General features: G+C 72.9%; 55 protein-coding genes (2 of these 55 running past the window's edge). 35 read left to right on the forward strand and 20 right to left on the reverse strand.

The window, feature by feature from the left end; all coding sequences use genetic code 11:
* The 3 genes from ACZ6Y7_RS33780 to ACZ6Y7_RS33790 all read left to right on the forward strand — a co-directional run.
* On the forward strand, window positions 1-3 hold the final stretch of the coding sequence (locus ACZ6Y7_RS33780) for a proline racemase family protein (protein WP_465761759.1). 1026 nt of this gene lie to the left of the window's left edge; the window shows 3 of its 1029 coding nt (coding positions 1027-1029); its start codon lies beyond the left edge, outside the window; it ends in the stop codon at window positions 1-3.
* Window positions 4-32: 29 nt separating this feature from the next.
* Window positions 33-932: an ornithine cyclodeaminase family protein gene (locus ACZ6Y7_RS33785; protein ID WP_465761760.1), complete on the forward strand. Its 900-nt coding sequence runs from the start codon at window positions 33-35 to the stop codon at window positions 930-932.
* A gap of 193 nt (window positions 933-1125) precedes the next feature.
* On the forward strand, window positions 1126-1281 hold the full coding sequence (locus tag ACZ6Y7_RS33790) for a hypothetical protein (RefSeq protein ID WP_465761761.1): 156 nt from the start codon (window positions 1126-1128) through the stop codon (window positions 1279-1281).
* Between the two features lie 172 nt (window positions 1282-1453).
* On the opposite strand, the gene ACZ6Y7_RS33795 is transcribed toward ACZ6Y7_RS33790, so the two are convergent.
* Together ACZ6Y7_RS33795 and ACZ6Y7_RS33800 are read right to left on the reverse strand one after the other, a co-directional pair.
* Window positions 1454-1780, reverse strand: coding sequence for a hypothetical protein (locus ACZ6Y7_RS33795; RefSeq protein ID WP_465761762.1), 327 nt, complete (start codon window positions 1778-1780; stop codon window positions 1454-1456).
* Window positions 1781-1940: 160 nt separating this feature from the next.
* Window positions 1941-2486 (reverse strand): TetR/AcrR family transcriptional regulator, encoded by a 546-nt coding sequence (locus ACZ6Y7_RS33800; RefSeq protein WP_465761809.1) that lies wholly within the window; start codon window positions 2484-2486, stop codon window positions 1941-1943.
* A 209-nt stretch (window positions 2487-2695) separates the two neighbouring features.
* Between ACZ6Y7_RS33800 and ACZ6Y7_RS33805 the strand changes: the two genes are divergently transcribed.
* The 5 genes from ACZ6Y7_RS33805 (at window position 2696) to ACZ6Y7_RS33825 (ending at window position 5629) form a co-directional block, all read left to right on the forward strand.
* Window positions 2696-3571: an NAD(P)-dependent oxidoreductase gene (locus tag ACZ6Y7_RS33805; RefSeq protein WP_465761763.1), complete on the forward strand. Its 876-nt coding sequence runs from the start codon at window positions 2696-2698 to the stop codon at window positions 3569-3571.
* A 166-nt stretch (window positions 3572-3737) separates the two neighbouring features.
* Window positions 3738-4448 (forward strand): GntR family transcriptional regulator, encoded by a 711-nt coding sequence (locus ACZ6Y7_RS33810; RefSeq protein ID WP_465761764.1) that lies wholly within the window; start codon window positions 3738-3740, stop codon window positions 4446-4448.
* A 100-nt stretch (window positions 4449-4548) separates the two neighbouring features.
* A complete protein-coding gene (locus ACZ6Y7_RS33815) occupies window positions 4549-5145 on the forward strand; it encodes a Uma2 family endonuclease (RefSeq protein ID WP_465761765.1) in 597 nt (198 codons plus the stop codon).
* A 20-nt stretch (window positions 5146-5165) separates the two neighbouring features.
* Window positions 5166-5408: a hypothetical protein gene (locus ACZ6Y7_RS33820; RefSeq protein ID WP_465761766.1), complete on the forward strand. Its 243-nt coding sequence runs from the start codon at window positions 5166-5168 to the stop codon at window positions 5406-5408.
* Window positions 5405-5629: a Uma2 family endonuclease gene (locus tag ACZ6Y7_RS33825; RefSeq protein WP_465761767.1), complete on the forward strand. Its 225-nt coding sequence runs from the start codon at window positions 5405-5407 to the stop codon at window positions 5627-5629. Before ACZ6Y7_RS33820 ends, ACZ6Y7_RS33825 begins: the two co-directional genes overlap by 4 nt.
* Here ACZ6Y7_RS33825 and ACZ6Y7_RS33830 read toward each other — a convergent pair.
* Together ACZ6Y7_RS33830 and ACZ6Y7_RS33835 are read right to left on the reverse strand one after the other, a co-directional pair.
* The gene (locus ACZ6Y7_RS33830; protein ID WP_465761768.1) at window positions 5626-6309 is read right to left on the reverse strand and encodes an ABC transporter ATP-binding protein; all 684 of its coding nucleotides are present in this window, start codon (window positions 6307-6309) and stop codon (window positions 5626-5628) included. The two genes, ACZ6Y7_RS33825 and ACZ6Y7_RS33830, sit on opposite strands and share 4 nt — an antisense overlap.
* A complete protein-coding gene (locus ACZ6Y7_RS33835; RefSeq protein ID WP_465761769.1) occupies window positions 6306-7382 on the reverse strand; it encodes an ABC transporter permease in 1077 nt (358 codons plus the stop codon). The genes ACZ6Y7_RS33830 and ACZ6Y7_RS33835 overlap by 4 nt, the downstream gene beginning before the upstream one ends.
* Before the next feature lie 181 nt (window positions 7383-7563).
* On the opposite strand from ACZ6Y7_RS33835, the gene ACZ6Y7_RS33840 reads away from it, so the two are divergent.
* Together ACZ6Y7_RS33840 and ACZ6Y7_RS33845 are read left to right on the forward strand one after the other, a co-directional pair.
* Complete coding sequence (locus ACZ6Y7_RS33840; RefSeq protein WP_465761770.1) at window positions 7564-8874, forward strand: sensor histidine kinase; 1311 nt, start codon at window positions 7564-7566, stop codon at window positions 8872-8874.
* A complete protein-coding gene (locus tag ACZ6Y7_RS33845) occupies window positions 8871-9497 on the forward strand; it encodes a response regulator transcription factor (protein WP_465761771.1) in 627 nt (208 codons plus the stop codon). The genes ACZ6Y7_RS33840 and ACZ6Y7_RS33845 overlap by 4 nt, the downstream gene beginning before the upstream one ends.
* A gap of 17 nt (window positions 9498-9514) precedes the next feature.
* Here the strand turns inward: ACZ6Y7_RS33845 and ACZ6Y7_RS33850 are convergent, their stop codons facing one another.
* On the reverse strand, window positions 9515-10969 hold the full coding sequence (locus tag ACZ6Y7_RS33850; protein WP_465761772.1) for an aminopeptidase P family protein: 1455 nt from the start codon (window positions 10967-10969) through the stop codon (window positions 9515-9517).
* A 154-nt stretch (window positions 10970-11123) separates the two neighbouring features.
* Here ACZ6Y7_RS33850 and ACZ6Y7_RS33855 point away from each other — a divergent pair, with 154 nt between their 5' ends.
* The 5 genes from ACZ6Y7_RS33855 to ACZ6Y7_RS33875 are packed head-to-tail and all read left to right on the forward strand — an operon-like array spanning window position 11124 to window position 16817.
* Window positions 11124-12872 carry an ABC transporter substrate-binding protein gene (locus ACZ6Y7_RS33855; protein ID WP_465761773.1) on the forward strand — a complete coding sequence of 583 codons (1749 nt, stop codon included), beginning with the start codon at window positions 11124-11126 and terminating at the stop codon, window positions 12870-12872.
* A 12-nt stretch (window positions 12873-12884) separates the two neighbouring features.
* Complete coding sequence (locus tag ACZ6Y7_RS33860) at window positions 12885-13856, forward strand: ABC transporter permease (RefSeq protein WP_465761774.1); 972 nt, start codon at window positions 12885-12887, stop codon at window positions 13854-13856.
* Window positions 13853-14839: an ABC transporter permease gene (locus ACZ6Y7_RS33865; RefSeq protein WP_465761775.1), complete on the forward strand. Its 987-nt coding sequence runs from the start codon at window positions 13853-13855 to the stop codon at window positions 14837-14839. The genes ACZ6Y7_RS33860 and ACZ6Y7_RS33865 overlap by 4 nt, the downstream gene beginning before the upstream one ends.
* The gene (locus ACZ6Y7_RS33870) at window positions 14839-15840 is read left to right on the forward strand and encodes an ABC transporter ATP-binding protein (protein ID WP_465761776.1); all 1002 of its coding nucleotides are present in this window, start codon (window positions 14839-14841) and stop codon (window positions 15838-15840) included. The genes ACZ6Y7_RS33865 and ACZ6Y7_RS33870 overlap by 1 nt, the downstream gene beginning before the upstream one ends.
* Complete coding sequence (locus tag ACZ6Y7_RS33875; RefSeq protein WP_465761777.1) at window positions 15840-16817, forward strand: ABC transporter ATP-binding protein; 978 nt, start codon at window positions 15840-15842, stop codon at window positions 16815-16817. Before ACZ6Y7_RS33870 ends, ACZ6Y7_RS33875 begins: the two co-directional genes overlap by 1 nt.
* A 121-nt stretch (window positions 16818-16938) precedes the next feature.
* Here the strand turns inward: ACZ6Y7_RS33875 and soxR are convergent, their stop codons facing one another.
* Window positions 16939-17391: a redox-sensitive transcriptional activator SoxR gene (soxR, locus tag ACZ6Y7_RS33880; RefSeq protein ID WP_465761778.1), complete on the reverse strand. Its 453-nt coding sequence runs from the start codon at window positions 17389-17391 to the stop codon at window positions 16939-16941.
* A gap of 65 nt (window positions 17392-17456) precedes the next feature.
* On the opposite strand from soxR, the gene ACZ6Y7_RS33885 reads away from it, so the two are divergent.
* A complete protein-coding gene (locus tag ACZ6Y7_RS33885) occupies window positions 17457-18896 on the forward strand; it encodes an MFS transporter (protein ID WP_465761779.1) in 1440 nt (479 codons plus the stop codon).
* A 72-nt stretch (window positions 18897-18968) separates the two neighbouring features.
* Here ACZ6Y7_RS33885 and ACZ6Y7_RS33890 read toward each other — a convergent pair whose 3' ends face one another.
* The 3 genes from ACZ6Y7_RS33890 to ACZ6Y7_RS33900 form a co-directional block, all read right to left on the reverse strand.
* Entirely contained in the window at window positions 18969-21341 is a 2373-nt protein-coding gene (locus tag ACZ6Y7_RS33890) for an immune inhibitor A domain-containing protein (RefSeq protein ID WP_465761780.1), read from the reverse strand.
* A gap of 206 nt (window positions 21342-21547) precedes the next feature.
* On the reverse strand, window positions 21548-21925 hold the full coding sequence (locus tag ACZ6Y7_RS33895) for a YrdB family protein (RefSeq protein WP_465761781.1): 378 nt from the start codon (window positions 21923-21925) through the stop codon (window positions 21548-21550).
* A gap of 101 nt (window positions 21926-22026) precedes the next feature.
* On the reverse strand, window positions 22027-24093 hold the full coding sequence (locus ACZ6Y7_RS33900) for a S9 family peptidase (protein WP_465761782.1): 2067 nt from the start codon (window positions 24091-24093) through the stop codon (window positions 22027-22029).
* A 103-nt stretch (window positions 24094-24196) separates the two neighbouring features.
* On the opposite strand from ACZ6Y7_RS33900, the gene ACZ6Y7_RS33905 reads away from it, so the two are divergent.
* Window positions 24197-25369, forward strand: a complete 1173-nt coding sequence (locus tag ACZ6Y7_RS33905; RefSeq protein WP_465761783.1) for an aminotransferase class V-fold PLP-dependent enzyme — start codon at window positions 24197-24199, stop codon at window positions 25367-25369.
* A 146-nt stretch (window positions 25370-25515) separates the two neighbouring features.
* Here the strand turns inward: ACZ6Y7_RS33905 and ACZ6Y7_RS33910 are convergent, their stop codons facing one another.
* Together ACZ6Y7_RS33910 and ACZ6Y7_RS33915 are read right to left on the reverse strand one after the other, a co-directional pair.
* Window positions 25516-25863, reverse strand: coding sequence for an ArsR/SmtB family transcription factor (locus ACZ6Y7_RS33910; RefSeq protein ID WP_465761810.1), 348 nt, complete (start codon window positions 25861-25863; stop codon window positions 25516-25518).
* Between the two features lie 100 nt (window positions 25864-25963).
* The gene (locus ACZ6Y7_RS33915; protein WP_465761784.1) at window positions 25964-26338 is read right to left on the reverse strand and encodes a hypothetical protein; all 375 of its coding nucleotides are present in this window, start codon (window positions 26336-26338) and stop codon (window positions 25964-25966) included.
* A gap of 243 nt (window positions 26339-26581) precedes the next feature.
* On the opposite strand from ACZ6Y7_RS33915, the gene ACZ6Y7_RS33920 reads away from it, so the two are divergent.
* Window positions 26582-29437 carry a DEAD/DEAH box helicase gene (locus tag ACZ6Y7_RS33920; protein ID WP_465761811.1) on the forward strand — a complete coding sequence of 952 codons (2856 nt, stop codon included), beginning with the start codon at window positions 26582-26584 and terminating at the stop codon, window positions 29435-29437.
* A 246-nt stretch (window positions 29438-29683) separates the two neighbouring features.
* Here ACZ6Y7_RS33920 and ACZ6Y7_RS33925 read toward each other — a convergent pair whose 3' ends face one another.
* Entirely contained in the window at window positions 29684-29986 is a 303-nt protein-coding gene (locus ACZ6Y7_RS33925) for a hypothetical protein (protein WP_465761785.1), read from the reverse strand.
* The gene (locus ACZ6Y7_RS33930; RefSeq protein WP_465761786.1) at window positions 29983-31164 is read right to left on the reverse strand and encodes a helix-turn-helix domain-containing protein; all 1182 of its coding nucleotides are present in this window, start codon (window positions 31162-31164) and stop codon (window positions 29983-29985) included. The genes ACZ6Y7_RS33925 and ACZ6Y7_RS33930 overlap by 4 nt, the downstream gene beginning before the upstream one ends.
* 398 nt (window positions 31165-31562) lie before the next feature.
* Between ACZ6Y7_RS33930 and ACZ6Y7_RS33935 the strand changes: the two genes are divergently transcribed.
* The 6 genes from ACZ6Y7_RS33935 to ACZ6Y7_RS33960 all read left to right on the forward strand — a co-directional run bounded on the left by ACZ6Y7_RS33935 (window position 31563) and on the right by ACZ6Y7_RS33960 (window position 36762).
* Entirely contained in the window at window positions 31563-31877 is a 315-nt protein-coding gene (locus tag ACZ6Y7_RS33935) for an ATP-binding protein (protein WP_465761787.1), read from the forward strand.
* A 226-nt stretch (window positions 31878-32103) separates the two neighbouring features.
* Window positions 32104-32580 (forward strand): hypothetical protein, encoded by a 477-nt coding sequence (locus ACZ6Y7_RS33940; RefSeq protein ID WP_465761788.1) that lies wholly within the window; start codon window positions 32104-32106, stop codon window positions 32578-32580.
* The gene (locus tag ACZ6Y7_RS33945) at window positions 32567-33100 is read left to right on the forward strand and encodes a class IV adenylate cyclase (RefSeq protein WP_465761789.1); all 534 of its coding nucleotides are present in this window, start codon (window positions 32567-32569) and stop codon (window positions 33098-33100) included. Before ACZ6Y7_RS33940 ends, ACZ6Y7_RS33945 begins: the two co-directional genes overlap by 14 nt.
* A 19-nt stretch (window positions 33101-33119) precedes the next feature.
* Window positions 33120-34208 (forward strand): radical SAM protein, encoded by a 1089-nt coding sequence (locus tag ACZ6Y7_RS33950; protein WP_465761790.1) that lies wholly within the window; start codon window positions 33120-33122, stop codon window positions 34206-34208.
* 212 nt (window positions 34209-34420) lie between these two features.
* Window positions 34421-35761 carry a radical SAM protein gene (locus tag ACZ6Y7_RS33955; protein WP_465761791.1) on the forward strand — a complete coding sequence of 447 codons (1341 nt, stop codon included), beginning with the start codon at window positions 34421-34423 and terminating at the stop codon, window positions 35759-35761.
* Window positions 35758-36762 (forward strand): aminotransferase class I/II-fold pyridoxal phosphate-dependent enzyme, encoded by a 1005-nt coding sequence (locus ACZ6Y7_RS33960; protein WP_465761792.1) that lies wholly within the window; start codon window positions 35758-35760, stop codon window positions 36760-36762. Before ACZ6Y7_RS33955 ends, ACZ6Y7_RS33960 begins: the two co-directional genes overlap by 4 nt.
* A 92-nt stretch (window positions 36763-36854) precedes the next feature.
* Here the strand turns inward: ACZ6Y7_RS33960 and ACZ6Y7_RS33965 are convergent, their stop codons facing one another.
* The 3 genes from ACZ6Y7_RS33965 to ACZ6Y7_RS33975 all read right to left on the reverse strand — a co-directional run bounded on the left by ACZ6Y7_RS33965 (window position 36855) and on the right by ACZ6Y7_RS33975 (window position 40117).
* Window positions 36855-37757 (reverse strand): 5'-3' exonuclease, encoded by a 903-nt coding sequence (locus tag ACZ6Y7_RS33965; protein ID WP_465761812.1) that lies wholly within the window; start codon window positions 37755-37757, stop codon window positions 36855-36857.
* 189 nt (window positions 37758-37946) lie between these two features.
* Window positions 37947-39044, reverse strand: coding sequence for a cation diffusion facilitator family transporter (locus ACZ6Y7_RS33970; RefSeq protein WP_465761793.1), 1098 nt, complete (start codon window positions 39042-39044; stop codon window positions 37947-37949).
* Window positions 39045-39358: 314 nt separating this feature from the next.
* Window positions 39359-40117 (reverse strand): gamma-glutamyl-gamma-aminobutyrate hydrolase family protein, encoded by a 759-nt coding sequence (locus ACZ6Y7_RS33975; RefSeq protein WP_465761794.1) that lies wholly within the window; start codon window positions 40115-40117, stop codon window positions 39359-39361.
* A 156-nt stretch (window positions 40118-40273) separates the two neighbouring features.
* Between ACZ6Y7_RS33975 and ACZ6Y7_RS33980 the strand changes: the two genes are divergently transcribed.
* From ACZ6Y7_RS33980 to ACZ6Y7_RS33990, 3 genes are all read left to right on the forward strand, one after another.
* Window positions 40274-41659 (forward strand): glutamine synthetase family protein, encoded by a 1386-nt coding sequence (locus ACZ6Y7_RS33980; RefSeq protein ID WP_465761795.1) that lies wholly within the window; start codon window positions 40274-40276, stop codon window positions 41657-41659.
* Window positions 41660-41834: 175 nt separating this feature from the next.
* Window positions 41835-42644 (forward strand): 3-oxoacyl-ACP reductase, encoded by an 810-nt coding sequence (locus ACZ6Y7_RS33985; protein WP_465761796.1) that lies wholly within the window; start codon window positions 41835-41837, stop codon window positions 42642-42644.
* 109 nt (window positions 42645-42753) lie between these two features.
* On the forward strand, window positions 42754-43998 hold the full coding sequence (locus tag ACZ6Y7_RS33990; protein WP_465761797.1) for a DUF2510 domain-containing protein: 1245 nt from the start codon (window positions 42754-42756) through the stop codon (window positions 43996-43998).
* A 127-nt stretch (window positions 43999-44125) separates the two neighbouring features.
* Here the strand turns inward: ACZ6Y7_RS33990 and ACZ6Y7_RS33995 are convergent, their stop codons facing one another.
* The 3 genes from ACZ6Y7_RS33995 to ACZ6Y7_RS34005 form a co-directional block, all read right to left on the reverse strand.
* Window positions 44126-45037, reverse strand: coding sequence for a lytic polysaccharide monooxygenase auxiliary activity family 9 protein (locus ACZ6Y7_RS33995; RefSeq protein WP_465761798.1), 912 nt, complete (start codon window positions 45035-45037; stop codon window positions 44126-44128).
* Window positions 45038-45276: 239 nt separating this feature from the next.
* Window positions 45277-45690: a hypothetical protein gene (locus ACZ6Y7_RS34000; protein ID WP_465761799.1), complete on the reverse strand. Its 414-nt coding sequence runs from the start codon at window positions 45688-45690 to the stop codon at window positions 45277-45279.
* A gap of 60 nt (window positions 45691-45750) precedes the next feature.
* Complete coding sequence (locus ACZ6Y7_RS34005) at window positions 45751-46968, reverse strand: alanine racemase (protein WP_465761800.1); 1218 nt, start codon at window positions 46966-46968, stop codon at window positions 45751-45753.
* A gap of 149 nt (window positions 46969-47117) precedes the next feature.
* Between ACZ6Y7_RS34005 and ACZ6Y7_RS34010 the strand changes: the two genes are divergently transcribed.
* Window positions 47118-47891, forward strand: a complete 774-nt coding sequence (locus tag ACZ6Y7_RS34010; protein ID WP_465761801.1) for an SseB family protein — start codon at window positions 47118-47120, stop codon at window positions 47889-47891.
* Between the two features lie 56 nt (window positions 47892-47947).
* On the opposite strand, the gene ACZ6Y7_RS34015 is transcribed toward ACZ6Y7_RS34010, so the two are convergent.
* A complete protein-coding gene (locus ACZ6Y7_RS34015; protein ID WP_051829769.1) occupies window positions 47948-48325 on the reverse strand; it encodes a DUF1844 domain-containing protein in 378 nt (125 codons plus the stop codon).
* A 473-nt stretch (window positions 48326-48798) separates the two neighbouring features.
* On the opposite strand from ACZ6Y7_RS34015, the gene infC reads away from it, so the two are divergent.
* The 7 genes from infC to pheT all read left to right on the forward strand — a co-directional run.
* A complete protein-coding gene (gene infC, locus ACZ6Y7_RS34020) occupies window positions 48799-49518 on the forward strand; it encodes a translation initiation factor IF-3 (RefSeq protein WP_465761813.1) in 720 nt (239 codons plus the stop codon).
* A 142-nt stretch (window positions 49519-49660) separates the two neighbouring features.
* A complete protein-coding gene (gene rpmI / locus ACZ6Y7_RS34025) occupies window positions 49661-49855 on the forward strand; it encodes a 50S ribosomal protein L35 (protein ID WP_153460093.1) in 195 nt (64 codons plus the stop codon).
* A gap of 109 nt (window positions 49856-49964) precedes the next feature.
* Window positions 49965-50360 (forward strand): 50S ribosomal protein L20, encoded by a 396-nt coding sequence (gene rplT, locus ACZ6Y7_RS34030; protein ID WP_030055649.1) that lies wholly within the window; start codon window positions 49965-49967, stop codon window positions 50358-50360.
* Between the two features lie 113 nt (window positions 50361-50473).
* Window positions 50474-51340 (forward strand): TrmH family RNA methyltransferase, encoded by an 867-nt coding sequence (locus ACZ6Y7_RS34035; RefSeq protein ID WP_465761802.1) that lies wholly within the window; start codon window positions 50474-50476, stop codon window positions 51338-51340.
* A gap of 111 nt (window positions 51341-51451) precedes the next feature.
* On the forward strand, window positions 51452-52555 hold the full coding sequence (locus tag ACZ6Y7_RS34040; RefSeq protein ID WP_465761803.1) for a sensor histidine kinase: 1104 nt from the start codon (window positions 51452-51454) through the stop codon (window positions 52553-52555).
* Between the two features lie 232 nt (window positions 52556-52787).
* Window positions 52788-53909 carry a phenylalanine--tRNA ligase subunit alpha gene (pheS, locus tag ACZ6Y7_RS34045; protein ID WP_465761804.1) on the forward strand — a complete coding sequence of 374 codons (1122 nt, stop codon included), beginning with the start codon at window positions 52788-52790 and terminating at the stop codon, window positions 53907-53909.
* Window positions 53909-54967, forward strand: the beginning of a protein-coding gene (gene pheT / locus ACZ6Y7_RS34050) for a phenylalanine--tRNA ligase subunit beta (protein WP_465761805.1). It continues 1443 nt past the right edge of the window; only the first 1059 of its 2502 coding nucleotides appear in the window; the start codon lies at window positions 53909-53911; its stop codon lies off the right edge, out of view. The genes pheS and pheT overlap by 1 nt, the downstream gene beginning before the upstream one ends.

The following is a 54967-nucleotide window of genomic DNA, read 5'->3' on the forward strand; positions in this document are numbered from 1 at the left end:
TGAGGCCAACCGCAGTACCCGGTACGGCGGTTGTGCCGCTCCAGTACGCCGTACCGGGCACCGGCGGAGTCGGGCCCGCCGACGCGGTGGGGGCGATCGAGCGGGTGCTGCTGGACGGGTTCGACCCGGAGGCGGCACCCGCCCGGTCGGCCGTCCCGGTGCCGGCCGGAGAACTGCTGCTGATGCCGGCCGCCGCCGGACCGTACGCGGGCGTCAAGATCGCCGGGGTGGCGCCCGCCAACTCCGGGCGCGGGCTGCCCCGGATCACCGGCAGCTACCTGCTGCTGGACGGGCCGACCCTGCAGCCGCTCGCCCTGCTCGACGGCGCCGCGCTCACCGCGCTGCGCACGCCGGCCGTCACCGCCGCTGCGCTGCGGCGACTGGCGGTGCCGGAGGCGGAGCACCTGGTGCTGTTCGGCTCCGGGCCGCAGGCGTACGGGCACCTGGACGCGCTGGCGGCGATCCGGCCGCTGCGCCGGCTCACCGTCGTCGCGCGCGACGCCGAGCGGGCCGGGGCGCTGGTGACGTACGGGCGGGGGCTCGGGCTCGCGGCGGCCGCCGGCGGGCCGGAGGCGGTCGGGGAGGCGGACCTGGTGGTCTGCTGCACCACGGCCCGCACGCCGCTGTTCGACGGTGCGCTGGTGCCGGCGCACGCGGCGGTGGCGGCGGTCGGCTCGCACGAACCGGACGCCCGGGAGGTGGACGAGGCGCTGGTCGGGCGTGCCGAGCTGTACGTGGAGGCGCGGTCGGTCGCGACCCGGGAGGCCGGGGACCTGCTGATGGCGGGCGTGGCCGGGCGGCAGCTGTGGAACCTGGCCGAGCTGGTGCGCGGCGACGCGCCGGTGCCGACGGCGCGGCCGCGGTTCTTCAAGAGCGTCGGCATGGGCTGGGAGGACCTGGCGGTCGCGACGGAGGTGTACCGGCGGTCGTAGGGCGTGTCCGACGATTCGCGTCGGATCAGCGCGCGGCGTGGGCTGTGCGCGCCTGTCGCAGGGCAGGGGGAACCGAACCGCGGGCCACTCCGTGGGCCCTGATGTTCCGGATCGGACTGCTGACCGTGGCGGGCGCGGCGCTGCTGGCCGGCGGCCTGGCCGGGGCGTACCTGGAGGGGGGAGGATCCAGGCGGTGATCCTGGTCCCGCTGTTCCTCCTCGCCGGGGGCCTCGGTGCGCAGCTGCTGGTCCGGCGCTGGCCGCAGGTCCTCACCCTGGGTCTGCCGGCGCCGGCCCGGCTGATCGCCGCCGGCCTGGCGACGGCCGCGGCCGTCGCGTCGGCGGACTGAGGGCCGGCACCGGCTCCGGGGCGCAGCCCGTGGGTGGGCATCGCGCTGGACGAGCAGGCCCGGGCCGGGCCCGAAGCGTGCGCCCGGCGCGGCCCGGGCGTGGGCCCGGCGGGGCTCCGGGCTTGGGGCCGACGGGGTTCCCGGTGGGGCTCCGGGCTTGGGTCCGGCGAGCTCAGTCGCCGATCAGGCAGAGCCAACTCCCCGGAATGGAAGCGCAGTTGGCGAGCATGGTGCGAAGGTCCCGGACGGCCGCGCGCTGCGCCTCGGTGGTGCAGCGCGCGAGCAGGGCGGTGGCCTCCTCGAAGGCGGCGGCCGCGTCCTGCTCGTTGAGGTGGGTGTCGGCGTACAAGTCGATCCGGCCGAGCCGGCGATCGGACGGGCGGCCGTGCTCGGCCAGGGCCTCGGCGAGGGCGTCGCCGTGGTCGAGGGAGAGGTGCAGCAGGGCGGCGGTCCGGCCGTTGTCCGGGCGGCCGTCGTACAGGGCGATTTCGAGGCCCAAGTCCGTTGCTCCTGGTGTGGGTCGGGAGTGGTCGAGCCGGAGTCGGCCCGGCGGGAAGGGATCCCCCGCCGGGCCGGCTCCTTCGTGTGTCCGGGCGCGGTCGCGACGTCCGGTGCCGTCGCCCTTCCGGCGTGGTCGGGTGGCCGGGGGCGGGCGGTGCTCAGGCGTAGGTCGCGAGCAGGCGGGCCAGGTGGCGGCCGGCGACCAGCAGGGGCTCCTCGCTGCGGGCGACCTGGGCCGAGAGTTCGGCGCCTTCGAGGGTGTTGACGACGGTGCCGGCCAGTTCGCGGGCGTCCTCCTCGCCGATGCCCGCCCCGCGCAGCCGATCCGCCACGATGGCCCGCCAGTTGGCGAAAGCCGCGGTCACCGCCTCCTCGATCACCGGCACCCGGCCGACCGTCTCCAGGGCGGTGGTGGTGACCGGGCAGCCGTCCTGCCAGTCGGAGGCGCGCAGTTCGGTGGCGAGCAGCCGGGTGCAGGCGGTCATCGCCTCGCCCAGGTCGGTCGAGGAGTCCAGTCCGGTGCGCAGCAGGACGGCGAACTCCTCGTCCCCGTGCCGGATCGCCTCGGCGGCCAACTCCTGCTTGCCGCCCGGGAAGAAGTGGTAGACGGAGCCGAGGGTGGCCTGGGCCTCGCGGGAGATCTGCTTGATGCCCGTGCCCTCGTACCCCTGGCGCTGGAGCAGCCGGGAGGTGGCCCGGACGATCCGCGTGCGGGTGCCGAGGGCGGCCGTCTTCCCGGGTGACTTCTCCGGCGTCCTGTCGAGTGTCGTCTCGGGTGTCTTCCCGGGCGGAGTGGGCGTCTTCACGGGGCGATCCTAGCGGAGATTCTGAGTAGAGCGTTCGTTCCACTCCTGTGCTAGCGTCGGCTCCGCCGTTCTGAATAGAGCGTTCATTCTAGCGAAGGGGGATTCCCATGTCCGTCGAGCGGAACCGTTCCGTGACGGTGATCGGACTCGGCCCGATGGGGCAGGCCATGGCCGGGGCGTACCTGGACGCCGGATACGCCGTCACGGTGTGGAACCGGACCGCCGGGCGGGCCGACGGTCTGGTGGCCCGGGGCGCCGTACCGGCCGCGAGCGCGGAGGCGGCGGTGGCGGCCAACGAACTCGTGGTGCTCAGCCTCACCGACTACGACGCGGTGTTCGCGGTGCTGGAGTCGGCGGAGCCCGCGCTGAAGGGGAAGGCCGTCGTCAACCTCAGCTCGGACACCCCGGCCCGGGCCCGGGAGGCCGCCCGCCGGCTGGCCGAGCGCGGCGCCGGGCACCTGACCGGCGGGGTGCAGACGCCCCCGTCGGGGATCGGCAGCCCCGAGTCGTCCACCTTCTACAGCGGCCCGGTCGAGCTGTTCCAGCGCCACCGCGCCGCGCTGGAGGTGCTCACCGGCGCGGACTACCGGGGTGACGACCCCGGACTGGCCCAGCTGTACTACCAGATCCAGATGGACCTGTTCTGGACCTCGATGGTCGGCTACCTGCACGCCACCGCGATCGCCGAGGCCAACGGCCTCTCGGCCGAGGAGTTCCTGCCGTACCTGAGCTCGACCGCGGCCTCGATGCCCGGCTTCCAGGCCTTCTACGCGCCGCGGATCGCCGCCGGGAACCACGCCGGGGAGGTCGACCGGATCGCGATGGCGCTCGCCAGTGTCGAGCACGTGCGGCACACCGCGGAGGCCTCCGGCGTGGACGACGCGCTGCCGGCGGTGCTCGCGGAGGCGTTCCGTCGGGGCGTCGAGGCCGGGAACGGGGCGCAGAGTCTGACGGCTCTCGTCGGGCAGTTCCGCCGGGCGTAGCCCTGCGTGCGGTGGCAGATCGTGTGCCGTCGGCCGTTGTCACGGCCGACGGCCGCTGCCACCATGGCTTTCGGCGGCTGACGGGTTGCGCGGGCCGTGGAATGTTGCATACTCAACGTAACGTGACATTGTACACTGGTGTTCTGCACCCACCCGGAGGAACACCATGGCCGACCTCAAACCCCGCACCTTGATCTCCGTCCAGGAGCGGCTTCGCGACCAGGTCGCTCACGCGCTCCGGGCGGCCCTGATCTCCGGCGAACTGCGCCCCGGCGTCGTCTACTCCGCGCCCGCCCTCGCCGCCGACTTCGGCGTCTCCGCCACCCCGGTCCGCGAGGCCATGCTCGACCTCGCCCGCGAGGGCCTGGTCGAGGCCGTCCGCAACAAGGGCTTCCGGGTCACCGAACTCACCGAGCGCGACCTCGACGACTACACCGAGATCCGCGCCCTGATCGAGGTCCCGACCGTCGGCCGGGTCACCCGCACCGCCACCGGGGAGCAGCTGGAGCGGCTGCGCCCGCAGGCCGAGGCGATCGTCGCCGCCGCCCGCAAGCACGACCTGATCGGCTACCTGGAGGCCGACCGGCAGTTCCACCTCGACCTGCTCGGCCTCGCCGGCAACGCCCGGCTCGTGGACGTGGTGGGCGACCTGCGCAAGCGCTCCCGGCTGTACGGGCTCAACCGGCTCGACGAGCGCGGCGAGCTGGTGTCCTCGGCCGAGGAGCACCTGGAGCTGCTCGACCTGATGATCTCCGGCGACGCGGAGGCGGCCGAGGCCTGCATGAGCCGGCACCTCAGCCACGTCCGCTCGCTGTGGGCGGGGCAGGACGAGGCGGTGGAGCCGGAGCGCCCGGCGCTGCGACTGCGGGCTCGCTAGGGGCTAAACCACCCGATGGGGTGAATGCGGCGGATCGGGCGTCGGGGGGCGCCCGGGCTCTACGATGATGGTCTCGACACCGGCAGCCAGGAGGAACTCCATGTCCGCCGCAGCAGTGGAAGAGCCCTTCGAGCGGATGACGCTGCTCGAAGCCGCTGAGCTGATCTCCCACCAGCTCCCCGGCTACCGGGTCGAGATCATCGGGAGCGAGATCACCGTGACGCCGCCACCGAACCTCAAGCACAGCCGATCGCTGAGCAAGTTCATGCGTCTGCTGTTCGCCGCCGGTCTCGACGACGGGGACACCGAGGTCCACCAGAACCTCGGTATTTGGCTGCCGGGCGGCCCGTCGGACTTTGCGGTTCCGGATCTCGCGATTCTCGACGCGGACAGTGACGATCGGTTGATCGAGTACAACTGCTACGATCCGGCGGTCTTTCGGCTGGTGCTGGAGGTGACGTCCTCCAAGTTCGGGGACGACCTGAAGAAGAAGCCCGCAGCCTATGCGGCCGCCGGAGTGCCGGTCTACGTGATCGTGGATCGGACGAACCAGCGGGTCATGGTGCTCACCGATCCGCAGGACGGTGAGTACAAGGTGCACGCCGTCCATCATCCGGGGCAGTCGTTCACGCTGCCGGAGTCGATCGGCGCATTGGTGACACTCGCGGTCGACGACGTGCTGACTGCCAAGAAGTAGTGCCGGATTCCGTGCTCGGCATGGCCGAGGCCCTCTTCGAGCGGTTCCCCAAGCACCGCGTGGAGGTGCTGGGCGGTGAGGTGTCCGTCGAGCCGTTGCCGGACGGGCGCCACGCGGAGATCCTCACGGATGTGATGGCCGCCTGCTTCCGGGCCGGGATGGTCGACAGGGACCCTTGGCCGATCCAGCGGCTCGCGATCTGGCTTCCCACCGGGCCTGATGACTTCGCGATGCCGGATCTGTCGATCTGGTGCTGGAGGTGACCTCGGCGCCGCTGTGCAGTGACCTCACCAGGAAGCCGGCCGCGTACGCGCTGGCCGGGGTGCCGGCCTATGTGGTCGCGGACCGCGTCGATCGGCGGGTGCTGGTGCTGACCGAGCCCGCGGACGGCGCGTACCGGGAGCGGGTGGTGCACCGGCCCGGGCAGGTGGTCGTGCTGCCCGGGCCGGCGGTGGTCCTGGAGGTGGCCGACCTGCTGCGCTAGGCGACCGCGGCGGGCAGGGTCAGGCGGCCGTCGTGGACCTCGGCGATCCGGTCCACGGCCGTGAGGTGCGTGCGGTCGTGGGTGACCAGGACGGTCGCGGTCGCGCGGCGGTGGGTGAGTTCGGTGATCAGGTCGAGGACGGCGGCGCCGCGCTCGTGGTCCAGGGCGCTGGTGGGTTCGTCGACCAGCAGGACCGTGGGGTCGTTCATCAGGGCGCGGGCGATGTTGACGCGCTGGCGCTGGCCGCCGGAGAGCTGGTGCGGGCGGCGGGCGGCCTGGTCGCGCAGGCCGACGGCGTCCAGCAGCTCCAGGGCGCGGGCGTGGGCCTCGCGCGGGGAGCGGCCGTCGAGGTGGGCCATCACCTGGAGCTGCTCGGCCGCGGTCAGCGAGGGCAGCAGGTTGGCCTGCTGGAAGACGATGCCGATCTTCGTGCGGCGCAGCGCCGTGAGCTCGGCCCGGCTGAGGCCGGTGGTGTCGGTGCCGTCGACGACGACGCGGCCGGAGTCCGGGGTGATCAGGGTCGCGGCGACCGCCAGCAGGCTGGACTTGCCGGAGCCGGACGGGCCGACGACGGCGGTGAGGGTGCCGTCGGGAACGGTCAGCGAGACGTCGTCCAGGGCGGTGAGCCGGCCGTCGCCGTCGGGGTAGGTGAGGGTGATGCGGTCGAGGGTCAGACTCATCGGGCGCTCCCCAGGGCGGTCAGCGGGTCGACGGAGGTGATCCGGCGGATGGACAGGGCCGCGCCGACGGCGCCGAGGGCGATCATGACGACGGCGGGCAGCAGGACGGTCGGGGCGTCCAGGACGAAGGGGACGGCGGAGCCGATCAGCGCGCCGAAGCCGGCCGCGATCGCCGTGCCCAGCAGGGTGCCGAGCACCAGCAGCAGGACGGCCTGGCCGAGCGCGTCGCGCAGCAGGTAGCGGGTGGAGGCGCCGAGGGCCTTGAGGACGGCGACGTCGCCGCTGCGCTGGATCGTCCAGACGGTGAAGAACGCGCCGATCACCAGCGCCGAGATGGCGAACAGGAAGCCGCGCATCAGTTGCAGGGAGCCGTTCTCCGAGGTGTAGGAGCCGATCGCGGCGAGGGCGTCGTCCCGGGTGCGGGTCACGGTGCCCTGGCGGGTGTCGGCGGCGGCGAGGTCTGCGCCCCCGGCCGTGGTGAGCGCGATGACGGTGGCGTGGCCGGTGCCGCCGGGGGCGAACTGCTGCCAGTCGGTGAGGCTGGTCCAGATCACCGGGGTGTGGCTGAAGGCGGCGTCGCCGTCGACGGCGGCCACGCTGAGGTGGTGCCCGGCCAGGGTGACGTCGGCGCCGGGGGCGAGCCCGCCCAGGTCCTCGGCGGCGGTCTTCGACAGCACCGCCCGGCCGGGTCCGATCAGGGTGCCCTGCGGGGCCAGTCCGGAGCCGTCCGGGACGCCGAAGGCGGAGAGCGCGGCGGTGCGGGTGCCCGCGGCGGCCTTGGTGGTGGTGATGCCGAGCGGCTGGGCGGAGGTGACGCCGGGCTCGCGGGCCCAGGCCTGCCACTGCTCGGGGGTCACCTGGGAGTCGGTGAAGGACAGCTGCTGTCCGTCGGCGGGCTTGGAGAACACCAGGTGGTCGGCGGGCAGGCCGGTGATCGCCGAGATGTTCTGGCGGCCGAGGCCGGCGGTCAGTCCGGACAGCAGGCCGACCAGGACGGTGATCAGGACGATGACGGTCCCCATCAGGGCGAACCGCCCCTTGGCGAACCTCAGGTCCCTCCAGGCGACGAACACGGTGAGCCTTCCTCTGGGCGGGTGGGGTGCCGGACCACTGGACTCCGACGCTCCCACTGTCGTGGATCGCCGTGCCCCCGGGCATCGAGCGGGGGATTGCACCCTGGGCATCGAAGGGCAGAGCCGGAGTTCAACCTTTTGATTGATGCCGGGCCCCGCGGGCGGAGCTTAGGCTGGAGGGATGGCGACCGAACGATCACGAACCACCCCCGTCGCCCGCGTCCTCCAGGTCTGCCTGCACCTGCTCGTGGCGGGCCTGCTCGTGCTCGCCGTCGCCCGGGCCGTGTTCGCCGGCCACGGCGGGGACCCGGCGGCCGTCGCCGCCGCGGCCACCGCGATGGGCGCCGTCTACGCCGTCGGCCCGCAGCTCGCCGCCGTCCGCCGCTCGCGCCGGGCGGCGGCGCTCTGGCTGGCGCTGCTCGGCGCCACCTGGGCGGGCCTGCTGGTCGCCACCCAGGACGGGGTCTGGCTGGCGTTCCCGCTGTACTTCCTGGAACTGCACCTGCTCGGGCGGCGCGGCGGGCCGGCGGCCGTCGCCCTGACCGCCGGTGCGGCGATCGCGGCGTGGTCCTGGCACCAGCACAGCTTCAGCGTCGCCGCGTCGATCGGGCCCGCCCTCGGCGCGGCCGTCGCCACCGCCACCGTGCTCGGCTACCAGGCGCTCTACCGGGAGAGCGAGGAGCGGCGCCGGCTCATCGACGAGCTCACCGCCGCCCGCGCCGACCTCGCCGCCGCCCACCACACGGCCGGGGTGACGGCCGAACGCGAACGCCTCGCCCGGGAGATCCACGACACCCTCGCGCAGAGCCTCAGCTCCATCCAACTGCTGCTGAGGGCGGCCCAGCGGGCCCTGCCGGAGCGCACCGAGGTCGCCGCCGGGTACGTCGAACAGGCGCGGCAGGCCGCCCAGGACAACCTGGACGAGGCCCGGCGGTTCGTCCGCGCGCTCAGTCCGCCCGCGCTGGAGAGCGATCCGCTGCCGGTCGCGCTGGAGCGGCTCTGCGCGACCACGACGGCGCACCGCGGGCTGCCCGTCCACCTGCACGTCTCCGGCGACCCGGTACGGCTGCCGGCGGCGCAGGAGGTCGCGCTGCTGCGGATCGCGCAGTCGGCGCTCGGCAACACCGTCCGGCACGCGAAGGCCTCGCGGGCCGAAGTGACACTCAGCTACATGGAGGGCGAGGTGGCGCTGGACGTGTTCGACGACGGGGCCGGGTTCGATCCGGCGGCGGTCGCGGTCCGCACCGACGGGGACGGTGGGTTCGGCCTGCCGTCGATGCGGGCCCGGGCCCGGGCGCTGGGCGGCACCTTCACGGTGGAGTCGGCGCCCGGGGAGGGGACGGCGGTGGCGGTGCAGCTGCCGGTCGGACCGGCGGTGCCGGCCGCTGCGGGTGGTTCGGGTGGTCCTGGTGGTCCGGCCGCCCAGGGTGGTCCGGCTGGTCCTGGTGGTCCTGGTGGTCCGGGCGTGCCGGATGCCGGGGTGGCGTCGTGATCCGGCTGCTGATCGCGGACGACCACCCGGTGGTGCGGGCCGGGCTGCGGGCCGTGCTGGAGAGCGAGCCGGACTTCGTGATCGTCGCCGAGGCGGCCACCGCCGAGCGGGCCGTCGAGCTGGCGGCCGGGGCGGGCGTCGACGTGGTGCTGATGGACCTGCAGTTCGGGCCTGGGTCGGCGATGAACGGCGCCCAGGCGACCGCGGCGATCACCGCCCGGGCGGGCGGGCCGCGGGTGCTGGTCGTCACCACCTACGACACCGACGCCGACACCCTGCCCGCACTGGAGGCCGGCGCCACCGGGTACCTGCTCAAGGACGCGCCGCCGGAGGAACTGGCCCAGGCCGTACGGGCGGCCGCGGCCGGGCGCCCGGCGCTGGCGCCCAGCGTCGCGGACCGGCTGCTGGCACGGATGCGGACGCCCGCGGCGGCGCTCAGCGCCCGGGAGACCGAAGTCCTCGGGCTGGTCGCCGACGGGCTGACCAACCAGCAGGTCAGCCAGTGCCTGCACCTGAGCCAGGCCACGGTGAAGTCCCACCTGGTGCATATCTACACCAAGTTGGGGGTCGACTCGCGTACGGCGGCGGTCCGGGAGGCCCGCGGCCGCGGCCTGATCAGGTAGGGCGTTCCGGGACGCGGTCAGGGGAGCAGGGCGGCCATCCAGGACTCGATGTCCTTGACCGTCCGGGGGAGGGCGGCGGACATCAGGCGGGCGCCGTCCTCGGTGATGACGAGGTCGTCCTCGATGCGGATGCCGAGGCCGCGGAGTTCGACGGGGAGGGTCTCGTCGTCGGGCTGGAGGTAGAGGCCGGGTTCGACGGTGAGGACCATGCCCTCCTCCAGGACGCCGTCGAGGTAGCGGTCGGCGCGGGCCTTGGCGCAGTCGTGGTAGTCGAGGCCGAGCATGTGGCCGCTGCCGCAGAGGGTGTAGCGGCGGTACAGGCCGTTGTCCTCGGCGAGGGCCTGCTCGGCGGGGATGCGCAGGACGCCCCAGTCGGCGAGGCCCTCGGCGATGACCCGCATGGCGGCGCGGTGGAAGTCGCGGAAGCGGGCGCCGGGGCGCAGGGCGGCGATGCCGGCGCTCTGGGCGGCGAGGACGAGTTCGTAGGCCTGGCGCTGGACGGGGTCGAAGGTGCCGCTGAGCGGGAGGGTGCGGGTGATGTCGGCGGCGTAGAGGGTGTCGGTCTCGACGCCGGCGTCCAGCAGGAGCAGGGAGTTCGGGTCGAGGGCGCCGTCGTTGCGGATCCAGTGCAGGACGCAGGCATGGGCGCCGGAGGCGGCGATGGTGGTGTAGGCGCTGCCGTTGCCCTCGGCGCGGGCGCGCAGGTCGAAGACGCCCTCGATCCAGCGTTCGCCGCGATGGTGGCGCAGGGCGGTGGGCAGGGCGCGGACGACGTCCTCGAAGCCGGTGACGGTGTGGTCGACGGCGAGTTGCAGCTGGCCGACCTCCCATGCGTCCTTGACCAGGCGCAACTCGGAGAGTACGGCCGCCAGTTCGCCGTCCTGGTGGGCGAAGGGGCCGGGGCGCCCGGTGGCCTCGTCGACCAGCGGGTCGGTGCCGGCCAGCACCCGGGTGGGCGGTTGGGGGCCGGTCAGCAGCGTGCCGAGGTCGTCGAGGTGTGCGGTGCGCACCCCGGTGAGCCGGGCGGCCTCGGCGAGGTCCGGGCGGGGGCCGACCCAGAACTCGCCGTAGCGGCGGTCGCGGTAGAACTCGCCGCCGTCGCGCGGGGAGCGGGGGCGCAGGTGGAGGACCGGCTCGTGTCCCTCGGGGCCGGTGGGTTCGAGGACGAGGACGTGGTCGGCCTGGTCCTCGCCGGTGAGTCCGGTCAGCCAGGCGTACGCGCTGTGCGGGCGGAAGCGGTGGTCCAGGTCGTTGCAGCGGACCTTGAGCCGGCCGGCCGGGACGATCAGCCGCTCGCCGGAGAAGGCGGCGGAGAGCCGGGCGCGGCGGCCGGGGAAGCGGTCGTGGCCGGGGACGCGCAGGTCGGCGGGGAGCGGGGTGGCGGCCCAGCGGGTGCCCATGAAGGCGGCGAGGGCGGGGGTGACCGGGAGGTCGTGGCTCCCGGTGGCGAGGCCGGTCTGGGGGAGGGTCACCGGTGAACTCCTAGGCGGGGCTGGGGAGATGCGGGGCACGGACACAGCTCGGTAACGGGTGGCGTCACCTCTTGTGCAGTGCAATTTCACATTACTATGTTACGGGTCACACAGCGCAGCGGCCAGATCAGGCCCCCCACAGCGGAGTTGCAACATGACCAGGCGCACCCACGCCGCCCTCGCGGCGGCCCTCGCGGCGACCCTCACCCTCGGCCTCGGGGCCTGCACGAACGACAAGAGCGACAGCGGCGGCAGCGCGGCCGGAAGCACCCAGGCCCCGGGCGCCGCGTCCGGGTCCATCGTCGGCGGCACCCCGGTCAAGGGCGGCACCCTGACCGTGCTGTCGAACCAGGACTTCGCCCACCTCGACCCGGCCCGCAACTGGACCATGCCGAACATGGACTTCGGCATCCGGCTGCTCTACCGCACCCTGGTCACCTTCAAGGCCGAACCGGGCGCCGCCGGCAGCGAGATCGTCCCCGACCTCGCCACCGACCTCGGCCGGTCCTCGGACGGCGGGAAGACCTGGACCTTCACCCTCAAGGACGGCGTCAAGTACGAGGACGGCACGGCGATCAAGTCCGCCGACATCAAGTACAACGTCGAGCGCTCCTTCGCCCCGGACCTCACCGGCGGCCCCGACTACGCCCAGCAGTACCTCGCGGGCGGCGAGAACTACAAGGGCCCGCTGAACGGCGAGCACCTGGCCAGCATCGAGACCCCGGACGACAGGACCATCGTCTTCCACCTCAAGCGCCCGGTCGCCGAGTTCTCGTACACCGCGACCCTGCCGACCTTCTCGCCCGTGCCGCAGTCCCAGGACAAGGGCACCCAGTACGACCTGCGGCCGTTCTCCTCCGGCCCGTACAAGATCGAGACCTACGACCGCGGCAAGCAGCTGGTGCTCGTCCGCAACACCGGTTGGGACCAGTCCACCGACCCGGTCCGCAAGGCCTACCCGGACAAGATCGTGGTCACCCAGGGCCTCAAGGGCGGCCAGGTCGACGACCGGATCATCGCGAGCGAGGGCGCGGACGCCTCCACCGTCGAGTGGATGGGCCTGCGTCCGGAGTCGATCGCCAAGGTGCTGCCCAAGCCGGACGTGAAGAGCCGGCTGATCGCCGAGCAGCAGGGCTGCACCGACATGCTGTACCCGAACACCTCCAAGGCGCCCTTCGACGACCCGAAGGTCCGCGAGGCGCTGCTGTACGCGGTGGACCGCGACGCGCAGGTGACCGCCAACGGCGGCCCGGCGATGGCCGATCCGGCCACCTCCTACCTGCCGCCCGCCCTCACCGGCGGCACCAAGGTGGACAGCCTGAAGATCCCCGCCACCGGCGACGTCGAGAAGGCCAAGCAGCTGCTCAAGGAGGCCGGCAAGACCGACCTGAAGGTCTCGCTGACCGTCTCCTCCGGGGACAAGACCCGGGCCGAGGCGCTCCAGCAGTCGCTGGCCAAGGTCGGCATCCAGGTCACCATCACCACCGCCGACCCGTCCGTGTACTACGACACCATCGGCGACACGAAGAACGCGCCCGACCTGGCCATCCTCGGCTGGTGTCCGGACTACCCCTCGGGCGCCACCTTCCTGCCCATGGTCTTCGACGGCCGCACCATCAAGGAGAAGGGCAACCAGGGCAACGTCGAGCAGTTCCGCGACCAGGCCACCTCGGACCGGATCGACCAGATCAACGCGATGACCGATGTCGCCGAGGCCAACAAGGCGTGGCTGCAGCTCAACGACGACCTGCTGAAGAAGGCGCCGACCGTGCCGCTGATCTGGCAGCGCCGCCCGCTGCTGGCCGGGACGAACATCGCCGGCGCCTTCGGCCACCCGGTGTGGACCGGTCAGTGGGACTTCGCCACGATCGGCCTCAAGGACCCCGCCAAGAGCCAGGGCTGAGGGGCCGTTCCGATGAGTACCACCGCATCACCGGTCGAGGCGGACCCCGCCGGGGACGCCGGCCGCGCCGACCCCGCCGGTCCCGCCGGGAGGGGGCCCTGGCGGCTGGTCTGGGACCAGCTCTGGGCCAAGGGCGCGGCCCGGTTCGGCCTGGTCACCGTCGCACTGCTGGTCCTGCTGGCCGCGCTGGCCGGCCCGCTGAGCGCCCTCGGCGGCTGGTCCCCCGAGGAGTTCGACAAGCGGGCGGTCGACCCGTACCTCGGCGGCCTGCCGATCGGCGACTTCGGCGGGGTCGGCACCCGGCACTGGCTGGGCGTCGAACCCGCCACCGGGCGCGACCTGTTCGCCCGGGTCCTGCACGGCGGCCAGGTCTCCCTGCTGATCGCCTTCACCGCGACCGCCGTCGTCGTGGTCGTCGGCACCCTGGCGGGCATCGCGGCCGGCTACTTCGGCGGCCGCACCGACGCCGTGCTGTCCCGGCTGATGGACCTCACCATGTCCTTCCCGTCCCTGATCTTCATGATCTCGATGATGTCGGTGGCCAAGGACGTCAACCGGGTCGTCCTGATGACCCTGGTGATCGGCCTGTTCGGCTGGCCCGGGATCGCCCGGGTGGTCCGCGGCCAGACCCTCTCGCTCAAGCACCGCGAGTACGTCGAGGCCGCCAAGGTCGGCGGGGCCCGCTCCTGGCGGATCCTCACCAGGGAGATCCTGCCGAACGTCTCCGGCCCGATCATCGCCTACACCACGCTGCTGGTCCCCGGCATGATCGCGACCGAGGCCGCGCTCAGCTACCTCGGCGTCGGGGTCCGTCCGCCGACGCCGTCCTGGGGCCAGATGATCGCCGAGAGCATCAGCTTCTACGAGACCGACCCGACGTACTTCCTGATCCCGACGGCCTTCCTGTTCCTCGCCGTTCTCGCCTTCACCCTGCTCGGCGACGCGCTGCGCGACATCCTCGACCCCCGGGGAGGCCGGTCGTGATCCTCTACCTCGGCCGCCGGCTGCTCGCCGCGGCCGGCATCCTGCTGGCCGTCTGCGCGATCACCTTCACCATCTTCTACCTGCTGCCCTCCGATCCCGCCGTCGCCGCCTGCGGCAAGACCTGCAGCGCCGAGCGGGTGGCCGAGGTCAAGACGGCGATGGGGCTGGACAAGCCGGTCTGGGACCAGTTCGTCACGTACCTCACCGGCATCTTCGCCGGGCGCGACTACGGCAGCGGAGCGAGCGCCACCCACTGCGGCTTCCCCTGCCTCGGGTACTCCTACGAGTACTCGCTGCCGGTCTGGAACCTGCTCACCGACCGGCTGCCGGTCTCCGTCTCGCTGGCGCTCGGCGCCTCCGTGCTGTGGCTGCTCCTCGGCCTCGGCGCCGGCGTCACCTCGGCGCTGCGCAAGGGCGGCGCGACCGACCGGACACTGATGGTGCTCTCGGTCGGCGCCGCCTCGCTGCCGGTCTACTTCACCTCGATCATGCTGATCTGGGGCGTCGTCAGGACGGCCGGGCTGCTGCCCTACCCGGCGTACCACGCGTTCACCGAGAACCCCTTCGCCTGGGCCTCCAACCTGCTGCTGCCCTGGATCGCCCTGGCCCTGCTGTACGCGGCCATGTACGCCCGGCAGAGCCGCAACTCGATGATCGAGGCGATGGCCGAGCCGTACATCCGCACCGCCCGGGCCAAGGGCCTGCCGCCGCGGACGGTCACCGTCAAGCACGCGCTGCGCTCCGGGATGACACCGATCCTGACCATCTTCGGGATGGACCTCGGCGGACTGCTGGCCGGCGCCGTCATCACCGAGTCGATCTTCGGCCTGCCCGGGGTCGGACGGCTCTTCTACGACGGCCTGGTCCGCTCCGACCAGCCCGTCATCCTCGGCGTCACCCTGCTCGCGGCCGCCTTCATCGTCGTCGCGAACCTGCTGGTCGACCTGCTGTACGCGTACGTCGACCCGAGAGTGAGGTACTGATGGCCGCTTCCCTGCTGGAGGTCGAGGACCTCGGGGTCACCTTCGACACCCCGCGCGGCACCGTCCGGGCCGTGGACGGCATCTCCTTCGCCGTCGAGGCCGGACGCACCCTCGGGCTGGTCGGCGAGTCCGGCAGCGGCAAGTCCGTCACCTCGCTCGCCGTCATGGGCCTGCACCGCGGCGCCGCCGTGACCGGCTCGATCCGGCTGCACGGACAGGAGCTGAACGGGCTCGGGGAGAAGGAACTGGGCACCGTCCGGGGCCGCCGGATCGCGATGATCTTCCAGGACCCGCTGTCCAGCCTGCACCCCTTCTACACCGTCGGCGAGCAGATCGCCGAGCACTACCGGGTGCACTTCCGGGCCAACCGCAAGGCGGGCCGGGCCCGCGCGGTGGAGATGCTCGCCGAGGTCGGCATCCCGGAGCCGGCCCGCCGGGTCGACGAGTATCCGCACCAGTTCTCCGGCGGCATGCGCCAGCGCGTCATGATCGCGATGGCGCTCGCCTGCGAGCCCGACCTGCTGATCGCCGACGAGCCCACCACGGCCCTCGACGTCACCGTCCAGGCACAGATCCTCGACCTGATCGCCCGGATCCAGCAGGAGCGCGGCCTCGGCGTCGTGATGATCACCCACGACCTCGGCGTGGTCGCCCGGGTCGCCCACGAGGTGCTCGTCATGTACGGCGGCCGCGCGGCCGAACAGGCCCCGGTGGACCGGCTGTTCGCGCGGCCCGCGCACCCGTACACCCGCGGCCTGCTGGACTCGCTGCCCCGCCTGGACGACACCGACGACGCCCCGCTGCGGGCCATCCCCGGCAGCCCGCCGTCGCTGGTCGCCCCCGCCCCCGGCTGCTCCTTCGCCCCGCGCTGCGCCCGCACCACCGCCGCGTCCGCCGAGGAGCACGCCCGCTGCCTGGCCGAGCGCCCCGCGCTCGGCCCGCTCGCCCCCGGCCACCAGGCCGCCTGCCACCTGCCGCTGGTGCCGGAAGGGGTGCTGTGATGACCGGACCGTTGTTGTCGGTGCGGGACCTGGTGAAGACCTTCCCCGGCCGGCGCAGCCGCACCGGGCGGGCCGGAGCGCCGATCCGGGCGGTGGACGGGGTCAGCTTCGACGTCGGCGCGGGGGAGACCCTGGGCCTGGTCGGCGAGTCCGGCTGCGGCAAGTCCACCACCGGCCGGATGATCGTCCGGCTGCTGGACCCGACCTCGGGCACCGTCACCTTCGACGGCACCGAGATCGGCGGCCTCTCCCAGGCCCGGCTGCGCCCGCACCGGCGGGACCTGCAGATGGTCTTCCAGGACCCGTACTCCTCGCTCAACCCCCGGCAGACGGTGTCCCGGATCATCTCCGAGCCGCTGCTGGTCCAGGGGGAGAGCGCGACGGCCGCGCGCAAGCGGGCCGCCGAGCTGATGGAGCTGGTCGGGCTGATCCCCGAGCACCTGGACCGCTACCCGCACGAGTTCTCCGGCGGCCAGGCGCAGCGCATCGGCATCGCCCGCTCGCTGGCCACCTCGCCGCGGCTGGTGATCGCCGACGAGCCGGTCTCCGCGCTGGACGTCTCCATCCAGGCGCAGGTGGTCAACCTGATGGAGCGGCTGCAGCGGGAGCTCGGGCTGGCGTACGTGTTCATCGCGCACGACCTCTCGGTGGTCAAGCGGGTCTGCGACCGGGTCGCGGTGATGTACCTGGGCCGGATCGTGGAGATCGGCGACAAGGCCGAGGTGTACGGGAGCCCCGCGCACCCGTACACCCGGGCGCTGCTGTCCGCCGTACCGCTGCCGGACCCGGAGGCGGAGCGGACCCGGGAGCGGATCGTGCTGCTGGGCGATCCGCCGAGCCCGGCCGACCCGCCGCCCGGGTGCAGCTTCCACCCCCGCTGCCCCAAGGCTCAGGAGCGGTGCCGCACCGAGCGGCCGCTGCTGCGGATCGCCGGGCCGGGCGGCCGGGAGGCGGCCTGCCACTTCCCGGAGGTGTGAGCCGGGAGGCGTGAGCCCGGGCCTCCCGCGGGGGAGCCCGGGACCGAGACGCCCGGTCGGGCGCGGCGGGGAACCCTACGAGGGCCGCGTCCGACCGGGTTCCATCCGCTGCGCCGGGTGCTCAGTCCTCCGGCAGCAGCAGTCGCGGGCCGGGGCCCTCGGCGGCGAGTTCGTCGCCGGGGTTGAGCACCCGGCAGCGGCGCAGCGAGACGCAGCCGCAGCCGATGCAGCCGGTCAACTCGCCCTCCAGCCGCTCCAGTTCCTGGCGGCGGGCGCGCAGCTGATCGGCCCAGCGGCGGGAGATGCGCTCCCAGTCGTGCTTGCCGGGCATCCGGTCCTCGGGGAGGCCGGTGAACACCTCGGCGACCTCGCTGAGCGGGATGCCGAGCCGTTTGGCGACCAGGATGAGCGAGATCCGGCGCAGCACGTGCCGGCGGTAGCGGCGCTGGTTGCCGGCCGACCGCTCGGAGCTGATCAGCCCCTGGTCCTCGTAGAAGCGCACCGCGGACGTGGCGATCCCGGCCCGCCGGGCCACCTCGCCGACGCTCAGCAGATCGACGGGCGCGGTCGTCATGACGGCTCCTTGACTTCAAGTTCTGTTGAAGTCCTAGCGTACCGGACGTGACTGAATCAGCTACCGTGACAACCGATGAAACCCTTGCCGAGCTGGGAAATAACCCAGCGGGGCCGGTGCCCGCCGAGCCCTCCGGCGGATGGCGCGAACTCTTCTCGCGCCGTCACGCGGCGGCCGCCTCGATCCTGGCGGGCGGCGTCGCGCTGTACGCGATGAACCTCTACTTCACCGCGGCGCTGATGCCCTCGATCGTGGCCGACATCGGCGGTGCCCGGTACTACGCGTGGGTGGCCACCGGCTTCCTGACGGCCGCCGTCATCGCCTCGATGCTGGTCAGCCGACTGCTGGACCGGCTGGGCGCCGCCCACGCCTACGTCCTGGGCTTCCTGGTGTTCGGCGCGGGCGCGGTGCTCAACGCGCTCAGCCCGTCGATGCCGGCGCTGGTCCTCGGCCGGGTGGTGCAGGGCCTGGGCGGCGGCGTGGTCGCCGGGCTCGGCTACGCGGTCATCCGCAGCGCCCTGCCGGAGCGGCTGTGGACCCGGGCGGCCGGGCTGGTCTCCGCGATGTGGGGCGTCGGCACCCTGGTCGGGCCGTCGCTGGGCGGGCTGTTCGCGCAACTCGGCGCCTGGCGCGGGGCGTACGGCCTGCTGCTGGCGGCCGCGCTGGTGCTGGCCGCACTGGCCCGCCGGGTGCTGCCCGGGCGGTCCGGGGAGGGGCGGGGGAGCGGCCCGGTGCCGCTGCCCTCGCTGCTGCTGCTCACCCTCGCGGCGGCCGCCTTCAGCATCAGCTCCACCGTGCCGGGCGGCTGGGCGACGGCACTCTGCGTCCTCGCCGGGGTGGCGCTGCTGGTGGGCTTCGTGGCGGTCGAGCGGCGGGCCGCGGCGACGGTCCTGCCGCAGCGGACCTACCGGGCCGGCAACCCGCTGAAGTGGCTCTACCTGACGGTCGCGGTGCTCTGCGCGGGTGTGGTGGCGGAGAACTTCATCCCGCTGTTCGGCCAGGAGCTGGGCGGCCTGGGCCCGTTGGCGGCCGGCTTCCTCGGCGCCGCGGTGTCGGCGGGCTGGACCGCGGCCCAGCTGTTCAGCGTGGGCATCGAGTCGGCGCGGGGCCGGGCCCGGGCGGTCCGCACCGCCCCGCTGGTGCTGGTCGGCGGCCTGCTCGTCTACGGGCTGCTGCAGACCGGGGACGCCTCCGGTTCGCGGGTGGCGCTGTGGGCGGTGGCGCTGTTCGTGGCCGGCACCGGGATCGGGCTGGCCTTCCCGCACCTGAGCGTGGCCGCGATGCGCAGCAGCAGTGACCCGGCCGAGGGCGGCAAGGCCGCCGCGGCGATCAACACCACCCAGCTGATCGCCTTCTCGGTGACCTCGGCGCTGGCCGGCACCCTGGTCAACCTGGGTGCGGACAGCCCGGTCGACGCGGCGCGGTCCATGACCTTCGGGATCGCCGGGATCACCGTGCTCGGCGTGGCCACGGCCGCGCTCACCGCCCGCCGCCTCGGGCGGTGAGGACGGCCGTCGCACCCGAGCGGGCCCCGGATCTCCCCCCGTCGGGGGACCCGGGGCCCGCTCATGACCGGCTCAGGAGGCCGGGCCGACCCGGACGGTGGTGATCCGCCCGCCCTGGGACTCCCGGACGACCTCGATCCTGGTGTTGGTGTCCGGCACCTTCACCGTGAGCTGCGGGGTCGCCGGATCGGCGTACACCCCGCTGTGGTCGTCGAACACCGGGACGGCCGGCTCGCTCGGGATCCGCACCGCGACCCCGCCCTTGTGCAGGGTGAACGGCGTGGTGGGCTTGAGCGAGAAGGTGGCGTCGAAGGTCTGCGCCCGCGCGTTGACCGGCGTGCCGTCGGCGAAGCGGATCGGCGCCGGGTGGGCGTCGATCGGCAGGATCAGCCCGCCGCCGGGGTGGTCCTTGGTGTTGTTGTCGCCGTACGAGGTGTCCCAGAGCCAGAGCAGGACGCCCTCCTGGTACGGGTAGGTGTCGACCACGTTGGCCTTGCCCGGGACGCCGGTGTAGCCGAAGTTGTACGGGCCGGTCTTCAGGAACGCCCCGTAGCCGGTGTAGCGGCGGTTCTCGGCGATGTAGGCGCGCGGGTGCTGCTTGACGGCGGTGCGGCCGGTGATGACGGTGAAGCCGTTGGCCGTCCAGCCGTTCGCGCCGTTCTCGGCGCCGTCGACGAACAGCTCGGTGCCGCCGGCGGTGGCCCGCACGGCGTCCACCAGCACGCCCTTGCCGTGGGTGTTGCCGTCCGAGGTGACGTGGAAGCGCAGCCGGACCTGCTGCCCGAGGTAGCCGTCGAGCGGGATGTGCAGCTTCCGGTAGCTGCCCGACGTGCCGCTGAGCCCGGGGGTGTTGGCGCTGGTGTTGCCGATCGGCGCGCCGTCCACGGTGCCGCCCAGGGCGGTCCAGTGCTTGCCCTGGTCGGTGGAGGCCTCGACGGTCAGGAAGTCGTAGTCCTGCTCGACGTCGTACCAGACCGCGGCGTCCAGGGCGGCCGGGTCGGCCGCGGTGCGCAGATCGACCTCCCGGGCCAGGGAGTTGTCGAGGTTGTCGCCGGTGTCGCTCCACCACTGCCTGCCGCCCTCGTACGGGTCGGCGAGGTCGGTGCTGGTGGTGCCGTCCGGCAGGTGCACCAGCACGGCCTGTGCCTGGTCGGTGTTGTAGCTGCTCACCCCGAGGGCGTGGCTGGACCGGGTGGCGGCCTGCGCCTCGTCGTAGTTGAGCCAGCCGAACTGCAGCTTGCTCCAGGCGTCGAGGTCGCCCGGGTAGCCGCCGGTGGTGTTCGGGCCCTTGCCCAGGTACGAGCCGGAGGACATCAGCGACCAGAAGTTGACGCTGTTGTCGCCGCCGCTGGTCGGGTAGAGGTCCGGCAGGCCGAGGTTGTGGCCGTACTCGTGGGCGAACAGGCCGACACCGCTGTTCTCGCCGGCCTGGACGTAGTCGTAGACGTAGAGGCCGGTGTCGCCGACGGGCGCGCCGCCGATCTTGTCCCCGTCCGGGCCGGTCTGCCCGGTGGCGTCCGGGAAGGCCCAACTGCGGTGCGCCCACAGCGCGTCGGCGCCCTGGGCGCCGCCGCCCCAGGTCTCGTCCACCCCGGCGTGGACCACGATGACGTTGTCCAGGTAGCCGTCGGGCTGGTCGAAGTCGCCGTCCTTGTCGTGGTCGTAGCGGTCGTAGACGTCGTACTGGGCGAGCTGGGCCTTGATGTCGGCGGCGGAGCGGCCCTTGGCGATCTCGCCGTCGTACCAGGCCTTGACGGCGTCCCGGACGAACTCCTGGGCCTGGGTCCAGGCGCCGGAGCCCTGGGGGCCCTTGTTGCTGCCGTAGCGGGCCTCGTTGTACGGGACGGTGACCCAGTCGCTGACGGTGCCCTCGACGTCGTACCGGCCGGAGGACTGGGTGCGGTAGTAGTTGCGCATCGACACCGCGCCGGGCGTGTCGTCGAAGAACATCTTCTGGTAGTACGCGCGGTCGAAGTCCGGGGACCACAGCGTGTGGTTGTCGTTCTTGCCCGGCTGGGGGATCTGGTTGTGGCGGGGCCCGGGGGTGCCGCCGTAGCGGGGCTGACCGTTCCACTGGGTCGAGTCGTCGACTTGGTCGCCGAACTGGGCGAGGATCACGAAGACCTTGTCCGTGCGCTGGTGGGCCAGTTGGACGTAGTCGTTGCCGATCCGCACCTTCGCCGGGGCGCGCTTGTCGGCGGTCTTGGCGACGGTGCCCTTGTTGAGCTGCTCCAGGGCCTTGCCGCGAAGCGCCTGGCGCTCGCGCTCCTGCGGGACGAGCGGCGCCGGCGGGGCCTCGGCGCCCTGCGGGGCGGCGTCGGAGGCCGCGGCGGCGGTGACGGTGAGCGGTGCGGGGGGCGCGGCCTGGGCGGGGGTGCCGAGGAGGGTGGCCGCTATCGCGCTCGTGGTGAGCGCGGCGGCGAGGGCCGCGGACAGTCTGCGCAACTGACCTGTCCTTTCCGGGGGATGAGGGTGCTTCGGGGTGCCTCGGGGGAGCGGGCGGTGAAGCGCAGGTAATATTTCACATGTCACGGGTCACGTGGAAGAGGTTCGGGCGCGCGAAAGGGCGCCGCACCCGGAGGTGCGACGCCCCTTCTCGGAGGCCCGCTCGGCCGGTGCCGACGTCGGCCGGCCGGCGCCGGTCGTCGCCGTCAGCGGGTGGTGTACTCCAGTGCCACGCTGACCACCACCAGCACGCCGTACACCACCGCCAGCGTGGTCCGCCCGCCGGCGTACAGCGCGAGGGCGGCCGTACCGAGCGTCAGCAGCTTGAGCACGATCTCGGCGGCCAGCGGCAGCCGGTACTTGGGCCCGCCCGCGGCCAGGAACAGGCCCCAGACGGTGGCCGCCACGGCCGGCGCGCCGAGCCCCAGCAGCAGCCGGGTGGCCAGGCTGGAGCCGGCCTTGAAGCCCCAGTAGCCGAGCGCCGCCAGCATGGCGAGCTCCAGTCCGAAGGCGAGGCCGGCGTTTCCGACGGTCAGCGGCGTCCACTGGCGCTGCCCGACCGGGCCGGGTCTGTCGATCTTCATCTCGTTGCTCTCCCCGTTCCGCTGCTCCGCCCGGGCCGGGCGGCGATCACGCGGAGTGTCGCAGCCGGGCCCGGACGGCGCAATGGAACGGCGGCCGCGACTCAGCCCAAGGCGTCGCGGAGGAAGGAGAGTTCGGCCACCGTCAGCCGCTCGTTCATCCCGTCCGGGGTCATGTGGGTGACGCCCGGCAGCGGCAGCACCGCGTGCGGGCGGCCGGCCGCGGTGAGCGCCTGGGACAGCAGCAGGGTGTGCGAGGGGTGGACGTTGTCGTCGGCCAGCCCGTGGATCAGCAGCAGCGGCCTGGTCAGCCCGGGCGCGTCGGCGAGCAGGCAGTCGGCGGCGTAGCCCTCGGGGTTGTCCTGCGGCAGGCCGAGGTAGCGCTCGGTGTACGCGGTGTCGTACTGCCGGAAGTCGGTCGGCGGGGCGCCCGCGCAGGCGGCGTGGAAGACGTCCGGGCGGCGCAGCACGGCGAGCGCGGCGAAGTAGCCGCCGTACGACCAGCCGCGCACGCCGACCCGGCCGAGGTCGAGGTCCGGGTGCTCGGCGGCGAGCGCGTGCAGCGCGTCGACCTGGTCGTCCAGGGCGGCCTGCGAGAAGCGGCGGAAGATCGCCCGGGTGAAGTCCGGGGAGACGAACGGGGTCCCGCGGTTGTCGGTGGTGACCACGGCGAAGCCCTGGTCGGCCCACCACTGGCGGAGCTGCCAGCGGCGCGGTTCGGCCGCCACGGCCTGGTAGCCGGGCCCGCCGTAGACGTCCAGCAGCACGGGCAGCCGGCGGCCGGGGGCGTGCCCGCGCGGGTAGACCACGGCGGTCGGCAGTCCGCGGTCGGTGACCCGGGCGAAGCGCGGGCGGACGCGGTACGGCAGGGCGGCGCTGAGATCGGTGAGCCGCAGTTCGCGGCCGTCGCGCAGGAGCCTGCGGTGGATGCCGTCGGCGCCGGCCGAGGTGAGCAGCAGGGTGTCGGCGGCGGCGAGCGCGGAGTGCACGCCGGGGCCGGTGGCGAGCGGCTCGGGTGCGCCGCCGTCCGGGTCGATCAGGTGGACGGACTGGTCGGCCGGGTCGCCCTGGCCGGTTTCGCAGAGCAGTCGGCCGCGCAGCCGTCCGACCACCCGGCGGATCTGCAGCCCGCTGGTGTCCAGCGGCTTGCCGTCCAGGGCGAGGCCGCGGGCCTGCGGGGTGTCGTGGACGGTGAGCAGTCGGCCGTCGGGCAGCCGGTCGGGGGTGCCGGGCAGGTCGTCCACCCAGAACTCGTCGGTGGTGCGGGAGAGTTCGCGGGTCTCGCCGGTGGCCGGGTCGGCGGTCAGGAGCAGGACGCGCTGCTGCAGCCGGTCGGCGACGGTGAGCAGCACCTCGTGGTCGGAGGCCCAGGAGGCGGCGCAGAGGTACGGGAACTCCTCGGCGTCCCAGTGCAGTCGGACCCGCCCGCCGTCGAGGCCGAGGACCCACAGCTGGACGTCCGCGTTGGGGCCGCCGGCCTGCGGGTAGGCGAAGTCCTCGGGCGCCTCGGCGGGGCGCGCCGGGTCGGCGAAGTACCGCCGGGGAAGGGCGGATTCGTCCACCCGGGCGGCCAGCAGCGCGCCGCCGTCCGGTCGCCACCAGTGGCCCCGGGCGCGGCCGAGCTCCTCGGCGGCCGCGAACTCGGCGACGCCCCAGCGGGCGCCGTCGGCCGGGGAGAGCGGGTCGAGGCCGGGGGTGACGTACAGCGCGTCGTCGGCGACGTAGGCGACGCGCTGGCCGGTGGCGTCCGGCCGGGGGTCGAACGCGGGCCCGGCGACGGGGAGTTCGTCGCTGGTGCCGGCGGCGGTGTCGGTGCGGAACAGCCGGCCGTCCAGGGTGAAGACGGCGACCGCGAGGTCGGCGGTGGCGGCGTAGCCGCCGATCCCGGCGGCGACCAGCCGGGTGCGTTCGCGCAGGCGGCGCTCGACGACGGGCAGGTCGTCGCGGCGGCCGGTGCGGCCGGGCAGCAGCGCGGCGGGGTCGGCGACCAGCCGCTCCTCGCCGGTGGCGGTGTCGAGCAGGTGGAGGCGGTCGACCGGATCCTCGGAACCGGTCGAGCGGAGCAGCAGCAGCCGGGTACCGTCCTCGGCGAAGGTGTACGCGCGCGGCGCACCGAAGGTGAACCGGCCGGTACGGGCGCTGAGGGCAAGGAAGGCGTCGGTGATGGTCACGGCCGCATCGTGGTCGCGCGGTGTGCGGCGCGACCAGTAGTCTGCCATGTGAAATGTCACACACCATGCAGCTCGTACCTGTCACGCATCGCGGAGGACGTCAGTGATCGAGGACCTGCGGACCGCCGAGCCCCCGGCCCCGCTGCCCGCCGCCGAGGGCCTGTTCGGCGTCTCGGCGGACGCCGCCCACCTGAACCACGGCTCGTTCGGCGCCGTGCCCCTCCCGGTGCAGCGCGCGCAGGAACGGCTGCGGACCGAGCACGAACGCGACCCGGACGGCTTCTTCGCCGACCTGCCGGCCCGGATCGCCGCCGCCCGAACCCTGCTCGCCGCCGAGCTGGGCACCGACCCGGACCGGCTCGCCCTGGTCACCAACGTCACCGAGGCGGTCGCGATCGTCCTGGACAGCCTCCCGCTCGCCCCCGGCGACCGGATCCTGGTCACCGACCACGGCTACGGCGCGGTCACCGCGGCCGTCGCCCGCAAGGCCGCCGAGACCGGCGCCGAGGTGGCCGTCGTCCGGCTGCCGCTGGACACCCCGGACGAGCGGGCCGTCCGGGAGGCCGTGCTCGCCGCCGTGGACGGGCGCACCACCGTCGCCGTCCTGGACCAGCTCACCTCGCCCACCGCCCGCCTGGTGGCCGGCCCCGCCCTGCTCGCCGACCTGCGCGCCCGCGGCGTGACCGCCGTCGTCGACGGCGCCCACGCCCCCGGCATGCTGCCCGCCCCGGCCGAACCCGACGCCGACTTCTGGTTCGGCAACCTGCACAAGTGGGCCTTCGCCCCGCGCGCCACCGGCGTCCTCGCCGTCCGCCCCGAGTGGACCGCCCGGGTCCGCCCGCTGGCGCTCTCCTGGGAGCACGACAAGGGCTACCCGGGCAACGTCGAGTGGCGCGGCACCTGCGACTACACGCCCTGGCTGGCCGCCCCGGCCGGCTTCGACCTGCTGCGCACCCTCGGCCCGGCGGCGGTGGCCGCGCACAACACCGCGCTCGCCGCGTACGGGCAACGCGTACTGGCCGAGCGGGCCGGGCTGGCACCGCTGCCCGCCACCCCGGGGGTGTGGATGCGTGCCGTACGGCTGCCGGCCGGCCACGCCGAGAGCGAGCCGCAGGCCCGGGCGCTGATGGCCGCCGTGTGGGAGCGGCTGCGCACCCGGATCGCCGTCCGCCCCTGGGCCGGCGGCGGGGTGCTGCGGATCAGCGCGCAGCTGTACAACCGGGCGGAGGAGTACGAGCGGCTGGCGGACGGGCTGGTGGACGTGCTGAAGGCGTAGGGGTGCCCGCGCGGGTCCGGTCGCGAACCGGTCCGGCGACGCGCAGGTCCGGCGACGCGGATCCGGCTACGTGCCGGTCGCGCCGAGAACCGGTCCCGCTACGCGCCGGTCCCGCTACGCGCCGGTCCCGCTACGCGCCGGTCCCGCTACGCGCCGGTCCCGCTACGCGCCGGTCCCGCGCAGGGCCTGGTCCCGCGCAGGGCCTGGTCCGGGTCCGTCCGCAGCTCGGCGAGCAGCAGGTTCCGGTCGGCGAGCAGGCCGGTGAGGATCCGCCGGGCCGAGCGCAGCAGGTCCGCGACGTCCCCGCCGGCCAGCGCGTAGACCACCGTGCTGCCCTCCCGGGTGGCCGTGACGATGCCGGCCCGGCGCAGCACCGCGAGCTGCTGGGAGAGGCTGGAGGGCTCGACCTCCAGCTCGGCGAGCAGCCCGCGGACGGGCGTCGGCCCGGCCTGCAGCAGCTCCAGCACCCGGATCCGGACGGGATGGCCGAGCATCCGGAAGAACTCGGCCTTCACCTGGTAGAGCGCCCCCGGCCGCCGGCCGGGAGGTACCCCGATGGTCACGAGGCCCCCCTTCCTGGTGTCGGTCCGGGTCTCAGATCTCCAGCGAGAGTTCGATCCGCTTGAGCTGGTGGCGGGCCATCGCGAGGTTGGAGCGGCTGCGGTTGAGCGCCAGGAAGAGGAACAGGCCGCGGCCGCTCGGCGTCGTGATCGGCCGGACCATGTGGTACTGGTTGGTGAGGGTGATCAGGATGTCCTCGATCTCGTTGTCGTGCAGGTTGAGGAGCTCCATCGCCCGCATCTTGGCGCGGACCACGTCGGTGTTCCCGGCCGCGGCGACGTTGAGGTCCAGCTCGTTGCCGTCGCCGAGGCTGCCGAGCGCCATGCCGCTGCCGTAGTCGACGAGGGCGACGCCGATGGCGCCGTCGATCGACATGGCCTCTTTCAGGGACGTCTCCAGGTTCGCCATCGTGGCTGTCCTCCCGTGCGTTGGTGGCTGTGACGACGACGGTAGGGAGGACCGGCGGCGAACCACCGGGGATGACCGGAGACGGCCGAAGCTGGCGCAATCGTGATCACTTGAAGACATTTGCAACTATGGATCTGAGAGAGGAGTGATCTCCTCGCACGGAAAAACGGTGCTATCGATGTCAGTCCTCCCGGGTAACCTCTCGCTGAGATGCGAGATCACACCAACCACACCCGGACGGCGATGAACACCCCCGATCCAGAGCCCCAGGACGACCGGGAGCTCAGCCCCGCCGAGGCGTACGCGGCCAGCCGTCGCCGGGCCAAGGAGCAGGCCACCGCCCTGTACGGCTTCCAGCAGCTGTACGACTTCCCGCTGGACGACTTCCAGCTGGAGGCCTGCGAGACGCTGGAGGCCGGATCCGGCGTCCTGGTCGCCGCCCCCACCGGTTCCGGGAAGACCATCGTCGGCGAGTTCGCCGTGCACCTGGCCCTGGCGGCCGGGCGCAAGTGCTTCTACACCACGCCGATCAAGGCGCTCTCCAACCAGAAGTACGGGGACCTGGTCAAGCGCTACGGCGCCGCCAAGGTCGGCCTGCTCACCGGCGACAACACCGTCAACGGCGACGCCCCCGTGGTGGTCATGACCACCGAGGTGCTGCGCAACATGCTCTACGCGGGCTCCAGCACCCTCGACGGCCTCGGCTACGTCGTCATGGACGAGGTGCACTACCTCGCCGACCGCTTCCGCGGCGCCGTCTGGGAGGAGGTCATCATCCACCTCCCCGAGTCGGTCACGCTCGTCTCGCTCTCCGCGACCGTCTCCAACGCCGAGGAGTTCGGCGACTGGCTGGACACCGTGCGCGGCGGCACCAAGGTGATCGTCTCCGAGACCCGCCCGGTGCCGCTGTGGCAGCACGTGATGGCCGGCAACCGGATGTACGACCTGTTCGCCGACCCCGACCGGGACGGCCGCCCCAAGAACAACCTGAAGAACCCCGGCAAGGCCGTCAACCCCGAACTGGTCCGGCTCGCCCGCTCCGAGCTCGACCGCAACCCGCGCGACCGCTTCGGCCGCGGCCGGGGCCGCTCCATGCCCAACGGCCGTCCCGGCCGGGTCTGGACGCCGGGCCGGGTGGACGTCATCGACCGGCTCGACGCCGAGGGCCTGCTGCCCGCGATCACCTTCATCTTCAGCCGGGCCGGCTGCGAGGCCGCCGTCCAGCAGTGCCTCAGCTCCGGCCTGCGGCTCAACAAGGACGCCGACCGCGCCCTGGTCCGCGCCATCGTCGAGGAGCGCTGCGCCGACATCCCCGACGAGGACCTGCACGTCCTCGGCTACTTCGAGTGGCTGGACGGCCTGGAGCGCGGCATCGCCGCCCACCACGCCGGCATGCTGCCCCGGTTCAAGGAGGTCGTCGAGGAGCTCTTCGTGAAGGGCCTGGTCAAGGCCGTCTTCGCGACCGAGACCCTGGCGCTCGGCATCAACATGCCCGCCCGCTCGGTGGTCATGGAGAAGCTGGTCAAGTGGAACGGCGAGACCCACGCCGACATCACCCCCGGCGAGTACACCCAGCTCACCGGCCGGGCCGGCCGGCGCGGCATCGACGTCGAGGGCCACGCCGTGGTGCTCTGGCAGCGCGGCCTCGACCCGGAGGCGCTGGCCGGGCTGGCCGGCACCCGCACCTACCCGCTGAAGTCCTCGTTCCGGCCGTCCTACAACATGGCCGTCAACCTGGTCTCCCAGTTCGGCCGGCACCGCTCGCGCGAGCTGCTGGAGACGTCCTTCGCCCAGTTCCAGGCGGACCGCTCGGTGGTCGGCCTGGCCCGCCAGGTGCAGCGCAACGAGGAGGGGCTGCAGGGCTACCGCGAGTCGATGACCTGCCACCTCGGCGACTTCGACGCGTACATGGAGCTGCGCCGCCGGCTGAAGGACCGCGAGAACGAGCTGGCCCGCGAGGGCACCAGCCAGCGCCGGGCGGCCGCCGTCGAGTCCATCGAGCAGCTCAAGCCTGGCGACGTCATCCACGTCCCCACCGGCAAGTTCGCCGGCCTCGCCCTGGTCCTCGACCCGGGTCTGCCGCCGGTCAACCGCTCCGGCCGGGGCGGCTCGCGGCACCCGGACTTCCAGGACGGCCCGCGCCCGGTGGTGCTCACCGCCGAGCGCCAGGTCAAGCGGCTCGCCATGATCGACTTCCCGCACCCGGTCGCCGCGATCGAGCGGGTGCGCATCCCCAAGTCCTTCAACCCGCGCAGCCCGCAGTCCCGCCGCGACCTCGCCTCGGCGCTGCGCACCAAGGCCGGCCACCTGGAGCCCGAGCGGTTCCGCCGCGGTCGCGCGGCCGCCGCCGACGACCCGGAGATCACCCGGCTGCGGACCGAACTGCGCCAGCACCCCTGCCACGGCTGCTCCGACCGCGAGGACCACGCCCGCTGGGCCGAGCGCTACCACCGGCTGCACCGCGACACCGAACTGCTCGAACGCCGGATGCGCTCGCGCACCCACACCATCGCCCGCACCTTCGACCGGGTCTGCGCCCTGCTCACCGACCTCGGCTACCTGCGCGGCGACACCGTCACCGACGACGGCAAGCGGCTCGGCCGGCTCTACGGCGAACTCGACCTGCTGGCCTCCGAGTGCATCCGCGAAGGCGTCTGGAGCGGCCTCGCCGCGGCCGAACTCGCGGCCTGCGCCTCGGCGCTGGTGTACGAGGCCCGCCAGTCCGACGACGCCGGCGCCCCCCGGGTGCCGGAGGGCGCGGCCAAGGAGGCGCTCGGCCAGATGGTCCGGATCTGGGGCCACCTGGACGCCCTGGAGGAGCAGCACCGGATCAACACCGCCGAGGGCGTCGGCCAGCGCGAACCCGACCTCGGCTTCGCCTGGGTCGCCTACCGCTGGGCCCTCGGCCACAACCTCGACCAGGTCCTGCGCGACGCCGACATGCCGGCCGGCGACTTCGTCCGCTGGACCAAGCAACTGATCGACGTCCTCGGCCAGATCCAGGACGCCGCCGGCGAGGACGTCGAACTCCGCAAGACCGCCCGCAAGGCCGTCGACGGCCTCCGCCGCGGCATCATCGCCTACTCCTCGGTGGGCTGACGCCCGCCATCCCCAAGGGCCCGGGCTTCGAGACCAGTCTCGAAGCCCGGGCCCCTTGCCGTCCCACCCCCCACCCCCCACCCCCCTACAGCGCGGGAAGGGAGAAGGCCGGGCCCGCGCTGATCGCGCTGGCCCGGCCTTGGTGTGGTTCTGATGTTGCGGTGGGGGTTCGGAAAGCCCGCGCCCCAGATGCTCTGGGGCGCGGGCCGAAGATGTGAGAGCTCCGAGCGCCTGTCAGGTTGGATTTCAGGCGTCCCAGGCGCTCACGACCGGCTCGGGCCATTCCGGCTCCGTTGCCGCAAGGTCCGCGGGAAGCAGGGCGAGCAGCAGCGAACGGCCATCGGCAACGGCCCGCAAGGCAGCCTCTTGAGCTTCGTCCTTGGTATCGAACATCCCGTCGCCCACAGTCTCATTGTGAGGGGGTTCGCCGACCTCGCCGACCCACTGGGACGCACCCGGCCACACCCGGACGTGGGTCAGCCGGGAAGGCTCCGGCAGTCCGGTGATGCCCCGGGCGGCGGCTTCCTTGATCACGTCTTCGATGGTCATGTTCGGGCTCTCCTCATCTCGGCCAGTGCAGCGTCCAGTCGCGCAGAACGGACGACGGCTGAAAGGTCGGTCGCGGTGTGCGCATAGTGCGCGGCTTCTTCCCGAGCACCTTGGCGGTAGAGCACAGTGGCCAGCTTGGCAGTGTCGATCGCCTTCGAGCGGGCCCGGTTGGACGTTTGGGAGTCCACGGCCCGCCGGAGCCGGGACACCAGATCGGAGACCGGCCTGTCCTTGACCAGCGCCAGCAGGTAGAGAGCATGCCCGGTCTCTCCGTGGAGCTTGTGCTCGGTGAAGTACCACATCCAGCGCGGTTCGCTGCGGAGATCGGTGACGCGACTGTAGATCGACTCCGCGAGGGCGATCTGCCGCATGACCTCGCTCTCATCGCCCTGGATGGCGTACGCCTGGGCCTTCACGGCTGCGATCATCGAGAGTGCCGACAAGGGAACGTTGCCCATCGCTCTGTCGGCGAGCGCCACGGCGTCCTTCGACCTGTGTTCGGCAATCTCTTGACGAGCGAGGCCGGTTGCGACGTGACACAGGAGTCCGTCGTCGCCCGCCTCCTGTGCCGCCCTGATGCCGAGTCCGAAGGTGTTCCGTGAGGGGCCACTCTGACCCGCGTCGAACGCTGCCCAAGCGGCGAGGTCCGCGAGGTTGGCGATCTGGCCGCACAAACGATCGCGGACACGCGGCCCCATTGATGCCTTGGTGAGATCGACGACGCTTCGTAGCTCGCCGAAAGCAAGATGGCGGGTGGCTAGGCCGCCGCTGCGCCGGTCCCACTCCTCCAAGGCGAAGGTTCGCTCTGCGATGTCCTCAATGTCTTTCATTCCCACGGAAGATGGGCAAGGCATCACATCGGGAAGGATCGAGGCCAGCGAGACGGACAGGAAATCTCGGCGCTTCGATTCACTCACCTCCTCGCGGTCTCGCCGGGTCCTCTTCGAGAACAGCCCCAGCTCTGCGTTCGTGGCCACGCCGAAGACGCCGCGTAGTGCGTCGCGGACGTCCCCGTCCGGCCAGCCGATCACGCCACGTTCTAATCGGCTGATCACGTTGGCGTCAATCGCGGACTCTCGCCCTGTCGCAGCCTTGATCCGGGCGTTCACCCGATTCGCGACTTCCCTTTGTGTCCACTCTCGCCCGAGGCGAAGCCTGCGTAGTGCGTCGTTGGTCATCTCGGACCCGTCCGTGCGGTGCCGCTGCTGGGAGTCAGACCGCCTAGTGAAGTGCCTAGCGTCTGCCTACAGGATCGCCCTGTTCCGACCCGCAGCGCAGGCGTTTTGATGAGTCTCAGTCGCTCGGGGTGATGGATCGATCACTCCAGGTCTGTCGGAAGGGCCCTGAGCGGCGCTATCGCAACCTGCCCGCTCTCAACCTGGGGGCCCGTATGTCAGTCAGTGCCAGTGCAACGCCGGCCGATCGTTCGGACGGCGCACTTGTCAGGATTCCCAAGGTTCGGCCTGACGACGCCAGGTGCTCGCTGGAACTGTCCTGCCGTCCCGAATCCGCCAGGCCCGCTCGCAGGTTGGTGGCTGCTGCGCTGACCGCCTGGTCCGCCGATGAGTTGTGTGACGTGGCCGAGCTGCTGGTCAGTGAGCTGGTCGCCGATGCGGCCAAGCACACGGGCTGCACGCGGATTTCCGTCTCGGTGCACCGGCGGAAGAGCTGCGTGTGGGTGGGTGTGCGGGACTCGTCCGGTGCGTTGCCCTGCCGGTCGGAGCCGAAGCGCGAGGCCGAGTCCGGGTACGGCCTGGGTTTGGTGGAGACGCTTTCCTCTCGTTGGGGGGGTGGCCTGGGCTCCGCGCGGGAAGTGGGTCTGGTTCGAGCTGACGACGGCGACTTCGTGACGGCGGAGCGGGCTGCGCAGACGGTCGTCAGCGCGGCCTGATGCGAGGCCCCGTTCCGACCGGCCACTACTGGCGGCCGGGCGAGTGCTGAGCGCCGCACAACCATGAACCGAACAAGGAAACGGAGTTCACATGGAAGTGGCCCGAGGGTCCTTCATCACCCTTGACGGCCTCAGCGCGAGCGGGAAGACCACCGTCGCGCCGTTGGTCGCAACCCTTCTCGGCGGTGTCCACCTGACGGACGGGACGTTGCCGACGTTCCCCCGTGTGCGTGCGGAGGTCGACGCCACCGGCGTCCTGCCGGCGCGGTTCCACTGGTGGATGATGGCGAACCACATCAAGTCAGAGGCGGCCCGCGCTCTCGTTGAGAGCGGCCGGACGGTGGTGGTCGAGTCCTACTTCCCGCGCACTGTGGCCACCCACCGGGCCATGGGACACGACTGCGCTCCCGGGTACCCGAGCGGGGCCCTCGTTCCGGACGTGGCGATCCTGCTGGAGGTCGACGAGCGGGTGCGCCAGGACCGCCTTCGTCGCCGGGCCGAGCTCGGGAAGCTGAGCTACTGGCACCAGCGTGAGGAGCCGAACATCGCCGAGAGCTCCCGCGTGTACTGGATGTTCGGCCTCGTCCGCATGGACGGCACCGACCGCACGCCGGAGGAGGTGGCCACCGCGATCGCCGCTATCGTGCGCTCGAATGTCCCGAACCCGTACCAGGAAAGGGCAACCTCCCATGACCGCAACTGAGTTCGAAGCAAAGGTCCTCGGCATCGACCCGGAGAAGATCCGCGCTCTGCTGACCGGATCCGGGGCGGAGCACGTGGCCGACCGGTTCCAGCGCCGCTACGTCTACGACATCCCCGGTCGGCCCGGTGCATGGGTCCGCCTGCGCGACACCGGCCGTGACGTCACGTTGTGCGTCAAGGAGGTCCACTCCGACGCGATCGACGGCGTGACCGAGACGGAGACGGTCGTCGGCGACTTCGACATCGCGAACGCGCTCCTCGGCAAGCTCGGGTATCAGCCGAAGGCGTACCAGGAGAACCGGCGGTCCTCCTGGACGCTGGGCGGCGCGGCGGTCGAGATCGACGAGTGGCCGCTGATCCCGCCGTACCTGGAGATCGAGGGGGACAGCGCCGATCACGTCCACGCGACGGCGCTCGCGCTCGGCCTCCCGCTGGGCGAGCTGACGAGCGAGAACACGACCAAGGTCTACCGCCGGTACGGGATCGACATCGAGGCGATCCCCCGGCTGACGTTCGAATGAAAGGAGGAACGCCGTCCCAGTGACCCAACGCCCGGCGGTCCGGATCGTCCGGGACAACACCATCCGCGTCAAGGTGATCGACGCCTGCGGGATGGCCTGCACGTTCTGCCACAACGAGGGCACGCCCGTGACCGCCGACAACAAGGGCCGCACGCTGCTGCCCTTCCTGTCGGGGCCCGGCCGGACCGGACGCGTGTCGATCTACAGAGAGACGAACGGTGTCGACTTCCTCTCGGCGAAGATGGCCCCGGACATGTCCTTCCGGCGGGCGGTCCGAGCGGTGGCGAGGGCCTTCGACGCGGGCGAGGTGCACCTCACCGGAGGGGAGCCCACGCTTCACACGGAGGTGGCCTCGCTGGTCTCGGCACTGACCGGAATGGGGCTGAGCGTCGGGATGACCAGCAACGGGGAGCGCGGGCGCCAGGTGATGCCGGCGTGCTCGGCGGCCGGCCTCAACCGGGTCAACGTCTCGGTCTTCGGCACCACCGCCGAGGAACTCCAGGCCGTCCAGTCCGAGCGCTTCAACTCGGCGGGCCTGGCGGACTCGAAGGTCCGCGCTGCACAGCAGACCATCCGCGCCGCCGTCTCCAACGGCGTGAAGGTCTCCGTGAACATCGTCGTTCCCGGCATGGCCCACGTCGGCCGGGTCGTCAACCTGGTCGAGTCGTACGGGCAGTTCGCGGACGTTCGGATGCTCACCAGCATCCAGGACGGAACGGAGTCGACTGCGGCGATCGCCGAGGTGTTGGCCCGCGTCGGTGCGGACCCGGTGCTCCGGACCTTCACCGCCGGCACCTCCGATGAGCGCACCCTGTACCGGGCGCTCGGCGGCCGGGCGGTCTACGTCAAGCGGCTCCTGCCAGTGCGGCTTCCGGACACGTGCGCGTCGTGCCGGTTCAACAACGACACGGACTGCCAGGAGGGCTACTACGGCATCCGCCTGTACCTCAGCGAACACGGTGAGTACATGGTCGGTGTCTGCATCCAGCGGATGGACCTCTGCGTGCCTGTGGCCGATCTGCCGAGGAGCGGGATCGTGGAAGAGGTGCGGGCTTTCAAGGACGCCGAAGTCCGCCGGCTGGTGAGCGAGTACGGCGCCGCTGCCTGACGGGGGTCGAAATGCGGTGGTCGGCCGTTGGCTGGACCATCGAGGAGCTCGTACGGAGCCGGCTCGCACGTTCGCACCGAACGTGCGAGCCGACTCCGTATGCCCGGCGTCCTCCCGCCGCGCCGCCTCCTGCCGTTTCCACCGCCGCGGGGTGCCGGGAGGGGGGTGAAAAGGGCAGGAGGGGTGAGGTCCGGTTCGTGCATGATGACCGGATGAATCGTCGTGACCAGCGCTTCCACGTCATCGTGCTGTCGAACTTCGCGAGGGGCTTCGACAAGTACGCGTTCGCCTACGGCAAGGCGGGGATCCCGGAGAGCACCTTCCCCGACCGGTTCCACCTGCTGACCCGGGCGGAGTTGGGCATCGGCGTCGGCAAGGCGCGTCGCCTGCTGGACCGGCTGGCCGTCCCGGGCGACCGGCTGCTGGTGCTGGAGACCACGGTGGACCCGGACGAGCTGGTGCCCAACGCGTCGACCGGCCTCGGCATGGAACTCCGCGAGGCCCGCATCCGCCTGTCGGCCGTCCACGAACTGGACGGAGACGGCGAGGAGTTCACGCTGCGCCCGACGACCGTCGAGGACGCGATGGCGGCCTCCCTGGGGCTGCACGCGTCGGCGGAGCGCCGCTACGCCGGCCTGAGACCGCGCTCGGTCTCGGTGCTGCCGGTCGCCTCCGCCTGCCAGGCCCGCTGCTCGTTCTGCTTCTCCGCGGCTTCGATATCCAGCGACCAGCCGCCGGCCCGGGTCCCGTGGGACACGGTCGCCCACTGGCTGGAGCGCGCCCGCGCCGCGGGGGCCGAGCGGGCGGTGATCACCGGTGGCGGGGAGCCCACGCTCCTGCCGTTCGACCAGCAGCTGCGCCTGGTGTCCGCGTGCTCGGCGGCCTTCCCGAAGGTCGTCCTGATCACCAACGCGCACTCCCTGGCGAAGGGCGGGCACGACGACCGGGCCGGCAGGCTGGCGGCCCTGGGCGCCGCAGGCCTGAGCGTGCTGGCGGTCTCCCGGCACCACCAGGACGACGCCGTCAGCGAGCGGCTGATGGCGCTGCGCACGCCGGTGGGCTCGGTGGTCGACACCTGGCGCCTGGGCCGCGACCGCTGGCCGGGGCTGAGCCTGCGGCTGATCTGCGTGCTCCAGCACGGCGGCGTGGCCGACGCGGCCGGTGTCGCCGACTACCTCTCGTGGGCGGCGGCCCTCGGTGTCGAGGAGGTCTGCTTCAAGGAGCTCTACGTCTCCACCAGCACCGAGTCGCTCTACTTCGACCGCGCCGCCAACGTCTGGAGCCGGGAGCACCAGGTCTCGCTGTCCGTCGTCACCGGGTTCGCCGAGCGGCACGGCTTCGAGCCGGCGAGCCGGCTGCCCTGGGGCGCCCCGGTGTACCGCGGCAGCTGGGACGGCCGGCCGATGCGGATCGCCGCGTACACGGAGCCCAGCCTGCTCTGGGAGCGCACCAGCGGGATCGCCCGCAGCTGGAACGTCCTGGCCGACGGCCGCTGCTACGCCTCCCTGGAGGACCGGGCCAGCGAGCTCCTGGCGGAAGGCGCGGCGGCATGAGGTTCGAGGGGTTCCAGGACTTCCGGCAGCGCCGACTGGCCGCCGAGCCGACGCTGTTGGACGCCGCCGAGACCAATCTGTACCGGTCGCTCGCCGAGCTGCGGCCGCAGCCGCCGACGGAACCGCGCACGGTGTACCGCTGCGACCTCGCCCGGGCCTGGCTGCGGCGCTACGAGCTGCCGGAGGAGTGGTCCCGCCGCGCCATGGTCTGCCGAGGGGTCCGGCACGGGCTCGGCGTGGTGTTCCGGCGGCTGCATGCCGAGCGGGCGCGGCTGTGGCTGCCCGGCGACGTGTACCCGGTCTACTTCGAGCTGGCCCGTGCCGCCGGCCTGGCGCCCGGGTCCTACCCGACGCTGCCGACGCCCGTCCTGCCGGGGTCGGCGGCGGACGACAGGCCCGAGTACCTGCTGCTCGCCAACCCCAGCAAGCCGCTCGGCCGGTACCTGTCCGACCCCGAGTGCGCGGCGGTGGTCGCGTGGCTGCGGGAGTCACCGCGCCGCCGGGTGCTGATCGACGGCGTCTACGACCTGGGGACGCCGTTCACCGCCGGCACGCGGCGACTGCTGGACACCGGTCGTGCGGTCCTGCTGCACTCGGTCACCAAGGGCTGGCTGTGGCCGCGCACCTTCGGCATCACCCTGCTGGGGCCCGAGGACACCGAACTGGCCGACGCGTTCCGGGCGGACCCGCCGACCCCCGACCACCTGCTGATCGCCGACCGGCTGTTGACCGAGCACGGCGGCGTGCCGGGCCGGGTCGTCGACGAACTGGCCGTACGGGCCGAGCGGTTGTTCGCACGGTTGCCGCAGGACGTGCTCGGGGCGATCCCGGCGGCGAGCCGGGCGTGCCCCGGCAACTACTTCTTCCCGGTGGACATCCCGGCGCAGACGCTCCTGCGCGAGCACCGGGTGCTCGCCCTGCCGGCCGGCGTGTTCGGGGAGGGCGACTGGTCCGGCTCCGTGCTGACCAGCCTCGCCGACGCCTTCGGCCGGCAGGCCTGAGCCTCGCCGTCAGTGTTGAGCCCCGCCGTCAGTGCCGGGCCCTGCCCCGCCGTCAGTGCCGGGCCCTGCCCCGTCGGCGCTGGGCCCCGCCGTCAGCGCTGCGCCAGGGCCTCCAGCACGCGTTCCAGGGAGGTGCCGAGGCCCCAGCGGGTGGAGAGGTGCTCCAGCGTCATCGGGTCGAGAGGCTCGTGGGGGAGGGCGGGGTCGAAATCCGGGAGCGGGGCGTCGTCGGCGACCCGGACGACCTTCGGGGCGACGTCGAGGTAGCCGCCGCCCTCGACGATGTTGCGGCGGCGGGCCGGGGTGAGCTTGGAGCCGAGGTCGAGGGCGGCGGCGCGGATGGCCGCGAGGTCCCCGTACTCGTTGATCAGCTGGACGGCGGTCTTCTCGCCGATGCCCTTGACGCCCGGCAGGCCGTCCGACGGGTCCCCGCGCAGGGCGGCCATGTCGGCGTACTGGGCGCCGCGCACGCCGTACTTCTCCAGCAGCAGCGCGTCGTCGGTGACCTGCAGGTTGCCCATCCCCTTGACGGGGTAGAGCACGGTGATCGCGCGGGCGTCGTCGACGAGTTGGAAGAGGTCGCGGTCGCCGGTGACGATCTGGACCGGGCCCTCCGCACGGGCGGTGAGGGTGCCGATCACGTCGTCCGCCTCGTAGCCGGGGGAGCCGACCCGGGCGATGCCGAGCGCGTCCAGCACCTGCTCGATCACCGGGACCTGCGGGGCCAGCGTGTCGGGCACCTCCTCCTCGCCGTCCACGGCCCCCTCCGCGACGCGGTGGGTCTTGTACGAGGGGACGAGGTCGACGCGCCACTGCGGACGCCAGTCGGCGTCCATGCAGGCGACCAGTTGGTCGGGCCGGTGGTCGTGGACGAGCCGGGCGATGAAGTCCAGCAGGCCGCGGACGGCGTTGACCGGCTCACCCTGCGGCGAGCGCAGGGTGTCCGGTACGCCGAAGTAGGCCCGGAAGTACAGGCTGGCGGAGTCGAGCAGCATCAGTCGCGGTGCGGTCACGCTCAGATCATGCCGTACGGGGGCGACATCGGGGGGCTTCCGCGAACGGGGGCCCGGCGGGTGGTCGGGGTTCTCCGTGGCGACGGACGGGTCCCCCGCGGTGACGGGCGACGGTCGGGTCCCCCGTGGCGACGGACGGGTCCCCCGCGGTGACGGGCGCCGGTCGGGGCCTCAATGGTCGTGCGGCCCGGCGCGGTGGACGGGGCCGTGGGCGTCGGCGCAGTGCTCGGCGGCGGTGTCGCCGGGGGCGGCGATCTGCAGTAGCGCGCCCGCCTCGTCCTCGCCGACGTGGTCGACCTGGAGCGTGCTGTGGGTGATCCCGTACTCGTCGGCCAGGCGGCGCTGGAGCTGGCGCCGGACGGCGTGGCAGTCGCCGCCCGGGGTGACCAGGATGTGCGCGGACAGCGCGGGCTGGTTGGAGGTGATCTCCCAGATGTGCAGGTCGTGGATCTCCTCGACCAGCGGCTCGGCGACCATCCGGTCGGCGACCGCGTCGGGGTCGATCCCGGCCGGGGCGGCCTCCAGGAAGATCCGCCCGGAGTCGCGGACCAGGGCGATGCCGGCCTTGAGCATCAGCGCGACGACGATCAGCGAGGCGATCGAGTCGGCCCGGGCGTAGCCGGTGAGCAGGACGACCAGACCGGCGACGGCGGTGGCGATGAACGCGTACAGGTCGGTCAGGACGTGCTGGAAGGCGCCCTCGACGTTGAGCGAGCTGCGATTGGCCTTGGACATGCACCAGGTGGCCGCGAGGTTGACCACGATCCCGACCAGCGCGGTGACCAGCACCAGTGAGCCGGTGACCTCCGGCGGTTCGATCAGCCGGGTGACGGCCTCGTAGCCCAGCCAGGCCGAGAGCACCAGCAGGGTGACCCCGTTGGCCTGCGCGGAGAGGATCTCGGCGCGCTTGAGGCCGTAGGTGTAGCCGCCGCGGGCCGGGCGGGCGGCGAGCCGCATCGCGACCAGGGCCAGCACGATCGAGGCGGCGTCGGTGAGCATGTGCGCCGCGTCGGAGATCAGTGCGAGGGACTGGGCGGCGAAGCCGACCGCGACCTCGCCGGCCATGAAGACGACGATCAGGGCGAGGGCGCTGAGCAGCCAGCGGCGGTCCGCGTCGGCGGCGACGCCGTGCGAGTGGCCGCCGTGGCCGCCGCCGTGCGCGTGCCCGTGCCCCCCGCGTCCGCGGCCGCCGGGCCGGTGTCCTCCCGGGCCGTGCGCGTGCTCATCGTCATGTGCATGATCGTCATGGGAGTGCTCATGCCCGGCCATTGCAGTCCTCTCTGGGCACACGGGTGGGAAAGTCGCGGGGTGCGATCGACCCGCACTCGAAGTGAACCGCAGAATGGACAAAGATCCAAAGGCTGTACTGGTGACCGTTGTCGTTGCCGTCGGGCGGCTGCGCCGACCGGGTGGCCGAGGCGCCGGGGCCGCGCCTGCCGTCCGGCCCGCAGCCGTGCGCCGCAGCCTCCGGGGCGCGGGGACACCGCGTGCCCCGGCAGGGCGAGGCCTGACCCCCGCCCCCGTACGGCCCCCCGCACCCGGCGCACCCGCACGGCCCGGCGCACCCGGCGCATTTGCAGGGCTCAGCGCACGGCCGCCGCGTCCAGGACGGCCACGTCCAGCCCGGAGATGTCGAGCGCCGCCGGGGTGGCCGCCCGGACGAGGGCCCGCATCAGCCGCAGGTCGTCCCCCTGTTCGGGGTGCCACTGCACGCCGAGGGTGAAGCCCGGCCCCTCCACCGCCTCCACGGTGCCGTCCGGCGCGTGGGCGCTCACCCGCAGTCCGGCCCCGACCCGGTCGACGGCCTGGTGGTGGAAGGTCGGCACCTCCAGTTCGCTCTCCTGCAGCAGCCCGCCGAGGAGCGTGCCCGGCACCGGCCGTACCAGGTGCGTGCCGTAGCGCCCGGGCGAGCCGTTGTGCACGTCCACCGGCACCACGTCCGGCAGGTGCTGGACCAGCGTCCCGCCGCACACCACGTTGAGGACCTGCATGCCGCGGCAGACCCCCAGCAACGGCATTCCCGCCGCCAGTGCCGCCCGGATCAACGCGACCTCCCAGGCGTCGCGTTCCGGCGAGTCCACCTCGGTGGCCGGGTGGGCGGGCTCGCCGTAGTAGGCCGGGTCGATGTCCGGCCCGCCCGCGATGACGAGGGCGTCCAGCCGGGCCAGCACCTCGGGTGCGCGTTCCGGGGCGTCGGGCGGCAGCAGGACGGCGATCCCGCCGGAGTCCTGGACGTACGCGGTGTAGCGCTCGGGGACGAGGGCCACCCGCCGGTCCCGCCAGTCGCTCCAGCTCGCGTTCACCAGATAGGTGCTGACGCCGATCAAAGGCCTGCGATCCATGGCGCGCATTCTCCTCCCGAACCATCTGATCCCTCGTCAACCACGCATATCGGCGCGCCACACCCGTCCGCCCTCTTCCGCCCCGCGACGCGGAGGCCGTACGGTTCGCTGTGACCGCATGATCTCAAAGAGTGATCGAGGAAGGACGGTTCAGCTGTGTCCGAACAGACCGCCGCGGGCTCGCCGCCCCGGCCGCCGCTGTCTCTGGACGAGCTGCGCGCCCTGGTGGACGCCGGCCAGGTGCACACCGTGGCGCTCGCCTTCACCGACATGCAGGGCCGGCTGCAGGGCAAGCGCTTCGCCGCCCGCTTCTTCCTCGACGAAGTCGCCGAGCACGGCGCGGAGGCCTGCGACTACCTGCTGGCCGTGGACGTCGACATGAACACCGTGGACGGCTACGCCTTCTCCTCCTGGGCGACCGGCTACGGCGACTTCGCGATGCGCCCGGACCTCGGCACGCTGCGGTTGATCCCCTGGCAGCCGGGCACCGCCCAGGTGACCGCCGATCTGGCCCGGCACGGCGGTCACCCGGTGGACGCCGCCCCGCGGCAGGTGCTGCGCCGGCAGATCGCCCGGCTCGCCGAGTACGGCCTGGCCGCCGACATCGGCACCGAGCTGGAGTTCCTGGTCTTCCGCGACACCTACGAGCAGGCCTGGTTGGGCGGCTACCGCGGGCTGACTCCGGCGAACCTGTACAACGTGGACTACTCGATGCTGGGCACGGCCCGGGTCGAGCCGCTGCTCTCCCGGATCCGCACCGAGATGGCCGGCGCGGGGCTGGTCGTGGAGTCCGCGAAGGGGGAGTGCAACCCGGGCCAGCACGAGATCGCCTTCCGCTACGCCGACGCCCTCACCACCTGCGACCAGCACAGCGTCTACAAGACCGGCGCCAAGGAGATCGCCGCCCAACTCGGCTGCGCGCTCACCTTCATGGCCAAGTACGACGAGCGCGAGGGCAACAGCTGCCACATCCACCTCTCGTTGCGCGACGCGGTGGGCGCACCCGCCTTCGCGGACCGGGACGGCCGGATGACGGACACCATGCGGCACTTCCTGGCCGGCCAGCTGATCGCGCTGCGCGAATTCAGCCTGCTGTACGCCCCGAACATCAACTCCTACAAGCGGTACCGCCCGGGCTCCTTCGCCCCGACGGCCGTCGCCTGGGGCCGGGACAACCGCACCTGCGCCTACCGGGTGGTGGGCCACGGCCCCGGCCTGCGGATGGAGAACCGGGTGCCGGGCGGCGACGTCAACCCGTACCTGGCGGTGGCCGGGATGATCGCGGCGGGCCTGTACGGGCTGCAGCGCAAGCTGGAGCTGCCCGCGCCCTGCCTGGGCAACGCCTACGCGGTGGAGGACTACCCGAGGGTGCCCGGATCGCTGCGCGAGGCCGCCGAGTTGTGGGGCGGGAGCGAGCCGGCCCGGGAGGCCTTCGGGGACGACGTGGTGGACCACTACCTGAACATGGCCCGGGTCGAGCAGGCGGCCTACGACGGCGCGGTCACCGACTGGGAGCGCTACCGGTCGTTCGAGCGGATGTGAGTCGCGCCCGCACCGGCCGCGAGCGAAGCCCCGGCTCCGAGCGAAGCCCCGGCCGCGAGCGAAGCCCCGACCACGCGCCAAGCGCCGGCCACGAGCGGCCCCGACCGCGAGCAGACCTGGCCATGCGCGGCTCCGACCGCGCGCAGACCGGACCACACCGAGGAGTGAAGGGCCGATGAGCGACGAGCACGCCGTGCGGGACGTGCGGGAGGAGCCGGTCTGCCGCCGGCTGGTCGGCCGTACGGCCGTGGTGACCGGCGCCGGCAGCGGGATCGGCCTGGCCGCCGCCCGCCGACTCGCCTCGGAGGGGGCGCGGGTGGTCTGCGCGGACCTCGACGAGGAGAGCGGCCGGGCGGCCGCCGAGGAGGTCGGCGGGCTGTTCGTGCACACCGACGTCACCGACCCGTCCATGGTCGAGGCGCTGTTCGACGAGGCGTACGAGACCTACGGCAGCGTGGACGTCGCGTTCAACAACGCGGGCATCTCCCCGCCCGAGGACTACTCGATCCTGACCACCGGCCTGGACGCCTGGCGCAGGGTCCAGGAGGTCAACCTGACCTCGGTCTACCTGTGTTGCCGGGCGGCACTGCCGTACATGCGCCGGCACGGGCGGGGTTCGATCATCAACACCGCCAGTTTCGTGGCCCGGATGGGCGCGGCGACCTCGCAGATCTCGTACACCGCGTCGAAGGGCGGGGTGCTGGCGATGTCCCGCGAGTTGGGCGTGCAGTTCGCCCGGGAGGGGATCCGGGTCAACGCGCTCTCGCCGGGACCGGTGGACACCCCGCTGTTGCGCGAGCTGTTCGCCGCGGACCCGGAGCGGGCCGCGCGTCGGCTGGTGCACATTCCGCTCGGCCGGTTCGCCCGGGCGGAGGAGATCGCGGCGGCGGTGGCGTTCCTGGCGAGCGACGACTCCTCGTTCATCACGGCGAGCGAGTTCCTGGTGGACGGCGGCATCTCCGGGGCGTACGTCACCCCGCTGTAGTCCGGCGCGCCGCGGCCGACGCGGTTCTCACCGTAATCTCATCGGAAAACCCGGGAATTGCGGGTCGCGCTGATTTCGCGTTTATCCGGCTGCCCTTAGATTCTCTGCTGTGAGTGAGCAGATCCCCGCCGGGTGGTACCCGGACCCGAAGGACACCACCGGCGACCCGAGACCGCAGCGGTGGTGGGACGGCAAGGGCTGGACGGCCAGCACCCGGCCCGCACCCTCGGACGCCCCGGAGCCGACGGCTTCGGAGTCGGCGGCTTCGGAGCCGGCCACCCCGGAGCCGGCCGACCCGGCGGCGTCCGAGCCCCCGGCGGCCCCGGCAGGTCCGGCGGACCCGGCGGCCCCCGCCGCCGGCGAGCCGGGACCGGGGACCGACGAGCAGCCCAAGGTGCTGGAGGGCGAGGTTCTGGACAGCGGCCCGACCGTCCGGTTCCCGGAGCCCCCGCCGTTCGGCGCCGCCTTCGGTTCGCCCGTCCCGCCGCCGCGCAAGCCGTGGCGCAAGCCCTCCAAGCTGGTCGTGGCGACCGCCGTCGCCGCGCTGCTCGGCCTGGGCGCGGGCTCGGGCATCACCTACCTCGCGATGGACGGCCACGGCGACAAGTCGACGTCGACCGCCCGGCACACCCCGCGCGGCGGCTACGGCCCCTGGGACGGTTTCCCCGGCCTCGGCGACGACGGCAACGGCAACGGCAACGGCGGCGGCAACGGAAGCGGCAACGGCAAGGGCGGCGGGGGGAACGGCGGAAGCGGCGACGGCAAGGGCAGCGGGAAGGTCCGCCCCGGCGCCGACCAGGCGATCGACGTGGTGAACCGGCTGGTCCTGCCGGTCCCGAACGGCTGGAAGGCCGGCACCTCCGCCAACGGCTACGCCGCGATCACCGTCGGCTCCTACGCCTGCGCCGACGGCAGCGGCGACGAGTGCACCCTCGGCGGGGTGAACACCGGCCGGATCGACGGCGGCGGCACGGACGTCCAGGCGGCGGCCAAGGACGACATCGCGAAGGCCGCCAAGCAGTCGTACGGCGACATCACCGGGCACCAGGAGCTCAAGTCCGAGGCCGTCAAGGTCAACGGGCAGGACGGCTACCTGGTCCGCTGGAAGGTGGACGCGCCCAAGGGCAACAACGGCTACGTGCAGACCGTGGTCTTCCCGTCCGCCGACGGCAAGGCGCTGGTCTCGGTCCACTTCGGCTTCGACATCGCCGACAAGGCGCCGGACGTCGCCGTGATGGACACCATCGTCAAGGGCATCACGGACTACAAGGGCAAGCTGCCGAGCATCCCCGGGATGCCCGGCTCGGGCTCCGGGGCCGGCGGCACCGCCGGCCAGGGGGGCACCACCACCTGAGACCCGCGCTCCTCACACGGCGGCGGCCCACCCGGCAGGGAAACCTCCGGGTGGGCCGCCGCCGTCCTGCGGTGACGGGACCGGGCCGGACGGGGGTGTGACCGGCCCGGTCCCGCGTCCGGCGTCATCAGTCGCGTCGAACAGCCTCGACGCGACGGCGCCGGAGCACCATGCCGGCCCAGCCGACCCCGATCGCCGCGGCGCCGGCGAGCAGCAGCGGACCGGTGGCCGAGGTGCCCGCCACGGCCGCGGAACTGGTCGGGACGACCTGGCCGGCCGGGGCGTTCGGGTCCCCGCCGTGGCCGTGGTGGGCGACCGTCGACTTCGGCGCGTCGGCCGCGATCTGGGCGTCACTCGGCGCGGCCGGGGCCTTCGCGGCGAGCGCCGGGGCAGCGGCGGCGCCCGCGCCGAAGTCGACGTCGGAGCAGCTGTAGAAGGCCTCCGGGCTGTCGCTGCGCTGCCAGATCATGTAGAGCAGCTGGCGGCCGGTGCGCTGCGGCAGGGTGCCGGAGTAGGTGTAGGACCCGTCGGTGGCGGTCCGGGTGACCTGCACCTGGGCCACCGGCGTCGGGTCGAGGTCCGACCACTTCAGCGGCTTGGTCGGGTCGTAGCCCGGCTTGGTGAGGTAGACGGTCTGGGTGCCGACGTGCGGCGCGGTGGTGCGGAACGTGAAGGTGAACGCGCCGGCCTTGACCGGGGTGGCCGGCCAGTCGGTGCGCGGCCAGTCCAGCGCCTTGTACTTGTCGCGGTTGGCCGAGCAGAGCCTGCCGTCCGGGATCAGCGCCTGGTGGTTGCCGTCCGCGTTGGCGATGTTGACCTCGTTCCAGTCGTACAGCGGCTGGGTGCCGCTCGCGGCGACGAGGTCCTTGCACACCTGGGACACCGGGTGCTCGGGGCCCTCCGCGTAGCAGGCGGCGATCCGGCTGACGGGGTTGGTCATCGTGCCGTGGGCGCTGGCGGTGCCGGCCGTGGTGGCGGCCACCGAGAGGACCGCGGCGCCGACCACGCCGACGGACACGGCGGTTCGCTTGAGGGACATGGGGTTGGACTCCTTGACCGTCGTTCCGGGCGAGTGTGGGGGACCGGGCACGCCTGCCCTCGGGGGGCCGCCGGCCCGGCGCGCGGCCCCCGGCCAGAGCGTAGGATTGGTCTGGACCAGAGCGCAATAGCCGCGCGTGGAGCACTTGTTGACGGACTGTAGGCCCCCGAGCAGCGCAAAGGCCCGATGGAAGGCCGGTGTTAGCCGTTCCATCGGGCCCGGTTAAGGCTGGGGAAAGGTCAGGTGCTGATGTCCCCGGCCGTGATGCTGCCCGCCTGGATCACGATGCCGCCGCTGACGGTCATGTCCTTCAGCGTGTTGTGCAGCGAGCTGGGTCGCTGGGTGGTGCTCTCCGGTGCGAACTCGTCGAGGATCGAACGGAGTTCGGTGACCAGACTCGGATCGTTGGCCAGCAGCCGGCGCAGCTTCGGCTCCCATTCGCCCTGCGCGCTGCGGGCAGCGGACTCGCTGTCGCCCTCCTGCGCCGCGACCAGCTCGGCCCTGGTCTCGTCCAGCTCCTCCGCGACCGACTCCGCCCTGCGGCCGAACATCGCGGCGACGCGCGGCCTGATCCGGTCCCAGGCCGACGTGACCATGAGGCCGGCCAGGGCGGTCGCGCCCCTCGTCGCAATCTCCGTGATCTCGGCGTCCACGTGCCCTCCTCGTTCCGGCTGCGGTGTCGGCACCACCGTAGGGCAGAGCCGGACGGAGCGTCAGAGGAAGGTCTTCCCCTCCCCGCGGTACGTCGGCACCGTCCGGACGATCCGGTCGCCCTCGATCAGGTGCAGCTCCGCGAAGCGCTCGCACAGTTCGCCCGCCTTGGCGTGCCGGAACCAGACCCGGTCGCCGATCAGCAGGTCGTCCGCGGCCGAGCCGAGCAGCGGGGTCTGCACCTCGCCGGCGCCCTCCATCGGGTCGTAGCGCAGGCCCGGCGGGAGGTACGGCACCGGCGAGCGGTCCGGGCCGGCCGCGCCGGAGGCCGGGTAGCCGCCGCCGAGCACGGTGACCACGCCGACGCCGGGCCGCCGCACCACCGGCTGGCCGAACAGGGCGGCCGGACGGCCCTGGAACGCGCGGTAGTTGTCGAACAACTGCGGCTGGTACAGCCCGGAGCCGGCCGCGACCTCGGTGACGGCGCGCTCGGCGACGGTGGACTCCACGCTGCCGGTGCCGCCGCCGTTGACGAACTCCAGCTCGGCCACCTGACGCAGCCGTCGGACCACCGCGGCGCGCCGCTCGGCGAGCTCGGTCCGGGCCTTGGCCTGCATCAGCCGGATCAGCTGCGAGCGCACCGGCCGCCCGGGCACCCGGTCGCCGACTCCGGCGACGTGTCCCTCGTACGCCATCAGTCCGACCACCCGGAAGCCGGGGCGGCGGTGCACGAGCTCGGCGAAGGCGCCGAGGTCCTCGGGGGTGCGCAGCGGCGAGCGGCGGGCGCCGACCCGGACGCGTCCGCCCAGCAGGTGCAGCGCGGTGTCCAGCTCCAGGCAGACCCGGACCTCGGCGTCGCCGGCCCGGGCCTTGTCGATCAGGTCCAGCTGGGCGGGGTCGTCGAGGACGACGGTGATCTCCCGGGCGGCGTCCGGGTCGGCGGTCAGCTCGGCGAAGCCGTCGCGGTCGGCTGAGGGGTAGGCGAGCAGGACGTCGCGGACGCCGCCGCGGGCGAGCCAGAGCGATTCGTCCAGGGTGAAGCTCATCACCCCGGCGAAGCCGTCCATGCCCAGGACCCGTTCCAGCAGGGCCCGGCAGCGCACCGACTTGCTGGCGACCCGGACGGGCTTGCCGCCCGCCCGGCGCACCAGGTCGGCGGCGTTGGCGTCGAAGGCGGCGAGGTCCACGACGGCCACCGGCCCGTCCAGGTGGGCGGTGGCGCGGTCGTACCGGAGGCGGTCGGACACCGGGGCGGGAGCGGGCGCGTCGAGGATCACCATGGGCGCAGAGTGCCACAGCGGGCTACCGGTGGGTAGGGCCTGTCCCGTGGATTTTGCCGCGGGCCCGGCCGGGATCCACGCGACGGGCGCTCAGGGGGTCCGTGCACGGAACTGGGGTCGGCCGGGGGCGGTGGCATAGGGTCGGGCGGGTGGACCGCAAAGACTTCTCCAACCCGGCGTTCGTCGGCAAGAGCATCCCGAACCCGGGCTTCGGCGACGACGACGGCACGGCCGACCCGGCGCTGGCCGAGGCCCTCGCGCGCTGGTCGCAGGACCGCGCGGCCGAGCCGGAGGTGCTGGCGGCGCTGACCCCCACCCGGCTGATGGTCCCGATCGTGGCGATCCTCGGCGAGGTCGAGGTGGACGAGCACGGGCACCGGCACGACAAGTCCAGCGACATGGCCGTCCCGGTGCTGGAGGCGCCGGACGGACGCCGCGCGCTGCCGGCCTTCACCTCGCTGGAGGCGCTCGCCCGCTGGCGCGCCGACGCCCGCCCGGCGCCGACGGCCGCGCCGCAGGCCGCGATGGTGGCCTTCTCGGAGCGCGCCGACACGCTGCTGATCGACCCGGCCGGGCCGGTGGCCTTCCCGCTGTCCGGTGCCCGGCTGCGGGCGCTGGCGGAGAACCGTCCGTTCCTCCCGCCGGTGCGGGACCCGGAGGTGCGCGAGGCGGTCCGGGCCCTGCTGGCGGCCGAGCCGCAGGTGGTCAGCGGGCTGCTGGCGGCCTCCGGGGGATCGGACGGGGTGCTCGCGGTGGTGTTCGACCCGGGCCTGGACCAGCCGGGGCTGCAGGCGGCCGCGCAGCGGGTCGGGCAGGCGGTGGCGGCCGACCCGGTGCTGCGGGTGCGGCTGGACCGGGGACTGGACCTCGCGGTGCTGCCGGCGAGTGCGGAGCTGCCGGGGGAACCCCTCTACCGGCGATAGGAACGCGGGAGGGCCGCCCACCGGATCCGGGGGGCGGCCCCCGTGCTCGCACGACCTCAGGAGTAGACCGGCCCGGTGAACTTCTCGCCCGGGCCCGCGCCCGGGGCGTCCGGGACGAGCGAGGCCTCGCGGAAGGCCAGCTGCAGCGAGCGCAGGCCGTCCCGCAGCGGGGCGGCGTGGAAGTTGCTGATCTCCGGGGCGCCGGCGGTGACCAGCCCGGCCAGCGCGGTGATCAGCTTGCGGGCCTCGTCCAGGTCCTTGTCCTTCTCGCCGCCCTCGGCGAGACCGCACTTGACGGCGGCCGCGCTCATCAGGTGCACGGCGACGGTGGTGATCACCTCGACGGCCGGGACCTCGGCGATGTCGCGGGTGAGGTCGTCGAAGCCGATCGCGTCGTCGTCCGCGCCGGGGGTCTGGGTGGGCTCGCTGCTCAAGGGGGGCTCGTTCCGTCGTGCCGTGTGCGTACACGTGGAGCGTACAAGGGCTCCGGAACGCGCCGGGAGGCCCGTGCGCCGGGGCGGAATAGCGTTCGACCGCGCGACGCTGTAAGCTTCGAGACTGACCGGCCGGGATCCCGCATGGGCGCCTGGCCAGCAAGTGGAGGCTCCACTGAGGAGGCCCGAGAGGGCAACCGCGAAAGTCTCCCACCTGATCGACCTCGCGGTCGACGGGTCCCGGTCCGCGACGGACGCCCAGGCGTCGAGTCGCCGCAGCGCCCCTCCGGGCGCCGCCCCCGGTTGTGTGGAGCCCCGCTTGTACCGAGCGGGGCTTTTTTCGTGTCGCGGTGCACACGGTACGGAGGTACCGGGCAGCGCAGCACGAATGAAGCCCCGCCCAGTGGTCGAGTCCACTACGTGCGACCGCCGTCCGACGGCCGCATCGCAGAAGGTGCAACCGAGGAGGCCCCATCAGCACCGAGCCCCGCATCAACGACCGGATTCGCGTCCCGGAGGTGCGACTCGTCGGTCCCAGCGGCGAGCAGGTCGGCATCGTGCCGCTTGCCAAGGCGCTGGAGCTCGCGCAGGAGTACGACCTCGACCTGGTCGAGGTCGCGGCGACCGCCCGGCCGCCGGTGTGCAAGCTCATGGACTACGGCAAGTTCAAGTACGAGTCGGCCATGAAGGCCCGTGAGGCGCGCAAGAACCAGGCGCACACGGTCATCAAGGAGATGAAGCTCCGGCCGAAGATCGACCCGCACGACTACGACACCAAGAAGGGTCACGTCGTTCGGTTCCTCAAGCAGGGCGACAAGGTCAAGATCACGATCATGTTCCGCGGTCGTGAGCAGTCCCGCCCCGAGCTGGGCTTCCGCCTGCTGCAGCGGCTCGCCGACGACGTCCAGGAGCTGGGCTTCGTCGAGTCCTCGCCCAAGCAGGACGGCCGCAACATGATCATGGTTCTCGGCCCGCACAAGAAGAAGACCGAGGCGATGGCCGAGGCCCGCGCCCTCGCGGACGCCCGCAAGGCCGAGCGTCAGGGCCGGACCGCCGGTTCCGACGCCGCCCCCGCGGGTGACGACGCGGTGGCCGACGACGCCGTGACCGAGGCGCAGGACGCCCCGGCCGAGGCGCCGGCCACCGAGGCCGACGCTCCGGTCGAGCAGCCGGCCGCCTCCCAGGGCGCCTGAGCCTTCACCGGCCAGGAGGCCCGGGAGACCGGCCCCTAGGGTGACGGGGCGTCCCGCCCGGTCACCGCAGATCCATCCAGTTCACGCCCGCGTGGCATCCGCCGCGCGGGCGTGGACGGGACCGACGAGGAGATACGGCGAAATGCCGAAGCAGAAGACGCACAGTGGCGCCAGCAAGCGCTTCAAGATCAGTGGCTCTGGCAAGGTGCTGCGCGAGCGCGCCGGCCGCCGCCACCTCCTGGAGCACAAGCCCTCGACGCTGACCCGCAAGCTGGCCGGGACGATCGAGATGGCCCCCGCTGACGCCAAGAAGATCAAGAAGCTTCTCGGCAAGTGATCGCCTTCCCGCCCGGCGAGAGCCGTGCGCGGGGCAGCTGATCCTTCCCGACCCATTCGAATGACGGACCACGTGAAGTAGTCCGTGGTCCAACCCAAGGAGTAATCAAGTGGCACGCGTCAAGCGGGCAGTCAACGCCCACAAGAAGCGCCGGGTCATCCTGGAGCGCGCCAGCGGCTACCGTGGCCAGCGTTCGCGCCTGTACCGCAAGGCCAAGGAGCAGGTCACCCACTCGCTGGTCTACAACTTCAACGACCGCAAGAAGCGCAAGGGCGACTTCCGTCAGCTGTGGATCCAGCGCATCAACGCTGCGGCCCGTGCCAACGGCATCACCTACAACCGCTTCGTGCAGGGCCTGAAGGCCGCCAGCGTCGAGATCGACCGCAAGATGCTGGCCGACCTGGCCGTCAACGACCCGGGTGCGTTCGCCTCCCTGGTCGAGGTCGCCCAGAAGGCGCTGCCGGCCGACGTGAACGCCCCGAAGGCCGCCGCGGACGCCGCCTGATCTTCCGAGATCGGTTGAGCTCTGACCGGACCCGCAGGCTCTCCTGCGGGTCCGGTTCTGCATTCCAGCCCCTCAGCGACCGCCGTCCGCCAGCGCCTCCAGAGAACGAGACCATGCCGAGCACCGACACCCCCCTGCTGACCTCCCTGCGCTCGCCGCGCGTCGTCGCCGCCCGCCGGCTGGCCAAGCGCAACCAGCGCACCAAGGAGCGCCGCTTCCTGGCCGAGGGCCCGCAGGCGGTCCGGGAGGCCGTCGCCTTCGGCAGGCTGCCGGGCACGTCCGAGCACGCGGTGGTCGAGGTGTACGCCACGCCGGAGGCCGCCGAGCGGCACGCCGGCATCGTCGAGGCCGCCCTGGCCGAGGGGCTGCCCGTGCTGACCGCCACCGACGAGGTGATCGCGGACATCTGCGACACCGTGACGCCGCAGGGCATCGTGGCGCTCTGCCGCTTCATCGACACCCCGTTCGACGAGGTGCTCAGGGCCCGCCCCAAGCTGGTCGCGATCCTCGCCCACGTGCGCGACCCCGGGAACGCCGGCACCGTGCTGCGCACCGCCGACGCGGCCGGCGCGGACGCCGTGGTGCTCACCGACGCCTCGGTGGACCTCTACAACCCGAAGGCCGTCCGGGCCTCGGTGGGCAGTCTGTTCCACCTGCCGGTGGCCGTCGGCGTGCCCGTCGAGGAGGCCGTCGGGAAGCTGCGCGAGGCCGGCGTCCGGGTGCTGGCCGCGGACGGCGCGGGCGAGCGCGACCTGGACCAGGAGCTGGACGAGGGCACCCTGGGCGCGCCCGGCGCGTGGGTGTTCGGCAACGAGGCGTGGGGGCTCCCGGAGGAGACCCGCGCGCTCACCGACGAGGTCGTGCGCGTCCCGATCCACGGCCACGCGGAGAGCCTCAACCTGGCCACCGCCGCGGCCGTCTGCCTGTACGCCTCCGCCCGGGCGCAGCGTTCCCCCGGCGGCTGCCGCACCACGGCCTGACCCCGGGCGCGCCGGGATCACCCGTTGCAAGCCCTACTGCGGGGGCCTGGGAGGCGCTAGGGTCTGCCTCGGTGGGGGGAACGGCACGGTGGGTAATCGGGGAGGCAACCCATGGTCGGCAGCGGGCCCGAGCTCGACCCGGACGACCTGCCGGACGGCCTGGTGGTCGCCGACGCGCTGGGCCGGGTGGTCCGCTTCAACCGGGCCGCGGGCCGGATCACCGGCGTGCTCCCGCAGGCCGCGCTGGGCTGCGCGCTGGAGGACGTCCTCCCGCTGGAGGACCTGGACGGTCGCCGCTGGTGGCAGCTGACCGACCCGTACGGCGGCCTGGCGACCCGGACCGGCCAGCCGGAGCGCAATCTGCTGCTGCCCGGCGGCCGGGAGGTGCTGGTCTCCGCCCGGTACGTCCGCGCGGTGCCCTGCGGGCCGCTGGAGCGCCTGGTGATCGCCCTGCGCGGCACCGAGGCCCGGCGCCGCACCGAGCGCAGCCACGCCGAGCTGATCGCCACCGTCGCGCACGAGCTGCGCTCCCCGCTGACCAGCGTCAAGGGCTTCACGGCGACGCTGCTGGCCAAGTGGGAGCGGTTCACCGACGGGCAGAAGCGGCTGATGCTGGAGACGGTGGACGCGGACGCCGACCGGGTCACCCGGCTGATCGCCGAGCTGCTGGACATCTCGCGGATCGACGCGGGCCGGCTGGAGCTGCGCAAGCAGGTGGTCGACCTGGCCGCGGCGGTGCGCCGGCACGTCGAGCGCAAGGTCGCCACCGGCATCCCCGAGGAGCGCTTCGACATCCGGATCGCCGAGCCGCTGACCGTGCTGTGGGCGGACCCGGACAAGGTCGACCAGGTGCTCGCGAACCTGCTGGAAAATGCGGTGCGGCACGGCGAGGGAACTGTCACGATCGAGGTGGCACCGGCCAAGGAGGTCGTCGAGACGCCCGTCTGGGAGCGCTCCGGCACCCCGCCCCGCATCGTGGAAGGCACAGCGGTCACCGTGAGCGACGAAGGCAGCGGCATCCCCGAGGAGTCGATGCCGCGCGTCTTCACCCGCTTCTGGCGCGGCTCCAAGCGCGGCGGCACGGGCCTGGGCCTCTACATCGTCAAGGGCATCGTGGAGGCCCACGGCGGCTCGATCCGGGTCGACCGCGCCCCCGGCGGCGGCGCCCGGTTCCGATTTATCCTGCCCGCCGGCGTCCCGGACTTCATGCTCTGAACGAGCGCCGGAGTCCCGCCGGGCGGGCATCGCGGCAGCGGCGCTACGCGCTGCGACTACACTCGACCTTTGGCGTCGCGCAACGCCCTGCGCGGCTGAGCCGCGGACACCCACTCCCGTGAGCCTCCGGTGAACGGAGACCGGCTGCCCGTGCCCCGGCCCCGCCGGGCGTGACGTGAAGGCGAGCCCACACACCTGAGCACGGACGAGCAGGAGCACGGGAAAGATAGAGATGTCGGCACCCAACAAGTCGTACGACCCGGTCGAGGTCGAGGCCCTCAAGCCCGAGGTGGTGGAGCAGGCGCGGGACGAGGCCGTCGCCGCCTTCGCCGCCGCCACCAGCCTGGACGAGCTCAAGCAGGCCAAGGTCGCCCACACCGGCGACCGGTCCCCGCTCTCGCTCGCCAACCGCGAGATCGGCGCCCTGCCCCCGCACGCCAAGGCCGCGGCCGGAAAGCTGATCGGCCAGGCCCGCGGGGCCGTCAACCAGGCCCTCGCCAAGCGGCAGGCCGAGCTGGAGGCGGAGCGCGACGCCCGCGTGCTGGTCGAGGAGGCGGTGGACGTCACCCTGCCGTACGACCGCGTGCCGCGCGGCGCACGGCACCCGCTGACCACCATGGCCGAGCGCATCGAGGACACCTTCGTGGCGATGGGCTACCAGGTCGCCGAGGGCCCCGAGGTCGAGGCCGAGTGGCTCAACTTCGACGCCCTCAACCTGGGCCCGGACCACCCGGCCCGCTCGATGCAGGACACCTTCTTCGTCCAGGCCCCGGACGGCTCCGCCGACTCCGGCGTGGTGCTGCGCACCCAGACCTCCCCGGTCCAGGCCCGCACCATGCTCGACCGCGAGCCCCCCATCTACGTGGTCTGCCCCGGCCGGGTCTACCGGACGGACGAGCTGGACGCCACCCACACCCCGGTCTTCCGCCAGGTCGAGGGCCTCGCCGTGGACGAGGGCATCACCTTCGCCGACCTCAAGGGCACCATCGAGGTCCTGGTCGAGAAGCTGATCGGCGACCACCTGGAGCTGCGCTGGCGGCCCTCGTACTTCCCGTTCACCGAGCCGTCGGCCGAGGTCGACCTGCAGTGCTTCGTGTGCCTCGGGGCGAGCGTCGGCAACCCGGACCGGCCGTGCCGCACCTGCTCCTCCGAGGGCTGGATCGAGCTCGGCGGCTGCGGCGTGGTCAACCCGCGGGTGCTCGTCGCCTGCGGCGTCGACCCGAACCGCTACAGCGGGTTCGCCTTCGGCCTGGGCCTGGAGCGGATCCTGATGAATCGTCACAACGTCGCCGACATGCGCGACATGGTCGAGGGTGACGTGCGCTTCACCCTCCCGTTCGGGATGGAGATCTGATGCGCGTCCCGCTTTCCTGGCTGCGCGAGTACGTCGACCTGCCCGCCGGCGAGACCGGTCGTGACGTCGCGGAGCGCCTGGTCCGGGCCGGCCTGGAGGTCGAGACCGTCGAGCAGCTCGGCGCCGACCTCAAGGGTCCGCTGGTGGTCGGCGAGGTGCTCTCCATCGAGGAGCTGACCGGTTTCAAGAAGCCGATCCGGCACTGCTTCGTCAACGTCGGCGACGCCAACGGCACCGGCGCGCCGCAGGAGATCGTCTGCGGCGCGACCAACTTCGCCGTCGGCGACAAGGTCGTCGTGGTGCTCCCGGGCGCCGTGCTGCCCGGCCCGTTCCCGATCGCGGCCCGCCAGACCTACGGCCACACCTCGGCCGGCATGATCTGCTCCGCCCGCGAGCTGGGCATGGGCGACGACCACCACGGCATCCTCGTCCTCCCGCCGGAGTACGAGCCCGGCACCGACGCCATCGAGCTGCTCCAGCTCGTCGACGAGGTGCTCGACATCGCCGTCACCCCGGACCGCGGCTACTGCCTGTCCATGCGCGGCGTGGCCCGCGAGGCCGCCGCCGCGTACGGGCTGCCGCTGGCGGACCCGGCGCTGCTCGACGTGCCGCCGGCCAACTCCTTCGGCTACCTGGTCAAGGTCAACGACCCGGCCGGCTGCGACCGCTTCGTGGCTCGTACGGTCGTCGGCGTCGACCCGAACGCCAAGTCGCCGCTGTGGCTGCAGCGCCGCCTGCAGAAGTCGGGCATCCGCCCGATCTCGCTGACCGTCGACATCACCAACTACGTGATGCTGGAGGTCGGCCAGCCGCTGCACGCGTACGACAAGCAGCGGGTGGACGGCCCGATCACGGTCCGCCGGGCGGAGCAGGGCGAGACCCTCACCACCCTGGACGGCGTCGAGCGCAAGCTCGCCGCCGAGGACCTGCTGATCTGCGACAACAGCGGCCCGATCGGCCTGGCCGGCGTCATGGGCGGCGCCTCCACCGAGATCCTCGACCCGGCCGCCGGTCCGGGCACCACCGAGGTGATCATCGAGGCGGCGCACTTCGACCCG

The organism is Kitasatospora sp. NPDC053308, assembly GCF_055585785.1.

Bases quoted from the DNA above. Each gene is read 5' to 3' on its own strand.
- ACZ6Y7_RS33985 (WP_465761796.1), top strand. From the start codon at position 41,835: ATGAGCGACGAGCACGCCGTGCGGGACGTGCGGGAGGAGCCGGTCTGC.
- ACZ6Y7_RS33965 (WP_465761812.1), bottom strand. From the start codon at position 37,757: ATGCTGCTCGACTCCGCCAGCCTGTACTTCCGGGCCTACTTCGGCGTA.
- rpmI (WP_153460093.1), top strand. From the start codon at position 49,661: ATGCCGAAGCAGAAGACGCACAGTGGCGCCAGCAAGCGCTTCAAGATC.
- ACZ6Y7_RS33895 (WP_465761781.1), bottom strand. From the start codon at position 21,925: ATGAAGATCGACAGACCCGGCCCGGTCGGGCAGCGCCAGTGGACGCCG.
- ACZ6Y7_RS33875 (WP_465761777.1), top strand. From the start codon at position 15,840: ATGACCGGACCGTTGTTGTCGGTGCGGGACCTGGTGAAGACCTTCCCC.
- ACZ6Y7_RS33945 (WP_465761789.1), top strand. From the start codon at position 32,567: ATGACCGCAACTGAGTTCGAAGCAAAGGTCCTCGGCATCGACCCGGAG.
- ACZ6Y7_RS33860 (WP_465761774.1), top strand. From the start codon at position 12,885: ATGAGTACCACCGCATCACCGGTCGAGGCGGACCCCGCCGGGGACGCC.
- ACZ6Y7_RS33960 (WP_465761792.1), top strand. From the start codon at position 35,758: ATGAGGTTCGAGGGGTTCCAGGACTTCCGGCAGCGCCGACTGGCCGCC.
- ACZ6Y7_RS33815 (WP_465761765.1), top strand. From the start codon at position 4,549: ATGTCCGCCGCAGCAGTGGAAGAGCCCTTCGAGCGGATGACGCTGCTC.
- ACZ6Y7_RS34035 (WP_465761802.1), top strand. From the start codon at position 50,474: ATGCCGAGCACCGACACCCCCCTGCTGACCTCCCTGCGCTCGCCGCGC.
- ACZ6Y7_RS33915 (WP_465761784.1), bottom strand. From the start codon at position 26,338: ATGGCGAACCTGGAGACGTCCCTGAAAGAGGCCATGTCGATCGACGGC.
- ACZ6Y7_RS33830 (WP_465761768.1), bottom strand. From the start codon at position 6,309: ATGAGTCTGACCCTCGACCGCATCACCCTCACCTACCCCGACGGCGAC.
- ACZ6Y7_RS33995 (WP_465761798.1), bottom strand. From the start codon at position 45,037: ATGTCCCTCAAGCGAACCGCCGTGTCCGTCGGCGTGGTCGGCGCCGCG.
- ACZ6Y7_RS33820 (WP_465761766.1), top strand. From the start codon at position 5,166: ATGGCCGAGGCCCTCTTCGAGCGGTTCCCCAAGCACCGCGTGGAGGTG.
- ACZ6Y7_RS33840 (WP_465761770.1), top strand. From the start codon at position 7,564: ATGGCGACCGAACGATCACGAACCACCCCCGTCGCCCGCGTCCTCCAG.
- ACZ6Y7_RS33855 (WP_465761773.1), top strand. From the start codon at position 11,124: ATGACCAGGCGCACCCACGCCGCCCTCGCGGCGGCCCTCGCGGCGACC.
- ACZ6Y7_RS33910 (WP_465761810.1), bottom strand. From the start codon at position 25,863: ATGCTCGGCCATCCCGTCCGGATCCGGGTGCTGGAGCTGCTGCAGGCC.
- ACZ6Y7_RS34005 (WP_465761800.1), bottom strand. From the start codon at position 46,968: ATGGTGATCCTCGACGCGCCCGCTCCCGCCCCGGTGTCCGACCGCCTC.
- ACZ6Y7_RS33925 (WP_465761785.1), bottom strand. From the start codon at position 29,986: ATGACCATCGAAGACGTGATCAAGGAAGCCGCCGCCCGGGGCATCACC.
- ACZ6Y7_RS33870 (WP_465761776.1), top strand. From the start codon at position 14,839: ATGGCCGCTTCCCTGCTGGAGGTCGAGGACCTCGGGGTCACCTTCGAC.
- ACZ6Y7_RS34040 (WP_465761803.1), top strand. From the start codon at position 51,452: ATGGTCGGCAGCGGGCCCGAGCTCGACCCGGACGACCTGCCGGACGGC.
- ACZ6Y7_RS33805 (WP_465761763.1), top strand. From the start codon at position 2,696: ATGTCCGTCGAGCGGAACCGTTCCGTGACGGTGATCGGACTCGGCCCG.
- soxR (WP_465761778.1), bottom strand. From the start codon at position 17,391: ATGACGACCGCGCCCGTCGATCTGCTGAGCGTCGGCGAGGTGGCCCGG.
- pheS (WP_465761804.1), top strand. From the start codon at position 52,788: ATGTCGGCACCCAACAAGTCGTACGACCCGGTCGAGGTCGAGGCCCTC.
- ACZ6Y7_RS33930 (WP_465761786.1), bottom strand. From the start codon at position 31,164: ATGACCAACGACGCACTACGCAGGCTTCGCCTCGGGCGAGAGTGGACA.
- ACZ6Y7_RS33975 (WP_465761794.1), bottom strand. From the start codon at position 40,117: ATGGATCGCAGGCCTTTGATCGGCGTCAGCACCTATCTGGTGAACGCG.
- ACZ6Y7_RS33920 (WP_465761811.1), top strand. From the start codon at position 26,582: ATGAACACCCCCGATCCAGAGCCCCAGGACGACCGGGAGCTCAGCCCC.
- ACZ6Y7_RS33970 (WP_465761793.1), bottom strand. From the start codon at position 39,044: ATGGCCGGGCATGAGCACTCCCATGACGATCATGCACATGACGATGAG.
- ACZ6Y7_RS33955 (WP_465761791.1), top strand. From the start codon at position 34,421: ATGAATCGTCGTGACCAGCGCTTCCACGTCATCGTGCTGTCGAACTTC.
- ACZ6Y7_RS33810 (WP_465761764.1), top strand. From the start codon at position 3,738: ATGGCCGACCTCAAACCCCGCACCTTGATCTCCGTCCAGGAGCGGCTT.